53 protein-coding genes, 1 tRNA gene and 1 pseudogene (2 of these 55 cut by a window edge) are annotated in these 55,433 nt (G+C 65.0%); 34 read left to right on the top strand and 21 right to left on the bottom strand.

The window, feature by feature from the left end; translation table 11 throughout:
• The 3 genes from iolD to Q9316_RS05885 all read right to left on the bottom strand — a co-directional run.
• Window positions 1–1,253, bottom strand: partial view of a 3D-(3,5/4)-trihydroxycyclohexane-1,2-dione acylhydrolase (decyclizing) gene (gene iolD / locus Q9316_RS05875; RefSeq protein ID WP_306034297.1) — the 5' portion only. Its footprint begins 598 nt before the window's first position; 1,253 of the gene's 1,851 nt are visible here — the first part of the coding sequence; its start codon is at window positions 1,251–1,253; the stop codon falls past the left edge of the window.
• 22 nt (window positions 1,254–1,275) lie between these two features.
• Window positions 1,276–3,198 carry a bifunctional 5-dehydro-2-deoxygluconokinase/5-dehydro-2-deoxyphosphogluconate aldolase gene (locus Q9316_RS05880; protein ID WP_306034298.1) on the bottom strand — a complete coding sequence of 641 codons (1,923 nt, stop codon included), beginning with the start codon at window positions 3,196–3,198 and terminating at the stop codon, window positions 1,276–1,278.
• Between the two features lie 120 nt (window positions 3,199–3,318).
• Complete coding sequence (locus tag Q9316_RS05885) at window positions 3,319–4,176, bottom strand: MurR/RpiR family transcriptional regulator (protein WP_306034299.1); 858 nt, start codon at window positions 4,174–4,176, stop codon at window positions 3,319–3,321.
• 149 nt (window positions 4,177–4,325) lie between these two features.
• On the opposite strand from Q9316_RS05885, the gene Q9316_RS05890 reads away from it, so the two are divergent.
• The 4 genes from Q9316_RS05890 to Q9316_RS05905 all read left to right on the top strand — a co-directional run bounded on the left by Q9316_RS05890 (window position 4,326) and on the right by Q9316_RS05905 (window position 11,037).
• Complete coding sequence (locus tag Q9316_RS05890; protein ID WP_306034300.1) at window positions 4,326–5,447, top strand: Gfo/Idh/MocA family protein; 1,122 nt, start codon at window positions 4,326–4,328, stop codon at window positions 5,445–5,447.
• Window positions 5,448–5,544: 97 nt separating this feature from the next.
• Window positions 5,545–8,892 (top strand): caspase family protein, encoded by a 3,348-nt coding sequence (locus Q9316_RS05895; protein ID WP_306034301.1) that lies wholly within the window; start codon window positions 5,545–5,547, stop codon window positions 8,890–8,892.
• 279 nt (window positions 8,893–9,171) lie between these two features.
• A tRNA-Ser gene (locus tag Q9316_RS05900) sits at window positions 9,172–9,261 on the top strand.
• 768 nt (window positions 9,262–10,029) lie between these two features.
• Complete coding sequence (locus tag Q9316_RS05905; RefSeq protein ID WP_306034302.1) at window positions 10,030–11,037, top strand: porin; 1,008 nt, start codon at window positions 10,030–10,032, stop codon at window positions 11,035–11,037.
• A 127-nt stretch (window positions 11,038–11,164) separates the two neighbouring features.
• Here Q9316_RS05905 and Q9316_RS05910 read toward each other — a convergent pair whose 3' ends face one another.
• Window positions 11,165–12,040 (bottom strand): alpha/beta fold hydrolase, encoded by an 876-nt coding sequence (locus Q9316_RS05910; protein WP_306034303.1) that lies wholly within the window; start codon window positions 12,038–12,040, stop codon window positions 11,165–11,167.
• Between the two features lie 85 nt (window positions 12,041–12,125).
• Window positions 12,126–14,195 carry a lytic transglycosylase domain-containing protein gene (locus Q9316_RS05915; protein ID WP_371877964.1) on the bottom strand — a complete coding sequence of 690 codons (2,070 nt, stop codon included), beginning with the start codon at window positions 14,193–14,195 and terminating at the stop codon, window positions 12,126–12,128.
• Between the two features lie 322 nt (window positions 14,196–14,517).
• On the opposite strand from Q9316_RS05915, the gene dapA reads away from it, so the two are divergent.
• Complete coding sequence (gene dapA / locus Q9316_RS05920) at window positions 14,518–15,402, top strand: 4-hydroxy-tetrahydrodipicolinate synthase (RefSeq protein ID WP_306034304.1); 885 nt, start codon at window positions 14,518–14,520, stop codon at window positions 15,400–15,402.
• A 1-nt stretch (window position 15,403) separates the two neighbouring features.
• Window positions 15,404–15,883 carry an SsrA-binding protein SmpB gene (smpB, locus tag Q9316_RS05925; protein ID WP_306034305.1) on the top strand — a complete coding sequence of 160 codons (480 nt, stop codon included), beginning with the start codon at window positions 15,404–15,406 and terminating at the stop codon, window positions 15,881–15,883.
• A 20-nt stretch (window positions 15,884–15,903) separates the two neighbouring features.
• On the opposite strand, the gene Q9316_RS05930 is transcribed toward smpB, so the two are convergent.
• Window positions 15,904–16,374: a hypothetical protein gene (locus Q9316_RS05930; RefSeq protein ID WP_306034306.1), complete on the bottom strand. Its 471-nt coding sequence runs from the start codon at window positions 16,372–16,374 to the stop codon at window positions 15,904–15,906.
• Between the two features lie 203 nt (window positions 16,375–16,577).
• Window positions 16,578–17,153: a LabA-like NYN domain-containing protein gene (locus tag Q9316_RS05935; RefSeq protein ID WP_306034307.1), complete on the bottom strand. Its 576-nt coding sequence runs from the start codon at window positions 17,151–17,153 to the stop codon at window positions 16,578–16,580.
• Between the two features lie 410 nt (window positions 17,154–17,563).
• Here Q9316_RS05935 and rpoZ point away from each other — a divergent pair, with 410 nt between their 5' ends.
• The 8 genes from rpoZ to era all read left to right on the top strand — a co-directional run bounded on the left by rpoZ (window position 17,564) and on the right by era (window position 24,311).
• On the top strand, window positions 17,564–17,965 hold the full coding sequence (gene rpoZ, locus Q9316_RS05940; protein ID WP_306034308.1) for a DNA-directed RNA polymerase subunit omega: 402 nt from the start codon (window positions 17,564–17,566) through the stop codon (window positions 17,963–17,965).
• A 111-nt stretch (window positions 17,966–18,076) separates the two neighbouring features.
• Window positions 18,077–20,305, top strand: coding sequence for a RelA/SpoT family protein (locus tag Q9316_RS05945; protein WP_306034309.1), 2,229 nt, complete (start codon window positions 18,077–18,079; stop codon window positions 20,303–20,305).
• A gap of 170 nt (window positions 20,306–20,475) precedes the next feature.
• A complete protein-coding gene (locus Q9316_RS05950) occupies window positions 20,476–20,628 on the top strand; it encodes a DUF3563 family protein (RefSeq protein WP_306034310.1) in 153 nt (50 codons plus the stop codon).
• Window positions 20,629–20,730: 102 nt separating this feature from the next.
• On the top strand, window positions 20,731–21,312 hold the full coding sequence (locus tag Q9316_RS05955; RefSeq protein ID WP_306034311.1) for a DUF2062 domain-containing protein: 582 nt from the start codon (window positions 20,731–20,733) through the stop codon (window positions 21,310–21,312).
• Complete coding sequence (acpS, locus tag Q9316_RS05960; protein ID WP_306034312.1) at window positions 21,309–21,719, top strand: holo-ACP synthase; 411 nt, start codon at window positions 21,309–21,311, stop codon at window positions 21,717–21,719. The genes Q9316_RS05955 and acpS overlap by 4 nt, the downstream gene beginning before the upstream one ends.
• A 67-nt stretch (window positions 21,720–21,786) precedes the next feature.
• A complete protein-coding gene (lepB, locus tag Q9316_RS05965) occupies window positions 21,787–22,557 on the top strand; it encodes a signal peptidase I (RefSeq protein ID WP_371877965.1) in 771 nt (256 codons plus the stop codon).
• Window positions 22,554–23,267 (top strand): ribonuclease III, encoded by a 714-nt coding sequence (gene rnc / locus Q9316_RS05970; RefSeq protein ID WP_306034314.1) that lies wholly within the window; start codon window positions 22,554–22,556, stop codon window positions 23,265–23,267. The genes lepB and rnc overlap by 4 nt, the downstream gene beginning before the upstream one ends.
• 99 nt (window positions 23,268–23,366) lie before the next feature.
• A complete protein-coding gene (era, locus tag Q9316_RS05975; RefSeq protein WP_306034315.1) occupies window positions 23,367–24,311 on the top strand; it encodes a GTPase Era in 945 nt (314 codons plus the stop codon).
• A gap of 202 nt (window positions 24,312–24,513) precedes the next feature.
• On the opposite strand, the gene Q9316_RS05980 is transcribed toward era, so the two are convergent.
• Window positions 24,514–26,877 (bottom strand): putative bifunctional diguanylate cyclase/phosphodiesterase, encoded by a 2,364-nt coding sequence (locus tag Q9316_RS05980; protein WP_306034316.1) that lies wholly within the window; start codon window positions 26,875–26,877, stop codon window positions 24,514–24,516.
• Window positions 26,864–27,913 carry a polyamine ABC transporter substrate-binding protein gene (locus tag Q9316_RS05985; protein WP_306034317.1) on the bottom strand — a complete coding sequence of 350 codons (1,050 nt, stop codon included), beginning with the start codon at window positions 27,911–27,913 and terminating at the stop codon, window positions 26,864–26,866. Before Q9316_RS05985 ends, Q9316_RS05980 begins: the two co-directional genes overlap by 14 nt.
• Window positions 27,914–28,124: 211 nt before the next feature.
• On the opposite strand from Q9316_RS05985, the gene Q9316_RS05990 reads away from it, so the two are divergent.
• Together Q9316_RS05990 and bla are read left to right on the top strand one after the other, a co-directional pair.
• Entirely contained in the window at window positions 28,125–30,434 is a 2,310-nt protein-coding gene (locus Q9316_RS05990; RefSeq protein ID WP_306034318.1) for a Tex family protein, read from the top strand.
• A 138-nt stretch (window positions 30,435–30,572) separates the two neighbouring features.
• Window positions 30,573–31,466, top strand: a pseudogene (gene bla / locus Q9316_RS05995) (BKC/GPC family carbapenem-hydrolyzing class A beta-lactamase).
• Window positions 31,467–31,497: 31 nt separating this feature from the next.
• On the opposite strand, the gene Q9316_RS06000 reads toward bla, so the two are convergent.
• The gene (locus Q9316_RS06000; RefSeq protein WP_306034320.1) at window positions 31,498–31,821 is read right to left on the bottom strand and encodes an ArsR/SmtB family transcription factor; all 324 of its coding nucleotides are present in this window, start codon (window positions 31,819–31,821) and stop codon (window positions 31,498–31,500) included.
• Window positions 31,822–31,892: 71 nt separating this feature from the next.
• Here Q9316_RS06000 and Q9316_RS06005 point away from each other — a divergent pair, with 71 nt between their 5' ends.
• Window positions 31,893–32,381, top strand: coding sequence for an SRPBCC domain-containing protein (locus tag Q9316_RS06005; protein ID WP_306034321.1), 489 nt, complete (start codon window positions 31,893–31,895; stop codon window positions 32,379–32,381).
• A gap of 9 nt (window positions 32,382–32,390) precedes the next feature.
• Complete coding sequence (locus tag Q9316_RS06010) at window positions 32,391–32,753, top strand: hypothetical protein (protein WP_306034322.1); 363 nt, start codon at window positions 32,391–32,393, stop codon at window positions 32,751–32,753.
• 57 nt (window positions 32,754–32,810) lie between these two features.
• Here Q9316_RS06010 and Q9316_RS06015 read toward each other — a convergent pair whose 3' ends face one another.
• Entirely contained in the window at window positions 32,811–33,542 is a 732-nt protein-coding gene (locus Q9316_RS06015) for a L,D-transpeptidase (protein ID WP_306034323.1), read from the bottom strand.
• Window positions 33,543–33,749: 207 nt separating this feature from the next.
• Between Q9316_RS06015 and recO the strand changes: the two genes are divergently transcribed.
• The 7 genes from recO to vapC all read left to right on the top strand — a co-directional run bounded on the left by recO (window position 33,750) and on the right by vapC (window position 40,265).
• On the top strand, window positions 33,750–34,514 hold the full coding sequence (gene recO / locus Q9316_RS06020) for a DNA repair protein RecO (protein ID WP_306034324.1): 765 nt from the start codon (window positions 33,750–33,752) through the stop codon (window positions 34,512–34,514).
• Entirely contained in the window at window positions 34,511–35,020 is a 510-nt protein-coding gene (locus Q9316_RS06025; RefSeq protein ID WP_306034325.1) for a PaaI family thioesterase, read from the top strand. The genes recO and Q9316_RS06025 overlap by 4 nt, the downstream gene beginning before the upstream one ends.
• Before the next feature lie 96 nt (window positions 35,021–35,116).
• The gene (locus Q9316_RS06030; protein ID WP_306034326.1) at window positions 35,117–37,948 is read left to right on the top strand and encodes a DUF2339 domain-containing protein; all 2,832 of its coding nucleotides are present in this window, start codon (window positions 35,117–35,119) and stop codon (window positions 37,946–37,948) included.
• 36 nt (window positions 37,949–37,984) lie between these two features.
• On the top strand, window positions 37,985–38,638 hold the full coding sequence (locus tag Q9316_RS06035) for an HD domain-containing protein (RefSeq protein WP_306034327.1): 654 nt from the start codon (window positions 37,985–37,987) through the stop codon (window positions 38,636–38,638).
• 79 nt (window positions 38,639–38,717) lie between these two features.
• The gene (locus Q9316_RS06040) at window positions 38,718–39,563 is read left to right on the top strand and encodes an MOSC domain-containing protein (RefSeq protein WP_306034328.1); all 846 of its coding nucleotides are present in this window, start codon (window positions 38,718–38,720) and stop codon (window positions 39,561–39,563) included.
• A gap of 70 nt (window positions 39,564–39,633) precedes the next feature.
• The gene (gene vapB / locus Q9316_RS06045; protein WP_306034329.1) at window positions 39,634–39,867 is read left to right on the top strand and encodes a type II toxin-antitoxin system VapB family antitoxin; all 234 of its coding nucleotides are present in this window, start codon (window positions 39,634–39,636) and stop codon (window positions 39,865–39,867) included.
• Window positions 39,867–40,265: a type II toxin-antitoxin system tRNA(fMet)-specific endonuclease VapC gene (vapC, locus tag Q9316_RS06050; protein ID WP_306034330.1), complete on the top strand. Its 399-nt coding sequence runs from the start codon at window positions 39,867–39,869 to the stop codon at window positions 40,263–40,265. Before vapB ends, vapC begins: the two co-directional genes overlap by 1 nt.
• A gap of 61 nt (window positions 40,266–40,326) precedes the next feature.
• Here vapC and Q9316_RS06055 read toward each other — a convergent pair whose 3' ends face one another.
• Window positions 40,327–41,319, bottom strand: a complete 993-nt coding sequence (locus Q9316_RS06055) for a magnesium transporter CorA family protein (protein ID WP_306034331.1) — start codon at window positions 41,317–41,319, stop codon at window positions 40,327–40,329.
• A 299-nt stretch (window positions 41,320–41,618) separates the two neighbouring features.
• On the opposite strand from Q9316_RS06055, the gene Q9316_RS06060 reads away from it, so the two are divergent.
• From Q9316_RS06060 to Q9316_RS06090, 7 genes are all read left to right on the top strand, one after another.
• Window positions 41,619–42,854: an MFS transporter gene (locus Q9316_RS06060; protein ID WP_306034332.1), complete on the top strand. Its 1,236-nt coding sequence runs from the start codon at window positions 41,619–41,621 to the stop codon at window positions 42,852–42,854.
• Between the two features lie 170 nt (window positions 42,855–43,024).
• Entirely contained in the window at window positions 43,025–44,104 is a 1,080-nt protein-coding gene (gene nadA / locus Q9316_RS06065; RefSeq protein ID WP_306034333.1) for a quinolinate synthase NadA, read from the top strand.
• 90 nt (window positions 44,105–44,194) lie between these two features.
• On the top strand, window positions 44,195–45,793 hold the full coding sequence (locus tag Q9316_RS06070) for an L-aspartate oxidase (protein ID WP_306034334.1): 1,599 nt from the start codon (window positions 44,195–44,197) through the stop codon (window positions 45,791–45,793).
• A 60-nt stretch (window positions 45,794–45,853) separates the two neighbouring features.
• Window positions 45,854–46,111, top strand: a complete 258-nt coding sequence (locus Q9316_RS06075; RefSeq protein ID WP_306034335.1) for a type II toxin-antitoxin system ParD family antitoxin — start codon at window positions 45,854–45,856, stop codon at window positions 46,109–46,111.
• On the top strand, window positions 46,108–46,476 hold the full coding sequence (locus tag Q9316_RS06080; protein WP_306034336.1) for a type II toxin-antitoxin system RelE/ParE family toxin: 369 nt from the start codon (window positions 46,108–46,110) through the stop codon (window positions 46,474–46,476). The genes Q9316_RS06075 and Q9316_RS06080 overlap by 4 nt, the downstream gene beginning before the upstream one ends.
• A complete protein-coding gene (gene nadC, locus Q9316_RS06085; protein WP_306034337.1) occupies window positions 46,473–47,381 on the top strand; it encodes a carboxylating nicotinate-nucleotide diphosphorylase in 909 nt (302 codons plus the stop codon). Before Q9316_RS06080 ends, nadC begins: the two co-directional genes overlap by 4 nt.
• A 167-nt stretch (window positions 47,382–47,548) precedes the next feature.
• Window positions 47,549–48,064, top strand: coding sequence for a superoxide dismutase family protein (locus tag Q9316_RS06090; protein ID WP_306035226.1), 516 nt, complete (start codon window positions 47,549–47,551; stop codon window positions 48,062–48,064).
• Between the two features lie 4 nt (window positions 48,065–48,068).
• On the opposite strand, the gene Q9316_RS06095 is transcribed toward Q9316_RS06090, so the two are convergent.
• The 5 genes from Q9316_RS06095 to ygfZ form a co-directional block, all read right to left on the bottom strand.
• Window positions 48,069–48,905: a mechanosensitive ion channel family protein gene (locus Q9316_RS06095; protein WP_306034338.1), complete on the bottom strand. Its 837-nt coding sequence runs from the start codon at window positions 48,903–48,905 to the stop codon at window positions 48,069–48,071.
• Window positions 48,906–48,982: 77 nt separating this feature from the next.
• Window positions 48,983–49,957, bottom strand: a complete 975-nt coding sequence (locus tag Q9316_RS06100; protein ID WP_306035227.1) for an NUDIX hydrolase — start codon at window positions 49,955–49,957, stop codon at window positions 48,983–48,985.
• The gene (locus Q9316_RS06105) at window positions 49,957–50,484 is read right to left on the bottom strand and encodes a tyrosine phosphatase family protein (protein ID WP_306034339.1); all 528 of its coding nucleotides are present in this window, start codon (window positions 50,482–50,484) and stop codon (window positions 49,957–49,959) included. The genes Q9316_RS06100 and Q9316_RS06105 overlap by 1 nt, the downstream gene beginning before the upstream one ends.
• A 2-nt stretch (window positions 50,485–50,486) precedes the next feature.
• Window positions 50,487–51,068: an HD family hydrolase gene (locus tag Q9316_RS06110; RefSeq protein ID WP_306035228.1), complete on the bottom strand. Its 582-nt coding sequence runs from the start codon at window positions 51,066–51,068 to the stop codon at window positions 50,487–50,489.
• 44 nt (window positions 51,069–51,112) lie between these two features.
• Window positions 51,113–51,958, bottom strand: coding sequence for a CAF17-like 4Fe-4S cluster assembly/insertion protein YgfZ (gene ygfZ, locus Q9316_RS06115; protein ID WP_306034340.1), 846 nt, complete (start codon window positions 51,956–51,958; stop codon window positions 51,113–51,115).
• A 181-nt stretch (window positions 51,959–52,139) separates the two neighbouring features.
• On the opposite strand from ygfZ, the gene Q9316_RS06120 reads away from it, so the two are divergent.
• Window positions 52,140–52,745, top strand: a complete 606-nt coding sequence (locus Q9316_RS06120; protein WP_306034341.1) for an amino acid transporter — start codon at window positions 52,140–52,142, stop codon at window positions 52,743–52,745.
• A 2-nt stretch (window positions 52,746–52,747) separates the two neighbouring features.
• On the opposite strand, the gene Q9316_RS06125 is transcribed toward Q9316_RS06120, so the two are convergent.
• From Q9316_RS06125 to Q9316_RS06140, 4 genes are all read right to left on the bottom strand, one after another.
• The gene (locus Q9316_RS06125; protein ID WP_306034342.1) at window positions 52,748–53,542 is read right to left on the bottom strand and encodes a hypothetical protein; all 795 of its coding nucleotides are present in this window, start codon (window positions 53,540–53,542) and stop codon (window positions 52,748–52,750) included.
• Between the two features lie 16 nt (window positions 53,543–53,558).
• A complete protein-coding gene (locus Q9316_RS06130) occupies window positions 53,559–53,816 on the bottom strand; it encodes a hypothetical protein (protein ID WP_306035229.1) in 258 nt (85 codons plus the stop codon).
• Between the two features lie 104 nt (window positions 53,817–53,920).
• The gene (locus tag Q9316_RS06135) at window positions 53,921–54,346 is read right to left on the bottom strand and encodes a TIGR02301 family protein (protein ID WP_306034343.1); all 426 of its coding nucleotides are present in this window, start codon (window positions 54,344–54,346) and stop codon (window positions 53,921–53,923) included.
• Complete coding sequence (locus tag Q9316_RS06140; protein ID WP_306034344.1) at window positions 54,343–54,777, bottom strand: NUDIX hydrolase; 435 nt, start codon at window positions 54,775–54,777, stop codon at window positions 54,343–54,345. Before Q9316_RS06140 ends, Q9316_RS06135 begins: the two co-directional genes overlap by 4 nt.
• 60 nt (window positions 54,778–54,837) lie before the next feature.
• Here Q9316_RS06140 and Q9316_RS06145 point away from each other — a divergent pair, with 60 nt between their 5' ends.
• A protein-coding gene (locus Q9316_RS06145; RefSeq protein ID WP_306034345.1) for an SOS response-associated peptidase crosses the window boundary here: on the top strand, window positions 54,838–55,433 show its 5' portion. Its footprint extends 181 nt past the window's final position; 596 of the gene's 777 nt are visible here — the first part of the coding sequence; its start codon is at window positions 54,838–54,840; its stop codon lies beyond the right edge, outside the window.

Consider the following 55,433-nt stretch of genomic DNA (forward strand, 5'->3'; position numbering starts at 1 on the left):
GCGGCGCAGACGAGGACCGCGTTCTCGCCGCCGATCGTGCGCTGCACTGCGCCGATGACCTGCGCGTCGGAGGGCAAGGCCGCATTGGTCGCGGCCGTCGCCCGGATCGCCGCCGCCAGCCACTCTTCCTTGCGCGTCTTCGCGGCCGCCTCGACCGCGGCCGGCGCTTTCCAGCCGCCGAGCGCTTCGGAAAGCAGCGTCAGGCCCTCGCGCGCATCGGCGACGAGCGGCTGGCTGTCATGCTTGGCGGCATCGAAGGCGGCGGTGTTGAGGCCGATCATCGTGACGCCGTCGTTCTTGAAGAGCGCCCAGGAGCCGGTGGTGAAATCCTGCATGCGCGTGCCGACGGCGAGGATGACGTCCGCTTCTTCCGCGAAGGCATTGGCGGCCGAGGTGCCAGTGACGCCGATCGAGCCCATGCAGAGCGGATGGTCGTCCGGCAGCGCCGACTTACCGGCCTGGGTGACGGCGACCGGAATGCCATGCATGCCGGCAAATGCCTTGAGTTCGGCGGTCGCCTGCGAATAGAGCACGCCGCCGCCGGCGATGATCAGCGGCTTCTGTGCCTTGCGCAGCGTGGCGATGGCGGCCGCGAGTTCGTCCGCATCGGGGCGGGGGCGGCGCTGCGTCCAGACCTTTTCTTCAAAAAGACTTGCCGGATAGTCGTAGGCCTCTGCCTGCACGTCCTGGCAGAGTGACAGCGTCACCGGGCCGCAATCGACCGGATCAGTCAGCACCTGCATGGTGCGCTTCAGCGCCGGGATGATCTGCTCGGGGCGGGTGATGCGGTCGAAATAGCGCGAGACGCAACGGAAGGCGTCGTTCACCGAGGCGGTGCCGTCGCCGAAATCCTCGATCTGCTGGAGGACCGGGTCGGGGATGCGGTTGGCGAAGACGTCGCCGGGCAGGAACAATACGGGCAGGCGGTTGACGTGTGCGACGCCCGCCGCCGTCACCATGTTGAGCGCGCCGGGGCCGATGGAGGTCGTGCAGGCCATGAAGCGCTGGCGGAAGCTCGCCTTGGCGAAAGCGACGGCGGCATGCGCCATGCCCTGTTCGTTGTGGGCGCGCAGCGTCGGCAGCTCCTCGCGCACCTGATAGAGCGCTTCTCCCATGCCGGCGACATTGCCGTGGCCGAAGATGCCCCAGACGCCGGCGAAGATCGGAACCGTCCTGCCGTCGACGACCGTCATCTGTGCCTTCAGGAAATGCGCGACGGCTTGCGCCATCGTCAGCCTGATCGTCTTGCCCATCGTATTCCTCCCAATTCTATTCTTACAGGCCGCGCGTGCGAAGCCATGCGTCGGTCAGTTCGCGGAAGCGGCCGGCCATGTCGGCAATCGCAGCCTCGTCGTCCATCTTGCCGGCCATCCAGGCGCGGGCGGCATCGACGAAGATCGTGCGGCCGACGGCAAAGCCCTTCACGGCCGGCGCCACCTTCGTCGCCTCGAAGGCTTTGACCAGCTCCTCCGTCGGTGCTTCCAGGCCGAGCAGCACGATACCACGGCAATATGCATCGTTTTTGGCGATCACCGTCTCGATGTTCCGCCATGCCTCGGGCGAAGCCTGCGGCTCCAGCTTCCACCAATCCGGCTTGATGCCAAGGTCGTAGAGCTCCTGCAGCGCGGTCGAGACCGTATCGTCCGTGAGCGGCCCGTTCTTGCCGGCGATGATCTCGATTAGCAATTCGCGCCCGACGCGCCGCGCCGCCTCGAAAAGCGTGCGCAGCTTCTCCTGCTGTTCGGTCTTGAGCGCCGCCGGGTCGTCCGGATGATAGAAGCACAGGCACTTGATGCAATGGTCGAGCGGCCATTCTACGAGCTGCGAGCCGATGTCCTGGCTGAACTCGAAGCGCAGCGGCTTGGAGCCCGGCAGCTCGACCGGCCGGCCGAGCCACGAGAAATTCCTGGTGGCGGCGTCGAAGAAGGCGTCGCGGCCGAAGCGCTCGTCGATCAGCATGCCGTAGCCGGGCCGGCCCTCGGCAACGCGTGCTGCGGCCTCGACCGTCAGCCGCTTGAATTCGGAAATCTTTTCATGCGGCACGTTCAGTTCGTCCGCGACATCGACGAGCTGCATGCGGTGATCGCAGGCGAGCGCCATCAGCAGCGGAATATCGCCCTGCTTGCGGTTCGTCGCCCAGTGGATGTGGTTGATCGCCTCGTCCTTGCGCAGCGCCCGGTGCCTGCTGCCGTTCTTGAGGAAGAATTCCAGCTCTTCCCAGCTCGGATATTCCGGCGAGCAGAGCAGGCGCGAGACGGCGAAGGCGCCGCAGGCATTGGCCCAGGTCGCGGAGGTCGCATGGTCCTCGCCGGTGAGCCAGCCGCGCAGGAAGCCCGACATGAACGCATCGCCCGCGCCAAGCACGTTGTAGACCTCGATGGGAAAACCCTGGCCGATCACGCCGTCTTCCCGATCGTCGGAGATCGGACCGTCATAGACGATGCAGCCCATGGCGCCGCGCTTCAGGACGATGGTGGCGGCGGAAACGGCGCGGATGGCCTTAAGAGAGGACAGCACGTCGTCGGCGCCCGAAGCGATCATGATCTCCTCTTCCGTGCCGACGATGAGGTCGCAATCCGGCAGGACCGATTTCATGATGGCCGAGACGCGATCGGATTTCACGTAGCGCTCGAAGCCTTCGGCATGGCCTGCAAGGCCCCAGAGATTAGGGCGGTAATCGATGTCGAAGATGACCTTGCCGCCGCTTTCCTTGGCGATGCGGATCGCCTTGCGCTGCGCGGCCTCGGTGTTGGGGCGGGAAAAATGTGTGCCGGAGACCAGCACGGCGCGCGAGGAGCGCACGAAAGCCTCGTCAACGTCGCCCTCGTCGAGCGCCATGTCGGCGCAGTCGGTGCGCACGAAGATCATCGGCGAAACGCCTTCGGCCTCGATGGCGAGCAGGACCAGCGCCGTCAGTCGCTCCCTGTCGGTGCGGATGCCGGCGACTTCGACGCCTTCGCGGGCGCACTGCTCGCGGATGAAACGGCCCATCTGCTCGTCGCCGACGCGGGTGATGAGTGCGGACTTGAGGCCGAGGCGGGCGGTGCCGATCGCGATATTGGCCGGGCAGCCTCCGACGGACTTGGCGAAGGAGGCCGTATCTTCCAGGCGCGTGCCGAGCTGCTGGCCATAGAGATCGACGGACGAACGGCCGATCGTGATGACGTCGAGCGTCTTGTCCTGGTCAATAGGGCGCATGTCTTCCTCCCGGTCTCGCGGCGCCGTCATGAAGGCGCGGCGGCATTGCGGAAAAATGAAACATGAATTCCATTATTCTGTCAATTCGGAATATTCATTCCGTTTGCATTCCGCAGCATTTCATCTGGAGGATCGCCGCAGACTGCGCCGCTTTTCAGCGATGGCGACGGGCAGGGCCATGGCGAGCGCCATCGAGGCGGACAGCGAGCGGAAGCCCGCATAGTCGGCTTCGGACACCTCGAACCAGTGCGTGGCGGAGGCGGCGAGGGGGGAGAAGACGGAATCGGTGATGGCGACGATCGGCACGCCCCGGCCCGCCAGTTCCTGCGCCTGGGCAAGGCTTTCGGCCGCATAGGGCGCGAAGCTGGCGGCGATGACGGCGTCCCTGCCGGTCGCGAACTGCGTCATTTCCGGATCGATACCGTTCGGCGAGGCGATGATCTGGTGGCGGATGCCGAGCTTGCCGAAGGCGTAGGCGATGTGGGCCGTCAGCGGATAGGAGCGGCGCTTGGCGACGAGATAGATGGTTTCGGCGCGGGCGAGCAGATCGACGGACTTCGAGAACGTCTCGCCGTCGATGGTGCTGGCGAGCCGGGCGACGGACTGGCTCGCGGCGGTGAGGAAGCCGGAAAGCAGTTCCATGTCGCTGCTCGCCGCCGGTCCCGCTTCGAGCGAGAGGAGGCGCTCTTCGTAGGAAAGTGTGCGATCCCGCAGCCGGGCGCGAAAAACGTTCTGCAGGTCGGAAAAGCCCTCGTAGCCCAGGTGGTGGGCAAGGCGCACCAGCGTGGAAGGCTGGACGTCGGCAGCCGTCGCGATGCTGGCGGCGGTGCCGAAGGCCATCTCGTCCGGGTTGGAGAGCGCATAGGCGGCGACCTGCGCCAGCCGCTTTGGCATGGTCGCCTTGCGCTCGATGATGACGCTGCGCAGGCTGTCGAAATCGCGGGGCACGCGCGCAAGGGCCGCTTCGCTGCTGGTCATGTATCCTGTCCTCCTCGGGCGGCCATTCTGCTACGAATGAAATAAATATTCCATATTCTAGGAAAAGATAGTTTTTGTTCCAAATCTTTCCCGCTATGCATGGCGTTCGGAGCGCCCTGCGGCGAGATATAGCGGATGGAGGACATGGCATGAAGGCCCTCGGGATTGGACTGATCGGCACCGGCTACATGGGCAAGTGCCACGCGCTCGCCTGGAACAATGTCAGCGCCGTCTTCGGTGACGTGGAGCGTCCGCGCCTCGTGCATCTTGCGGAAGCCAATGCGGATCTCGCCGCGGCCCGCGCCCGCGAATTCGGCTTCGAGAAAGCAACCGCCAACTGGCGCGACCTGCTCGCCGATCCCGGGATAGACGTCATCTCCGTCACTACGCCGAACCAGTTCCATGCCGAAATGGCGATCGCCGCGCTGGAAGCGGGAAAACATGTCTGGTGCGAGAAGCCGATGGCGCCGGCCTTCACGGATGCCGAGCGCATGCTCGCTGCCCAGCGCTCGTCCGGCAAGGTCGCCGTCATGGGCTACAACTATATCCAGAACCCGGTGATGCGGCACATCCGCTCGCTCATCGACGAGGGCGCCATCGGCACGGTCAACCACGTCCGCATCGAAATGGACGAGGATTTCATGGCCGACCCGGAAGCGCTCTTCTACTGGAAGAGCGAGGCGTCGTCGGGCTACGGCGCGCTCGACGATTTCGCGGTGCATCCGCTCTCGCTGCTCTGGAGCCTGTTCGGCCATGTCGAGGCGGTCATCGCGTCGCTGGCCAAACCCTATGCCGACCGCCCGCTGAAGGAGGGCGGCCGCCGCGCCGTCGAGAATCACGATATTGCGAGCGTGCTCCTGCGCCTTCCCGGCGGCATTTCCGGCGTGCTGATGGCCAACCGCTCGGCCTGGGGCCGCAAGGGCCGCATCGCCCTCCAGATCTACGGCTCGAAGGGCTCTATCCTCTACGACCAGGAGCGCATGAACGAATTCCAGCTCTATACGACGGATGGCCGCGCGAGCGAGCAGGGCTTTTCCACGATTCTGACGGCGCCGCATCACAAGCCCTACGACCGCTTTATCCCGGCGCCCGGCCACGGCCTCGGCTTCAACGACCTCAAGGTCATCGAGTGCCGCGAGCTGATCGCCGCCATTGCCGGCATGGCCTCCCATTCCATCGACTTCAACCATGGCCTGCGCATCGAGAAATCCGTGCATGCGATGGCGCAATCCTTCCGCGAGGGGCGCTGGGTGGAGATCGCGGCGGAATGAATTTTTCCTGAAAAAGCCAAAAAAATCCGGCTGCCCACTCATTGAAACAGCATGGGCCATACGTAATACTGGCGGCAATAATGCCGGAGGGAAGGGCATGTTCAAGCGAATACAAAAGCGCTGGGCGCCGGTCTTCTTTGTCTCGGTTGCTGTCGTTGTGTTCAACGCGAACGCCGCTGAGGCGAAACGCGTTGCATTGCTGATAGGCAACCAGAAGTACGAAGAGACGGCCCAGCTCAACAATCCTGCCAACGACGTGGAGCTCATGCGCGCCTCGTTCGAAAGCGCAGGCTTCGATTCCGTCAAGACGGTCCTCGATCTCGACCGCGCCGCCATGGTGAAGGCGCTGCGCGAATTCGAGGACGATTCGATGGATGCGGAAATGGCGGTGGTCTACTATTCCGGCCACGCCATGGAGATGAACGGGATCAACTACCTCATTCCCGTCGACGCGGCGCTGAAGAGCGACCGCGACGTCGAGGACGAGAGCGTCGCCATCGACCGCGTGCAGCGCTCGCTGGAAGGCGCCAAGAAGCTGAAGCTCTTCATTCTCGACGCCTGCCGCAACAATCCGTTCTCCCAGTCGATGACCCGCTCGATCGGCACCCGCGCCGTGACGCGCGGCCTTGCCCGCGTCGAGCCCGAATCGGCCGACACGCTGATCGCCTTCGCCTCCAAGGCCGGCACGGTGGCGCTCGACGGCGAGGGCAGCAACAGCCCCTTCGCCACCGCGCTCTCGAAATACCTGACCGAACCCGGCCTCGACGTGCGCATCGCGCTCGGCAAGGTGCGCGACGAGGTGGTGGAAGCCACCAACCGCGAGCAGGAACCCTTCGTCTACGGTTCGCTGGGTGGCGCGCAGATCTTCCTGAACATCAAGGAAGTGAACATCAACGTCACCAACAGCGGCAACACGCAGGAGGTCTCGCCGAACGGCCAGTCCGAGGCGGCGGCCGACTGGCAGAACATCCGCGACCTCGCCGACGAGGACCTGATCGCCGCCTTCATCGCCAAGCATGGCAAGGACCCGGTCTACAAGATGCTGGCGGAAAAGAAGCTCGCCAGCCTCAAGGAAGCCACCCAGAACGAAGGGCAGGATGCCGCGGGCATCGCGTGGGAAGCGCTCAAGGAGTCGACGGATGCGGCGGCGCTGCAGCGCTTCATCGAGCGCTATCCGGACAGCCAGCACCGCGGCGATGCCGAACAGCTCATCGCCGCGCTGGAGCCTAAGAAGGGCCTCAGCGTCGATCTCGCCTCAAAGGAAACGGCCGCCTCGCGCGACTGCTACCTGCTTGCCGGCGAGCCGCAGTCGCTGCCCGGCTTCATGGGCGTCAACTTCCTGAAGATCGATGCCAAGCGGGCGCTCGCCGCCTGCGCGCAGGCGGTCAACGAGAACCCGTCCGACGGCATGCTCGTCAACCTGCTCGGCCGCGCGCATGACGCCGACCGCAACTATGTCGAAGCCCGCCGGAACTACGAGAAGGCCATCGAACTCGGCAATATGTACGCGCTCACCAACCTTGCCTGGTTCTCGGTCTACGGCACGGACGGCCCGGTCGACGTGCCGAAGGGCCTGTCGATGCTCGAGAAGGCATCGATCGCCGGCAATTCCTACGGCCAGGCGTCGCTCGGCTGGCTCTACCGCGAAGGCTATGGCGGCACGCGCCAGGACTATAACGAAGCGGTGAAGTGGTATCAGCAGTCGGCCAACCAGGGCTATGCCAATGCCATGGCGACGATGGGCTGGTTCTACCGCGAGGGCCTCGGCGTCTCGCAGGACTATGTCCAGTCGCTGACCTGGTACCGCAAGGCCGCCGATGCCGGCGACGCCAACGCCATGTCCTCGCTCGGCTGGGCCTACCAGAACGGCCTCGGCACGGCGCAGAACTATGCCGAAGCCAAGGTCTGGTACGAGAAGGCCGCCAATATGGGCGATTCCTACTCGATGGCCTCGCTCGCCTGGCTCTACGACGTCGGCAACGGCGTGAAACAGGACTATGTGGAAGCCCGCTACTGGTACGAGAAGGCCGCCAATGCCGGCAGCGCTTACGCCATGGGCAACCTGTCCCGCCTTTACGACCAGGGCCTCGGCACGCCGGCCGATGCGAAGGAGGCCGTCCGCTGGGCCGCCGCCAGCGTGGAAAGCGGCGATGCAAACAAGCTGAAGGAGCTGAAGGAAACCCCCGGCAACTTCACGGTCGCCTTCCGCAGGGAAATGCAGGACCTGCTGCGCGAGCGCGGCTACTACAGCGGAACGTCGGACGGCGAGTTCGGCCCGGCGACCTTCGCCGCCATCGACAAGCTGGCGACCGGCCGCAACGACGGCTCGACCCTGTCGAACACCAACACGACGACGACCGATACCAGCCAGTCGACGGTCACCCTCAGCGGTTCGGATGCCGACCAGTGCTACGAACTGGCGGGCGAGCCGAACCTGCGTCCGGGCTTCCTCGGCAAGCTTTTCGCGCAGATCGACTATGGTCGCGCGATCCCGGTCTGCGAGGCGGCGCTCAACGCCAATCCGTCGGACAACTCGATCCGCAACATGCTGGGCCGTGCCCATGATGCCGCGCGCAACTATCCGAAGGCCCGCGAGCACTACCAGAAGGCCGCCGACGAGGGGAACCTCTACGCGCTGACCAACCTTGCCTGGTACTCGATCTACGGCACGGACGGCGCCGTCGACATGGCCAAGGGTACCCGCATGTTCGAGCAGGCCTCGAACGCCGGTAACCCTTACGCCCAGGCCTCGCTCGGCTGGCTCTACCGCGAAGGCTACAACGGCACGCGCAAGGACTATGACGAGGCGATCAAGTGGTATCGCAAGGCAGCCGAACAGGGCTATGCCAATGCGCAGGCCACGATGGGCTGGTTCTACCGTGAAGGCCTCGGCACGGCGCGCGACTACAACGCCTCGCTCGACTGGTACAAGAAGGGCGCGGAAGGCGGCGACATCAACGCCATGTCGTCCGTCGGCTACGCCTACCAGTCCGGCCTCGGCGTTGCGGTCGACTATGCCGAAGCCATGCGGTGGTACGAGAAGGCGGCCGCCCAGAACGACTACTACTCGATGGCCTCGATCGCCTGGCTCTACGACGTCGGCAACGGCGTGAAGCAGGATTACGTGCAGGCGATCAACTGGTACGAGAAGGCGGCAAACGGCGGCAACACCTACGCCATGGGCAACCTGTCCCGCCTCTACGACCAGGGCCTTGGAACGCGTGCCAACGCCAAGGAGGCCGCCCGCTGGGCCGCAGCCAGCGTCGAGGGCGGCGACCAGGGCAAGCTGCAGGAACTCAAGGGCTCGCCGGCGAACTTCACGCCGCAGTTCCGCAAGGAGTTCCAGGAAATCCTGAAGTCCCGCGGCTACTACAACGGCCCCATCGACGGCGACTTCGGCGCCTCGACGCAGAACGCGATCGACCGCCTCGCATCCCGCACCTGACCCGAAAGGCCGGGTGCCCGAAAAACAAAGCCGCTGGAAACGAACCCGTTTCCGGCGGTTTTTTTATTGTGATGCCCGGCAGGGGAATCAGTTCGTGAACCTGACGACACCTGAGAGAAGGGCGGCAAGTGCCGCGCGGATATGCACAGGCCGGCCGGCGAAAATGCCCCGGAAACAGGCAATGAAACGGGTTGCCGGCCGCATGGATCATTTCATTTCGCCGTGACGATCAAAAAGGCCTTGCAATCGCAAGCTCTGCCGCATAGTGAAACCGCGAGCGGAGAGGTGGCCGAGTGGTCGAAGGCGCTCCCCTGCTAAGGGAGTATACCGGAAACGGTATCGAGGGTTCGAATCCCTTCTTCTCCGCCAGTTTTCTCTTTCCCTTGTTTTCTTTCCCGCCACGGCACGGCACCTCGCGCTCTTTTGCGCGGCCGTCCGGCTTCGGTCATTCTGGCGGCAGTGCGCGGTGCTGATGCCGTAGGCCGGATGCGATTCTCCCATCGTCGTCGTCGCGGGAGAGGTTCGTCTCTTTATATACGTGACGGATACGGGGATCAGGCGAATGCCCACGACGGGCGCGCTGACAAGACTCGTGCATACGACCAAAAAATCTCTTGAGGATGCGACGGCATGGCGCCGACGGCCGATGCGAGGCTATCTGGAGATGCCATCGGGCATCGCGACTCGGTCCGAATCGAAGGGCTGGGCAAGCAGGCGATTCTCGTTTTTCGCCATCGCCGGGCGGGCTGCCGGTGCCGATCATGACGTGAGAAAATGCCGCTTTGCCACCTTGAAGGGCCGCATTTGCCGTCTTGTCGCCCCTGATGTGGCAGGTCGGGAGGGAAGATGGGGGTGGCTAAGTGCCCGCTTCATAAGGTATTTTGTTAATGATCCTTAAACTTTTAGCGATCTGCCCTGCCATTTTGTGTCCTTTGCGCAACAGCGTGGGGCGAAGGCGGACACAAACCCCATCTCCTTTCAGTTTGGAGATTGCTTACGGAAGCGCGTCTTGTATTTTCAGCATCGGAAGCAGGGGCGGTTGATCGTCCACTTCTTGAACTTGGGGATGGGGCAGGGAACGCTGTCCTTCAGCAAAAAACCCAGACCCGTTTGAAACTTTTTGACTGGAGGTCAGAAATGAACATCAAGAGCCTTCTCATCGGCTCCGCTGCCGCTCTCGCAGCAGTTTCCGGCGCACAGGCCGCCGACGCTATCGTTGCTGCCGAGCCCGAGCCGATGGAATACGTTCGCGTTTGCGACGCATTCGGCACCGGCTACTTCTACATCCCGGGCACGGAAACCTGCCTCAAGATCGGTGGTTATGTCCGCTTCCAGGTTAACGTCGGCGAGCACGCTGCCTACGACAACTCGAACGCGACCAACCCCTTCAACAACTCTGACTGGGATGCCGGCACGCAGGCTTACCTGACGTTCGACGCCAAGTCCGACACCGAATACGGCACGCTGACCGGCTACATCGCCCTCGAAGCTGACCTCGACGGCCCGTACGCTGGCGTATATGTCGACGAAGCCTACATCCAGCTCGGCGGCTTCAAGGCCGGTAACTACTACGGTCCCTGGGACAAGGGCCTGAACGGCGAAACCGAAGACCTGAACGACGACAAGATCTTCAACTCGATCTCGTACACGTATGAAGGCGGCGCCTTCTCCGCTTACGTATCGCTTGACGAACTCGAATTCAGCACGACCCGTCCGAACGGCGTTGGCGTCACCGGCCTCGTAACGGCTGCTCTCGGCGGCGTTTCCATCGACCTGCTCGGCTCGTACGACACCGAAGTCGAAGAAGGCGCCATCCGCGCCCTGCTCTCGGCTGAACTCGGCCCGGGCACGCTTCAGGTTGCTGGTATCTGGTCTTCCGACCCGAACGCCTACTACCGTACGGCTGAATGGACTGTTGCTGGTTCGTACTCCTTCAAGGCTACTGAAAAGCTGACGATCACCCCGGCTGCTCAGTACTGGAGCGATGTCGGCTTCATCGACGGTGTTGACCAGTGGCGCGTTGGCCTCACGGTCGGCTACGAAATCACGCAGGGCCTCGCAGCTCTCGCAACGGTTAACTACACCGACAACGACCTGACGGACGACAGCACCACCGGCTTCCTCCGCCTGCAGCGCAGCTTCTAATCTGAAGTTGAGCTAAAGATTGACCCGCAGTCTCTTCGAGACTGCGGGTTTTTCATTTGTGGCTTTGAAAAACGGCACGCCTTTCCAGTCCCCGCGGTTATCCCGGAGACTGGAAAGGCGTTATCGCTTAAAGGCGATCGAGAAACGCCTTTACCTTGGGAAACAGGCCGGGATGATGCAGGAGAGGGGCGTGGCCCTGGCCTTCGGCGACCACGGCTTGGACAGTCGGACGCTGCGCAGCCATGCGCGACAGGGTATCGGCTGAAAACAGCCTCGAATGTTCCCCGCGTACCGCGAGAACCGGCTTTTCCGCGAGAAGGTCGAACTGCGGCCATAGCGTGGGCAGCGGCTTGCTGAAATCGATCGCATGCAGCTGGTCCGCCAGCCTCGGATCGTGGTCGGCGACGACCTGTCCGTCCTTCACCGTATAGATGGCATCGGCCATCTCGCGCCAGTCGGCGCGCGTCAAGGCCGGGAAGGTCGATCCGTGGAGGTCTTCGAGCCCGACGGCCGCCGAACCGAAGGTCGCCGGCTGGGCGCGTTTGCCGAGATAGTCGCGGATATCCTTTAGTCCCTCGGCTTCGATTTCAGGTCCGATATCGTTGAGAACGACGCCGGCGATGAAGCCGGGTTGCGTCGCGGCCAGGATATGCAGGATCAGCCCGCCGCGCGACGTCCCGACGAAGACCCCACGCGCAATGCCGAGCGCTGCGCACACGGCGATCACGTCTCGGCATTCGATGGCGACATTGTAGTTCGCGGGGTTGGCGTCATAAGCGGAGAACCCGCGCCCGCGATAATCGAACGCGACGACGCGCCGGGGGGAAACGGGATCCTGCGAAAGCAGCACGGCGAATTGGTGGAAGTCGCGCGCATTGCGGCTGAGGCCCGGCAGGCAGAGGATGGGGAGGCGCGTTTTATCGCCGCGAACGGGCTGGTAATCCCGCACATGAAGCTGCAATCCGTCCGGAGCGGGGAAGAAGCGGCTCGTGGAATATATCATGGTTCGCATGCCTGCCTTTGTCTGCGGACAGACTAGAGAGCCGTCGCGTCCCGGGCAAGGTACCCGCTGCCGGGCAGGGAACCGGCTACCGCCCGACGCTGAGATCGTGCACGATGTCGGCCTGCTGCCCGAGCCGCGTCTTGTAGACCTGGTAGTTCTCCATGACGCGCTGCACATAGCCGCGGGTCTCGGAGAAGGGAATGCGCTCGATCCAGTCGACCACCTCGTCGATCGGCTTGCCGCGCGGATCGCCATAGCGGGCGATCCACTGCGGCACGCGGCGCGGGCCGGCATTGTAGGCGATGAAGGTCAGCACGTAGGAGCCGCCGAAATCGCTGATCTGCTCGCCGAGATAGTGCGCGCCGAGCGTGGCGTTGTAGGCGGCATCCGAGGTCAGTCGTTCCTTGGAATAGGCAAGGCCGTAGCGCTTGGCGACGCCCTGCGCCGTGCCCGGCATCAGTTGCAGCAGGCCCTGCGCATTGGCGGGCGAGACGGCGGCCGGGTTAAAGGCGCTTTCCTGCCGCGCGATGGCATAGGCAAGTGCCTTGCCCGAGCCCGCAATATTGGCGCCGTCGGGAATGACGCCGATGGGGAAGGCGAGGGCGGCGACATCGATGCCGCGCCCGAAGGCGATCTTGCCGATCTGCAGCGAGAGCTGGTGGTTTCCGCCCTTTTCCGATTGCGCGGCGAGCAGGGCAAGTTCGCCGGGGTTCACCAGTTCGCCGGCGAGTGCGCGATAGAGGCTGTCGGCGCGCCAACCGTGGCCGGCGGCCTGCAGCCGGGCGATCGCCTGCACGGCCTCGTGCTGATTGAAGCGCGCCCGCTCCTCCGCCGTCGGGGTCGGATAGGCGACGTTGAGCGTCTTGCGGCCGAGCCGCGCGGCGGCAAGCTGGCCGTAGAAGGTGCCCGGAAAGTTCGCCGCCTTGGCAAAATAGTCCTTCGCCTCGCCCGGGCTTGCCTTTTCGGCGGCGCGGCCGAGCCAGTACCAGGCGCGGGAAACGGAAAGCGGCCGGTCGGAAGCCTGCAGGATGCGCTGGAAATGCTTGGCCGCCGCTTTCGCGTCGCCGAGGTCGCGCAGCGCATACCAGCCGGCATGGAACTCCGCCTCCACGATATCCGAAGGATCGTTCGCGCCGTGATGCGCGGCCACGCGATAGGCGTCGCGATAGTCGCCGAGATCGGCAAGGCCGCGGCTGACGATGCGCTGCTCGTTCCACCATGCGCCCGGATTGACGAGGCGCGCCGGGTCTTCCGGCATGGCGGTGAAGAGCTTTCCGGCCGCGCGATATTCCTCCTTGTTCCGCAGGTGGCGGATGCGCAGGAAGGTGTATGCCGGATCCTTCTGCCAGCTTGCGTCCACGGCCTTGATCAGGTCGCCAGCATTCTTGGCCTTGCGAAGGACGGCTGCCCAGGCGCGGTAAAGCGACTGCGCCTTGCCGAGATCGCCGAAACGCTGCGCCTGGTCGATGCGGTCGCGGTAGAGCAGCATGTCCATGCGCGCCTTGTGGTCTGCCACGGTGAGCAGGGTGCCGAACTCCGCAAGGATCTGGCTTTCAAGGTCGCTGGAGAGCGCTTCCTTCTGCCAGAAGGAGCGCAGGATGTCGGTGGCGCGCACGGTATTGCCCGTCGCAACGAGAGCGCGGCTCAGCACGAGGGCGCCTTCCGCCGTTTCCGGCCGCGTCGTGCCGAAGGCGGCGAGGACGTCGGCGGTCGGCGGGTTTTCCCGGGCGAGCGCCCGCTCGGAATGGGTGCGCAGTGCCTTCAGGCCCGGCCAGCCCTTGAGCTCACGCTGGGCGGCGGCGATTTCGTAGGAGGGCACGCCGCGCTGGCCCGAAACGGCGATCGCCCAGGTCAGGATATGGCGGTCGAGGCTGTCGGCGGGCAGGCGGTTGCGGGCGGCGATGGCTGCGGCGGCATCGCGGTTGGAAAGTGCGTCGAGGCCTTCGCGCAGCTCGGCGCTCGCCGGCTGAAGGCTCTCCGTGCGCGGGATGGCGTTGGTGATGACGTCCTTCGACGGCATGTCGGCGGCAAAGCCGAGCGGCTTTATCGCGGGCATTGCCGTGTTCTCCGCTTCCACCGGCGTGGAGTGAAGCGCAAGGCCGGCGAGGCCTGCAAGCAACAAGGCGCCAAGGGCGAAACTGTTTGTCGAGATCATGCTATGTCCCGGATGCCTGACAGGCGGCCCGTCTGACCGTCTCTTTCCGCCTGATCCTTGACAATCAATTAACCCTTTGTTGCCTTAACGAAACCTTACCGGCAACGCTCACTAAGCCGTGAACGCCGGTGCCTTGAAAGCGACGGGCGAGGGAAGGCGAATATTCGCTCGCCATCGCCGTTTCGCCTTGATCATGCATGAAAAACGCCCCTCGCGCCGCTTGCCGCATGACTGTCACATGATTATTGTGCGGCAGTTTTTAACCACGGAATACGGCCAAAGCATGTATGCCTCCGGGCGGCTCTGGTCTCAGGAGTTCTCGATGTTCAAGGGATCCATTCCCGCTCTCGTCACCCCCTTCACCGATGCCGGCGCTGTCGACGAAGATGCCTTCGCCGCCCATGTCGAATGGCAGATCGGCGAAGGCAGCCATGGCTTCGTTCCGGTCGGCACCACCGGCGAATCGCCCACGCTGTCGCATGACGAGCACAAACGGGTCGTGGAACTCTGCATCAAGGTGTCCGCCGGCCGCGTGCCGGTCATCGCCGGTGCAGGCTCGAACAACACCAAGGAAGCGATCGATCTCGCCCAGCACGCCGAAAAGGCCGGTGCGGACGCGATCCTGGTCGTGACGCCCTATTACAACAGGCCGACCCAGAAGGGGCTGTTCGCGCATTATGCCGCGATCGCCGGGGCCGTGAAGCTGCCGATCATCATCTACAACATCCCCGGCCGCTCGGTGGTCGACATGACCCCTGAGACGATGGGTGCGCTTCACAAGGCGCATCCCTCGATCATGGGCGTCAAGGATGCGACGGGCAAGATCGAGCGCGTTTCGGAGCAGCGCATCGCCTGCGGCAAGGGTTTCGTCCAGCTTTCCGGCGAGGATGCGACCGCACTCGGCTTTAACGCCCATGGCGGGACGGGGTGCATCTCGGTGACGGCCAATGTCGCGCCGCGGCTCTGTGCCGAGTTCCAGGAGGCGACGCTTGCCGGCGATTATGCCAAGGCGCTGGAATACCAGGACAAGCTGATGCCGCTGCACAAGGCGATCTTCCTGGAGCCGGGGCTCTGCGGCGCCAAGTATGCGCTGCACCGCACGCGCGGCATGAACCGCACCGTCCGCTCGCCGCTCCTCTCGGCGCTCGAGCCTTCCACCGAGGCAGCGATCGACGCGGCGCTTCGCCACGCCGGCCTGTTGAACTGACATGGCAACGAAAGCGCGCCCGACGACGGTCAAGAAGATTGTAGCGGAGAACCGGAAGGCCCGCTTCAACTACGAGATCGTGGATACCTACGAGGCCGGTCTGGTGCTGACCGGTACGGAGGTCAAGTCGCTGCGCGAAGGCAAGGCGAATATCGCGGAATCCTACGCCTCGGACGAGGGCGGCGAGATCTGGCTGATCAATTCCTATCTGCCGGAATACCTGCAGGCGAACCGCTTCAACCACGAGACGCGGCGGCGCCGCAAGCTCCTGCTTTCCAAGCGCGAGATCCATCGCCTGCGCATCGCGATCAACCGTGAAGGCATGACGCTCGTGCCGCTCAAGGTCTACTTCAACGATGTCGGGCGTGCCAAGCTCGAGCTCGCGCTTGCCAAGGGCAAGAAGCTGCACGACAAGCGCGAGACGGAGAAGGAGCGCGACTGGAACCGCCAGAAGGGCCGCCTGCTGCGCGAGCGCGGCTGAAGCGGCTTCCGGCTTCCTCCTCAGAACTGGGTGTAAAGCTGCGCAATCATCGTCTGCTGGGCGGTGCGCGACAGCTGCGCGCTGCCCACTTCGGCCGGTACGTCCGGCGACGGGGCAGGGTTGGCGCTCGGCGTGCGCGCCGTCAGGAACGAGGACATCAGCGAGTTGAGATCGCCGCTGTCGATGGCGAGCCGTGCGCCCGGGTTGCGCTCCGCTGCGACCTGCTGGTCGGTGGTCGGCTGGGCGACCGGTGCGGCATAGGAGAGGGCGGAGATGCCCGGCAGGCCGTTCGGCGCATAGAGGAAGCCGAGGTCACCCTGGTCTTCAGCAACGTCGGAGGGCGTCGAGACGGTCGTCACCGGCTGCGGCAGGACGAGGGCAGCAAGCGCCGCCACGGCGGGGCGGTTCTCGGATGCATTGGCCGAACGCAGCTCCAGCGCGTTCGATACTGCCCGGTAGCTGTTGCCCGAGGCCGATACTGCGTCCACCATGTTCCGAATGCCCTGATACGAATGACTGTCCGATGTCGGGAATATCAGGAGAGTCTTGCAGAACGTTAATGGGCGGCCATCGCATTTGATTCAATGTTTAACAAAGCATTGAAAGCGGCGGATTTTCGGGGTTTCGAAGGCTGTGCGAGACGAAAAACCCCGGCACAGGGGCCGGGGTCCGCGTTTCTTTTCGAGGCAGGCCCCTATTGGGCGACGGTTTCCACAGGCTCGACCGTGCGCTGCGGGCGCTCGGACGGGTCGCGGCCGATTTCGGCCTTCAGCGAGCCGAGGTCGATGAAGTAATCGGCCTGGCGGCGCAGGTCGTCGGCGATCATCGGCGGCTGCGTCTGCATGGTGGAGACGACGGAGACCTTGCGGCCCCTGCGCTGCAACGCCTCGACGAGCGTGGTGAAATCGCCGTCGCCGGAGAAGATGACGAGGTGATCGACGGTCTCGGACTGCTCCATCGCGTCGATGGCGAGCTCGATGTCCATGTTGCCCTTGATCTTGCGGCGGCCGAGCGAGTCGGTGAATTCCTTGGCGGGCTTGGTGACGACCTTGTAGCCGTTGTAGTCGAGCCAGTCGATCAGCGGGCGGATGGAGGAATATTCCTGGTCCTCGATGAGGGCCGTGTAGTAATAGGCGCGCAGCAGGTAGCCGCGTTTCTGGAAGGCCTTGAGCAGCTTCCTGTAATCGATGTCGAAGCCGAGTGTTCTTGATGCCGCATAGAGATTTGCACCGTCGATGAAGAGGGCGATTTTCTCGCGGGGGTCGAACATGCCGGATAATCCTTTTAAATAGAAGTTGCGTTAAACGACTGATTTTTGCCCAAACGGCAGTTGCCCGGATGCACTATCCGGTTGAATTAATTCTTCTTCATATAATCTTCATTTAGGGCAGTGTCCGGCGCTTTCCAAGCAAACCTAGGTTGCGAAGGCGATTTTTCCGGCCGGCATCGTTTCAGCAAATTCAAAGGCTTCGGAATTGGGAAATAGTTCCCGCGCCTTACCCTATTTGTCCGATATTTCCGCGTTTTGCTTACCGTAACGGGAGGTGTCAATCACAAGTTACATGGGCTGCCTTACGACACCTCTCCGCCGGCGCCGGACAAGGAAAAACTTGAATTTGCCTTCCATTGCCTGTATCGGGCATGCAAACTCCTGAAATTCTCGATCACAAAGGACAGGCAATGGCCCGTGTCACCGTTGAAGATTGCATTGACAAGGTAGACAACCGCTTCGAGCTGGTTCTTCTTGCAAGCCATCGCGCCCGCCTCATCTCGCAGGGCGCCTCCATTACCATCGACCGCGACAACGACAAGAACCCCGTCGTGGCGCTGCGCGAGATCGCCGACGAAACCCTTTCGCCCGACGACCTGAAGGAAGACCTGATCCACTCGCTGCAGAAGCATGTGGAAGTGGACGAGCCCGAGTCCGACCCGGCAAGCCTGCTGGCGGACGACGCAACGACCGCCACCGTCGACGAGGACGAGGACCAGCCGGAAACGATCGCCTTCGACCGCATGTCGGAAGAAGAGCTGCTCGCCGGCATCGAAGGTCTCGTTCCGCCGGAAAAGAGCGACGATTACTGATTTCGGTTACCTTGCCGAAACCTTTGTTGTTGCGAATGCCGGTGCGCCCCTCTTAAGGTCGGGGCGCACTTTTCTTTTGCCCTGCCGGAAGCGGGGAGGAGCCGTCCGAGGATGATGCGTCAATATGAACTCGTCGAGCGGGTTCAGAAATACAAGCCCGATGTCAACGAGGCCTTGCTGAACAAGGCCTATGTCTATGCGATGCAGAAGCATGGGCAGCAGAAGCGGGCGAGCGGCGATCCCTATATCTCGCATCCCCTCGAAGTCGCCGCGATCCTCACGGACATGCGGCTCGACGAATCCACCGTCGCGGTGGCGCTGCTGCACGACACGATCGAGGATACCAGCGCGACGCGCGCGGAAATCGACGAGTTGTTCGGCGAGGATATCGGCGCGCTCGTCGAGGGCCTCACGAAGATCAAGAAGCTCGACCTCGTCTCCAAGAAGGCCAAGCAGGCGGAAAACCTGCGCAAGCTGCTGCTCGCCATTTCCGACGACGTGCGCGTGCTGCTCGTCAAGCTCGCCGACCGGCTGCACAACATGCGCACGCTGGACCACATGTCGCCCGAAAAGCGCGCCCGCATCTCCGAGGAGACGATGGACATCTATGCGCCGCTCGCCGGCCGCATGGGCATGCAGGACATGCGCGAGGAGCTGGAGGACCTTTCCTTCCGCTACATCAACCCGGAAGCCTACGAGACCGTCACGCGCAAGCTGGAGGAACTTTCCCGGCGCAACGAAGGCCTGATCCGCAAGATCGAGGACGAGCTGCGCGAGCTGCTGGTGACGAACGGCCTTGCCGAGGCGCTGGTCAAGGGCCGGCAGAAGAAGCCCTATTCGGTCTTCCGCAAGATGCAGTCGAAGTCGCTCTCCTTCGAGCAGCTGTCCGACGTCTACGCCTTCCGCATCCTCGTCGACGACGTTCCCGGCTGCTATGCGGCGCTCGGCATCGTGCACACGCGCTGGCGCGTCGTGCCGGGGCGTTTCAAGGACTATATCTCGACGCCCAAGCAGAACGACTACCAGTCGATCCACACGACCATCGTCGGCCCCTCGCGCCAGCGCATCGAGCTGCAGATCCGCACCAAGCGCATGCACGAGATCGCCGAATACGGCATCGCGGCGCATTCGCTCTACAAGGACAAGGAAGCGGTGAACGGCGACGTCGCCCCGTCGCCGCGCTCCAACGCCTATGCGATGCTGCGCCGGACGATCGAGGCGCTGGCGGAAGGCGACAATCCGGAAGAATTCCTGGAGCACACCAAGCTCGAGCTCTTCCAGGACCAGGTCTTCACCTTCACCCCGAAGGGCCAGCTCATCACGTTGCCGCGCGGCGCGACGCCGATCGATTTCGCCTATGCGGTGCACACAAATGTCGGCGACACCTGCGTCGGCGCCAAGATCAACGGCCGCATCATGCCGCTCGTCACCCGCCTCAACAATGGCGACGAGGTGGAGATCATCCGCTCCGGCATCCAGGTGCCGCCGCCGGCCTGGGAAGAGATCGTCGTCACCGGCAAGGCGCGCGCCGCCATTCGCCGCGCCACCCGCGCGGCCGTGCGCAAGCAATATTCCGGCCTCGGCTACCGCATCCTCGAGCGCACCTTCGACCGCGCCGGCAAGGTCTTCTCGCGGGACGGGCTGAAGCCGGTCCTGCACCGTCTCGGCCAGAAGGAGGTGGAGGACGCCATCGCCTCGGTCGGGCGCGGCGAACTCTCCTCGCTCGACGTGCTGCGCGCCGTTTTCCCGGATTATCAGGACGAGCGCGTCACGGTGAAGCCTAGCTCCGACGACGGCTGGTTCAACATGCGCAGCGTCGCCGGCATGGTGTTCAAGCTGCCCGGCAAGACCAAGGCTGAGCTGGAGCGCGGCGAAGGGGAGGCCGGTCCCGAGGCATTGCCGATCCGCGGTCTTTCCGGCAATGCCGAGGTGCATTTCTCCGCCGGCGGCGCCGTTCCCGGCGATCGCATCATCGGCATCATGGAGAAGGACAAGGGCATCACCATTTACCCGATCCAGTCGCCGGCCCTGCAGAAGTTCGATGATGAGCCGGAACGCTGGATCGACGTGCGCTGGGATCTCGACGAGGCCAACAACACCCGCTTCATGGCGCGCATCATGATCAACGCGCTGAACGAGCCGGGCACGCTCGCCGAGGTCACCCAGACGATCGCCACCAGCGACGTCAATATCCGCTCCATGTCGATGACGCGCGTCGCCGCCGACTTCACCGAGGTCCATATCGACCTGGAAGTCTGGGACCTCCGGCAGCTCAACCAACTCATGGGCCAGTTGAAGGAGCTGCAATGCGTCTCGACGATCAACCGCGTCTTCGTATGACGGTTTCCATGCAAATTTGTGGCAGCCTGCCTTGAATAGGGCAGGTTTGCCCAAGTTTTGACCAGTCGTTATGCGTGTCTCGCATGGCTGTATTGGGATAGTGTCGCTGGTGTCTGCGGGGCGACAGACCTATCTTCTGCATCGGGAGGTCAACCGAATGAGGTTTGCCAATGCTGAAGCAGTTCAAGAATTTCACCCGCGCCCTGCGCATTCCGTCCGCTGAAGACCGCGAAACCGCCTACCTGAACGGCGCTATCGACCGGATCGACCTGGAATACCGCCAGCGTCAGATCGACCGCGGCCTCTTCCGCAAGTCCTACTGAGACCAGCGGCTTTGTGTGGCGCACATGGTTGCGCCACGGCGACCGCCCGGCGCCATGACGGCGCCATTGAAATGCCACTAACGGATCGGCTATGTCTGGGCGATGTTGTTCAGGCGCCGAAAAAAACCTTCCTGGCCGGACCGATTGCGCGAATTCTTCTGGCCGCGCAAAGGGTTGACGCGCCCGGCGCGGTATCTCGCCAAGCGAATCCTGCGCCTTTCCGCCTCGCCCCACGCGGTAGCCGCGGGCGTCGCGGCCGGCGCCTTCTCCGCTTTCACGCCGCTCCTCGGTTTTCATGTCATCCTGGCGCTGGCGCTGGCCTACCTGATGGCGGGCAACCTGCTTGCCGCCGCGCTCGCCACGACCATCGCCAATCCGCTGACCATTCCGCTGATCGCCCTCGCGACCTTCCGGCTGGGCGAGGCGATGCTCGGCATCCAATCCGCCGAGGCGATTTCCGCATCCGAGCTCTTCCATAGGCTGGAGCATCTCGAACTGTCGGAACTCTGGCAGCCGGTGCTGAAGCCGATGCTGGTCGGCGCCGGCATTCTCGGCACCTCGGCCGCCATCCTTGCCTATTGCGCGACGCGCTTTGCCGTGCGCTCGTTCAAGGCGCGGCGCCACGCCCGCCTTGCATCCGCCGCGCATATCCCCGTCCTTTCCCGTGGAGACCATACCCTATGATCATCGGCATCGGCAGCGACCTCATCGACATCCGCCGGGTGGAGAAGTCGCTGGAGCGGTTCGGCGAGCGTTTCACGGAACGCTGCTTCACCGAGATCGAGCGGGCGAAGTCGGACGGGCGCAAGAACCGCGCGGCCTCCTATGCCAAGCGGTTCGCCGCCAAGGAGGCCTGTTCCAAGGCGCTCGGCACGGGGCTGGCGCAGGGCGTGTTCTGGAAGGACATGGGCGTCGTCAACCTGCCGGGCGGCAAGCCGACGATGAAGCTCACCGGCGGCGCGCACGAACGGCTTAAGCAGCTTCTGCCGGAAGGCCACGAGGCGCGCATCCACATCACCATCACGGATGACTTTCCGCTGGCCCAGGCTTTCGTGATCATCGAGGCGCTGCCGTCCGGAACGCCCGGATAACAGGCATCCCGCGTCTTTTTGACCGACACGATTTCCAACAGACAACCTTTCCTCTATAGAGGGCCCCATGTTTGCAAATAAGGAAAAGTCCGGCGTGGCAGAGAAGACTGAGAAGGCCCAGAGCGGCCTGTGGGAAAACGTCAAGGTCATCATCCAGGCGCTCCTGCTCGCCGTGGTCATCCGCACCGTGTTTTTCCAGCCCTTCACCATCCCGTCCGGCTCGATGATGCCGACGCTGCTCGTCGGCGACTATCTGTTCGTCAACAAGTTCTCCTACGGCTATTCGAAATATTCGCTGCCGTTCTCGCCGAACCTGTTCTCCGGCCGCATCTTCGCGAGCGAACCGGAGCGCGGCGACATCGTCGTTTTCCGCTTCCCGCCGAACCCCGACATCGACTACATCAAGCGTCTCGTCGGCCTGCCGGGCGACCGGATACAGGTGCGCGACAGCGAACTCTACGTCAACGGCGTGCCCGTCAAGCGCGAGCATAACGGCTTCTTCCGTGCCGACGACCAGTACGATACCGGCGAGGACGTGCCGATCTTCCGCGAGACCATGGACAATGGCGTAGCCTACGACACGCTGGACACCCGTCCGGGCACCGTCGGCGACAACACGCGCGAATTCATCGTGCCGGAAGGCCACTATTTCATGATGGGCGACAACCGCGACAACTCGGCCGACAGCCGCTTCGACGTCGGTTTCGTTCCGGCGGAAAACCTGATTGGTCGCGCCAGCCTGATCTTCTTCTCGCTCGGCAACGACACCTCGTTCAGCGAGATCTGGAAATGGCCGACCAACCTGCGCTGGGACCGCCTGTTCAAGGTCGTTGAATGAAGGGCGCCATTCCGCTGAACGACGCGAACCGGAAAGCCCTTGAAGACCTGATCGGTTACGCCTTTTCCGACAAGGACCGCCTCGACCGGGCCATCACGCATGCCAGTGCCCGCCCCGGCAAGGGCAGCAACTACGAGCGTCTGGAATTCCTCGGCGACCGCGTGCTGGGGCTTTGCGTCGCCGAGATGCTGTTCCGCACTTTTCGCGAGGCGAAGGAGGGCGAGCTTTCCGTTCGCCTGAACCAGCTCGTGAGCGCGGAAAGCTGTGCGGCGGTCTCTGATGATCTCGAGCTGCACCGCTTCATCCGCACCGGCGCCGACGTGAAGAAGCTCACCGGAAAAGCCATGCTGAATGTGCGCGCCGATGTGGTAGAGTCGCTGATCGCCGCGATCTACCTCGACGGCGGGCTTGAGGCGGCGCGGGACTTTATCCTGCGCAACTGGCAGGACAGGGCGGCCCGCGCGGAAGGCGCGCGGCGCGACGCCAAGACCGAATTGCAGGAATGGGCGCATGCCAGGTTCGGCGTGACGCCCAACTACCGCGTGGACGAACGTTCGGGACCGGATCACGACCCGCGCTTCACCGTGACGGTGGAGATAAAGGGCGTGAAGCCGGAAACCGGCATCGACCGCTCGAAACGGGCGGCCGAACAGGCGGCCGCGACAAAAATTCTGGAACGCGAAGGCGTCTGGCCCAAGGGCAGCGCCTGAAGCAATTCCAGCACAAGCGCGCAAGCGATTTTGCGTTTGGAATTGCGTAAACAAAAGGACGAGGCATTTCGTGGAAATGCTTCAGGATTGACGGACAAGATGACCGAAGAACAGAACAACCCCGCCGGGAACGGCACGAACGGCGAGGGCCCGACCCATTCGGGCTTCGTGGCGCTCATCGGCGCGACCAATGCCGGCAAGTCGACGCTGGTCAACCGCCTCGTCGGCGCCAAGGTGTCGATCGTCAGCCACAAGGTGCAGACGACGCGCGCCATCGTGCGCGGCATCGCCATCCACAACAACGCCCAGATCGTCTTCATGGACACGCCCGGCATCTTCAAGCCGCGCCGCCGGCTCGACCGCGCCATGGTCACGACCGCCTGGGGCGGTGCCAAGGATGCCGACGTGATCATGTTCCTGATCGACAGCGAGCGCGGCCTTAAGGGCGACGCCGAGACGATCCTGGAGGGCCTGAAGGAGGTCCACCAGCCGAAGATCCTCGTCCTCAACAAGGTCGATCGGGTGAACCCGGAGGACCTGTTGAAGCTCGCCGCGGCCGCAAACGAGGTCGTCAAGTTCGAGCGCACCTTCATGATCTCGGCGCTGAACGGTTCGGGCTGCGAGGATGTGCTCGACTATCTCGCCGCGGCGCTGCCCGAGGGACCGTGGTATTATCCGGAAGACCAGATTTCCGACCTGCCGATGCGCCAGCTCGCGGCGGAAATCACCCGCGAGAAGCTGTTCCTGCGCCTCCACCAGGAGCTTCCCTATTCCTCGCATGTCGAGACGGAGCGATGGGAGGAGCGCAAGGACGGCTCCGTGCGCATCGAGCAGGTGATCTATGTCGAGCGCGACAGCCAGAAGAAGATCGCGCTGGGCAAGAACGGCGATGCGATCAAGGCCATCTCCATGGCCTCGCGCAAGGAGCTGTCGGAAATCCTCGAACAGCCCGTGCACCTCTTCCTCTTCGTGAAGGTGCGCGAGAACTGGGGCGACGACCCCGCCCGCTTCCGCGAAATGGGCCTGGATTTCCCGACGTCCTGACGGAATGGGATTTCATTGGGGGACGCTCACTCCCCTCTGCCCTGCCGGGCATCTCCCCCTCAAGGGGGGAGATTGGATGGAGCAACGCTCTGCCCATTTCCAGCGCTATTGATTGAACGAGGCTCCTACCTCTTGCCGATCTCCCCCCTTGAGGGGGAGATGCCCGGCAGGGCAGAGGGGGGGTAGGCCGCGTCCACCAGCCTCAAGCCCGCGCCCGAAGCTCCAGCGTCTGCGTCATCTCGCGCGCTTTCTCCATCAGCCGCTGCATCGCCCAGATGCCAAGCTCCTCGATCGGCTGGGGCTTGCAGATGAGATAGCCCTGGTAGAGATCGCAGCCGGCGGCGGCGAGCAGGGCCATCTTCTCGGTCGTATCGACCCCCTCCGCGATAACGGACATGTCCTGCGCATGGCAGAGCGCGACGAGCGCGCGCAGCGTCGGCAAGGCGGCCGAGCGGGTCAGGCTTTCGACAAGCTCGCGGTCGAGCTTGATGGTCTCGGCCGGATACTCGATGATCTGCTGCACGGATGTGTAGCCCGCGCCGAAATCGTCGATGGAGATGCGGAACCCGCGTGCGCGCAGGATCTCGATGTTGCGGCGCGATTGCTCGCCGAGCTTCACCGCGAAGGTTTCCGTCAGCTCGATCTCGATCATGCGCGCTTCCACGCCATGCCGGTCGGCACAGGCGCAGAAATGGTCGCTGATCGACTTGGTGTAGAGTTCGGCGGACGAGATGTTGATGCAGAGGACCGTTTCCGCGCCGAAGAGCTTGCGGATCTGGCCGTACTCCGCCATTGCCCGGTCGATCACCCACCAGTCGATCTTGCTGAACAGGCCCGTCGTCTCGGCGATGGGGATGAATTCGTCCGGCGTCACGCGGCCGAGCAGGGGGGAGTTCCAGCGCAGCAGCGCCTCGCAGCCCGTCACCTTGCCGTGGCCGTCGACGATCGGCATGTAGACGAGGTGGAATTCGTCGTCCGGGTCGAGGATGCGCAATTCCTCCTCGATGCGGCGCTGGCGGTTGCGCTTTTCGTGCAGCGATCGCGAATAGCGGGCCGAGCCGTTCTTGCCCTGGGATTTCGCTTGGTACATGGCGGCATCCGCATTGGCGATGAGTTCCGGCAGGTTGCGGGCATCTTCCGGATAGACGGCGATGCCGATGCTGGCCGTCACCGGATAGGCCTTGTCCAGCACCTCGAAGCCCTCGGCGAAGAGGTCGAGGATCGCGTTGGAAATCTCGGTGATCGTGCCGCCGCCCGGCTGGCAGCGCAGCATGATGGCGAACTCGTCGCCGGAAAGGCGGGCGAACAGGCCATGCGGCAGCCCGCGCTCGGCAACGACGCGGTCGACGATGGCGGAGATGCGGTCGGCCAGCGTCTTCAACAGCTCGTCGCCGATCTTGTGGCCGTGCTTGTCATTGACGAACTTGAAGTTGTCGACGTCGATGAAGAGCAGGGTGCAGCCGATATCCTCGGCTTCCGCCTCCTCGATGATCTGCGTCGAGCGGATGTTGAAATATTCCCGGTTCGAGATGCCGGTCAGCGTGTCCGTCCAGGAGGCGTTCTGCACGAGGTCGAAGGACTGCATGGAGTGGTCGTGCAGCCGTTTGACGTTCGCCGAGAGGCGGCCGATCTCGCCGGCCTCGTTCATTTCCGGCAGCGCGCTGCGGCTGCCGGTCATCACGTCGGTGAGCTGACGGTCGAGGCTGGCGATAGGATTGGTGATGTAGCGGCGCACGAGCAGCAGCACGAGGCCGATGGTGAACAGGCTGAGCGCGATCGCGCCGAGCGCCAGCAGCGTCTTTAGCGTGGCGAGCCGGTTGTTGAGGAAAGCGGGATCCGGTGTCAGGCGGGCGAAGAGGGAAGGGCCGAGCGTCGCGGTCGCCGAAAGCGCGCCCTTCGCCAGGAACTGGTGCTGGCCGATATCGACCGTCGCGCCGTATTCCTTTTCGAGCGCCCGCTTCATGTCGAGGAAGGCTTTTGGCCGGACAGCCGTCTGCACCAGGATCGCGCCGCCCTTGGCGCTTGCTACCGGGCGGTTGAAGGTGAGCGGATCGATGAACTCGGAATGCACGATCAACGGCTCGATACCGGCCTCGTCGAGATAGTTCCAGGAGGAGAGCCGGGGGCTCGCGATAACCTGGCGGGCATGCTCCATCTGCTGCGGGGTGATTTCTGCGAACGGGTCGTCGCTGTCCTCGAAATAGTAATCGACCGTCAGCGGCGGGCGGATGATCGCCACCGAGATGAAGCGCTTGCGGTCGTCGGAGAGCGAGGTGATGCTCTGCTGCAGGCGCACGCCGAGCGCGGTGCTGCGGTAGGCCGCGTCGGGCTCGTTGATGAAGAGCCGGACCGCGCCGCCTTCGACCAGCGAATAGATGAAGCTGCGGTTCTGCGTGACCTCGTTCTGGAAGACGGCGGTCAGGAGGCCCATCTGCTGCCAGAGGCGCGCGCGCTCCAGCCCGAGGATCGAGGAGCTCTGGACGTAATAGATGAGGGAGGCGGCAAGCACGTAGCCTGCCAGCACGACCGGGAAGATGAGGGCGAGGGCGCGTTTACCGAGCGTCACTGAGTTGGGCCAGACTGCTGATGATGCGGCGGCGGGCCTGGACCGATTGCACGGTCAGTTCCTCCTGAAGCTGGCTCTTGGCCAGGATTTCCGGTGCGGCATAGATTTCGGGATTGGATCGGACGTCCTGCGGCAGCAGCGCCAGGGCGGCGGTGCTCGCGGTCGGCATGTTGAGCGTGATGGCGTTGCGCGCGCCGTTCTCGGCACTGCTGATATAGTCGACGAGCTTCAGCGCGAGCTCCTTGTTCTGCGAGCGCTCGCTGACGGCGATGCAGTCGAGCCAGGAGAGCGTGCCTTCCTTCGGCACGACGTAGCGCCAGAGGCCCGGCGCGGAGACCTTGTCGTTCAGGGTGTACTGGTCGCCGCTGTAGCCGAGCGCCATGTAAATGTTCGGCCCCTTGTCGGCGCTCTGGACCGAGGTGATGACGTAGTCGTAGGTGAGCACGTAGGGCAGCTGCGCCTTCATCAGCTCGTAGGCTGCCTTCAGCGTCTCGTTGTCGTTGGCGTTGACGGACTTGCCGAGCAGCACGAGCGGGGCGACGAAGGCCTCGGCGTGGTCGTCGTACATGGCGATATGGCCGCGCAGGCTCTCAGCCGGTTTCATCATGTCCGCCCAGGAGGTCGGCGGCGTGGTGATCTTGTCGGAGCGGTAGAGGATGCCCATCGTGCCCCAGAGATAGGGCACGCCATAGCCGCCGCAGCGTGTCGTCCAGCTGTCGGCATAGTCCTTCAGGGCCGGCACGTTTTTCGTGTCGACGGCCATGATGATGCCGCGGTTGCCGTAGAGCCTGGCGCCGTTCTCGTTGGTCACGACCACATCGACATTGCTGTTGGGGTCGGCGAGAATCTCGTCGCGCGCATCGCCGCTGTCGTAGAAGGTCTGGCGTACCTCGATGCCGGTCTTGGCCGAGAAATCCTTCAGGATCTGCTCGTCGATGTAGGATTCCCAGATGAGGAGATTGAGCGTCGCCGCGCTTGCCGGGGCAGCGATGGCGAAGGCCGTCGATGAGACTGCTGCAAGAAATGCGCCGCGCATGCCGAAGGCCCCGTTATCCCCTATGCCGGACAAGATAGGCGGCAAGACTTTATGAAGAGTTACAACCGGTAAGCTCCCCTTTTTGTCCGTTCAACCCTGATGCAGCCGTACCGCCGTGCTATCGTGATATATTGTGGACGTGACGGTCCTGCGGTTGGCCTTCCGCCGTGCGCTCACTATGGTCGCCCCGCACCATCCAGAGGAGTTCGACATGGCCCCGACACCGCTCAAGATCGCGAACCTGATCGCCGCCGAGATAAAGGCGACATCCGCGCAGGTTTCCGCCGCCGTCGGGCTGCTCGACGAGGGCGCGACCGTGCCCTTCATCGCGCGCTACCGCAAGGAGGTGACCGGCGGGCTCGACGATACGCAGCTTCGCGTTCTGTCCGAGCGGCTGACCTATCTGCGCGAGCTGGAGGCCCGCCGCGCCTCCATCCTCGAATCCATCGCGGGGCAGGGCAAGCTGACGGACGAGTTGACGGCCAAGATCGCCGCCGTCACGACGAAGGCCGAGCTGGAGGACATCTACCTGCCCTACAAGCCGAAGCGCCGCACCAAGGCGGAGATCGCCCGTGAACGCGGCCTCGGCCCGCTGGCCGATGCGATCCTGGCGGACCGCGCACTGGTGCCGGCGGAACTGGCGGAAAAGTTCATCTCGGCCGAGGTGCCGGACGTGAAGGCCGCGCTGGAAGGCGCGCGCGACATCGTCGCCGAGCAACTGACGGAAAATGCCGATCTCCTGAAGCGCCTGCGCGAATACATGAAGGACAACGCATACCTCCGCTCCCGCGTAGTCGAGGGCAAGAAGGAGGCCGGCGCCAAGTTCTCCGACTATTTCGACCATACCGAGCGCTGGGCGAACGTGCCGGGCCATCGTGCGCTAGCCATGCTGCGCGGCTGGAACGAGGAGTTCCTGTCGGTCGATATCGTCGTCGATCTGGACAATACCGAGCCGGTCAAGCCCGTGGAGCGCATCATCGCCTCCTTCTACGCCCTCGGCACGAAGCCGGGTGACAAGTGGCTGGCGGAGGTCATCGGCTGGACCTGGCGCGTCAAGCTCTCCATGTCGCTGTCGCTCGACCTGATGCGCGAGATGCGCGAGCGCTCCGAGGAGGAAGCGATCCGCGTCTTCGCGCGCAACCTCAAGGACCTGCTGCTCGCCGCCCCCGCCGGCACGCGCGCCACGATGGGCCTCGATCCGGGCATCCGCACCGGCGTCAAGGTCGCCGTGGTCGACAATACGGGCAAGGTGCTGGAGACGACGACGGTCTATCCGTTCCCGCCGAAGAACGACGTGCGCGGCACGCAGGCCGAGCTTGCCAGCCTCATCCGCAAGCACAAGGTGGAGCTGATCGCCATCGGCAACGGCACCGGCAGCCGCGAGACGGAGAAGCTGGTCGCCGACATGCTGGCGCAGCTCCCCGCGCCAAAACCCACCAAGGTCATCGTCTCGGAGGCGGGCGCCTCGGTCTATTCCGCCTCGGAAACGGCGGCGGCCGAATTCCCGAACCTCGACGTCTCGCTGCGCGGCGCCGTCTCCATCGCCCGCCGTCTGCAGGATCCGCTGGCCGAGCTCGTCAAGATCGAGCCGAAGTCGATCGGCGTCGGCCAGTACCAGCATGATGTCGACCAGGGCAAGCTCTCGCGCTCGCTCGATGCCGTGGTGGAAGACGCGGTGAACGCGGTCGGCGTCGATCTCAACACGGCCTCCGCGCCGCTGCTCGCGCGAGTTTCCGGGCTCGGAAAGTCGTCGGCCGAGGCGATCGTCGCGCATCGCGACGCCAACGGCCCGTTCGAAAGCCGCAAGGAGCTGATGAAGGTCTCGCGCCTCGGCGCGCGCACCTTCGAGCAGTGCGCCGGCTTCCTGCGCATCCCGAACGGCAAGGAGCCGCTCGATGCCTCCTCGGTACATCCCGAAGCCTATGGCGTCGCCAAGAAGATCGTCGCCGCCTGCGGGCGCGATGTGCGCGCGCTGATGGGCGACAGCGCGGCGCTCAAGACGCTCGATCCCAAAATCTTCGTCGACGAGCGCTTCGGCCTGCCGACCGTCAAGGACATCCTCGCCGAGCTCGAAAAGCCCGGCCGCGACCCGCGCCCGGAATTCAGGACCGCGACCTTTGCCGATGGCGTGGACGACATCAAGGACCTCAAGGTCGGCATGCTGCTGGAAGGCACGGTGACCAACGTCGCCGCCTTCGGCGCCTTCGTCGATATCGGCGTGCACCAGGACGGCCTCGTGCACGTCTCCCAGCTCGCCGACCGCTTCGTCAAGGACCCGCACGAAGTGGTGAAGGCCGGCGACGTGGTGAAGGTGCGTGTGACCGAGGTGGACGTGCCGCGCAAGCGCATCGGCCTCACCATGCGCAAGGACGGCGGCGCGCCCGCCGCCCGCGACAACGCTCCGCGCGGCGACAGGGATGCGCAGATGAAACCCAAGTTCAGCCAGGCCGCTCCCAAGCAGCAGGCGCCGTCGCAGGGTGCCTTCGGCGCGGCGCTCGCCGAGGCGATGAAGCGGAAGTAAGGCCAAATTTTCCTAATGGCTGCCGGCAGAAATCGTCGTTTGTTTTGACCCACCCGTTTGCGCATAGTCGCGGCATGGGCGGGCTCAACGGGCCGGCGGCGCAATGCGCCGCGGTGTCCGACAGACAGGAAAATGCATATGACGATCACGATTTCACGCCGGCGGGCGATTGCCGGCGCTCTCCTTGCCGTTCCCGCGGTTTCCATGCTCGCCGGCGCCGCGCGTGCCTCGGGCGGTAGCGGGATGGAAAAGCGGCTGGCCGAACTGGAAGCGCGCCACGAGGGCCGCATCGGCGTTGCCATACATAATCTCGCCACCGGCGCACGGCTCGGCCACCGCGCGGACGAACGCTTCCTGATGTGCAGCACGTTCAAGGCCCTGCTGGCAGGCCACATCCTCGCCCGCGTGGACCGCGAGGAGGAAACGCTCGACCGGCGCATCGTCGTGAAGAAATCTGACATCGTCGAGTGGGCGCCGGCCGTCGAAAAGCGTGTGGGCGGCGATGGTATGTCGATCGCCGAACTCTGCGAGGCGACGGTCACGCTCAGCGACAACGCCGCCGCCAACCTTCTTCTGGCCGCCTCCGGCGGGCCGAAGGCCGTGACGGAATTCCTGCGCGGCCTGGGCGATGACGTGACGCGCCTGGACCGCACGGAGCCGGCGCTCAACTATCACGAGACGCCGGACGACGAGCGCGATACGACGACGCCCGTCGCCATGGCCGAGACGCTGCGTAAGCTGCTCTTTACCGACGCGCTTTCGCCGCGCTCCAAGGCGCAGCTCGCCGCCTGGCTGGTGATGAACAAGACGGGTGATGCCCGCCTTCGCGCCGGCTTCCCGGCCACATGGATGACGGGCGACAAGACCGGCACGAACGGCGACAAGGCCGGAAACGCCAACGATGTGGCCGTCGCCTAGTCGCCGGATCGCGGCGCGGTCGTCGTCACCGCCTTTTGCGAAATGCCCGGCATTTCCGGCGACGAGCGCAACGCCGTCATCGCCGAGATCGGCCGCATCGCCGCCGAGGTCTGATCCGCGCGGGCGCCGCCGGCAGGGCGGCGCCTCAGCCGTCCAGCCCGTCTTTCAGCGCCGAGAGCACGTTCATCGCATGGCCGGCATACTGGCTGATCCAGCGGTCGTGGATCGCCTGGATCGGCAGGGCGTTGAGATGGTTCCAGCGCTCGCGGCCCTCGCGGCGCGCAATGACGAGCTCTGCCTCTTCCAGCACCTTGAGGTGCTGCATGACCGTGCAGCGGTCCATTTCCGGGAATTTCTCGCACAGCGCGCCCGTCGTCAGAGGGGCGTGCCGGATCGCGTCCAGCATCTGCCGGCGTTTCCCGTTGGCGAGCGCCTTGAAGACGGCTTCCTCTTTCGATTCGCTTGACATGTTATGTTTTTATAACATATTTTATCCCAGTACAAGATCGAGGAGGGCGGTACGCCCCGAAGGAGGACGGCATGACGCTGGAATTTCGCGTGAACGGGAGAATCGGCAAGCCGGTCGCCGAAGTCTTCGATGCGGTGGTCAATCCGCAAAAGCTGAGCGGCTATTTCACGACGATCGGCGGCGCGAGTGCGCCGCTCGTCGAAGGCACGACGGTGACGTGGTGGGACATGGCTCCGGTCATCGTCGACAAGGTGGAGAAGGACGCCCTTATCGTCTTTCGCTGGGACGCCATGGTCGACGAAGGGGAGGAGCCCTACAAGACGCGCGTCGAGATGCACTTCAAGCCACTCGACGACGGCGGCACGATGGTGACCATCGGCGAGACCGGATGGCGCGAGAACGAGCGCGGCCAGAAATCCTCCTACATGAATTGCGAGGGCTGGTCGCAGATGCTCGCCTGCATGAAGGCCTATGTCGAATACGGCATCAACCTGCGCGAAGGCTATTACCCGAGCGAGCTCAAGGGCGTCGTCGCCGCTGAGCAGCAGGATTTCATCTAGGAGCGTGTCATGACAGCGAAGATCAAGGGCGGCATCAACATCGCCATGAAGGTGCCTTCGCACCAATACGAGGCGACCATCGCCTTCTACCGCGACGTCGTCGGCCTTGAACCGTTCGACGACAAGCCGCCGGCCAGGGGCTTCTTGCTCGGGCCGAACCGGCTGTGGATCGACGAGGCGCCGAACTACAGCCAGGCCGAGGTCTGGCTGGAGCTCTTCACGCCGGACCACAAGATTGCCCTCGGGCATCTGGAGCAGAACGGCGTCGTTCGCTGCGATGCCGTAGAGGATCTGGGCGAGGGCTTTCGCGGCGGATGGGTCATGAACCCGGCCAATATCGTGCACATGGTGCGCGAGCCGGATGCCTGGTAGCAAAGCAATTCCAGGAAAAATGCGAAGCGGTTTTCCGTCCGGAATTGCGTCGACAAACTAGATGGCCGCGGGCGGCGCGAAGCCGTCGACCGCGGCCATCGGCACGGCCTGATCGGCCGGCGTCTGGTGCTGCAGCACGACGACGCGGCTGCCGCTCGGCACGCGGCCGTAGAGGTCGATGATGTCCTGGTTGAACAGGCGGATGCAGCCGCTCGAAACCGCCTTGCCGATCGACCACGGCTCGGACGTGCCGTGGATGCGGAAGAGCGTGTCGTTGCCGCCCTGATAGAGATAGAGCGCGCGCGGACCGAGCGGATTGGTCAGGCCGGGCTCCATGCCGCCCGCCCATTTGAGGTTCCGTTCGGGCTCGCGCTTGATCATGTTGGGCGTCGGCGTCCAGCGCGGCCATTCCGCCTTGCGGCCGATGCGCGCCGCGCCCTCGAATTCCAGCCCCGCCTTGCCGACGCCGATGCCGTAGCGCATCGCCATGCCCGCGTCCTGCACGAGGTAGAGGAAGCGGTTCTGCGTGTCGATGACGATCGTGCCGACCGGCTCGGCCGTCTGGTAGGCGACAAGCTGGCGGAAATATTTCGGGTTCACCCGGCTGATGTCCATGGCCGGCAGCGGAAAGCGTTCCTCGGGATGCGGCCCGTACATCGCGACATGGAGGGGGGCGGGCCCCTTCTTCACCGGCTTTGCGGTGGTGGCGCAGCCGCCGAGCGTTGCGGCAAGGGCGAGGAAGGTGAGGGAGCGGAGAGCCGCAAAAGAGCGGGCGCGAGACACACACATGAGTTGGGCACCTGTCATTTCAAGTCTGCAATCTGGCTTTAAGAGCCTTTCGGCGCTTCTTTGAAGGCAAAGCGGGCGCGGGCAGGGCGAGAAAAAAGCGAAATTATGGCAAGGGCTTAGGTGTTGCCATCGGGCCACGCTTCCTTCCGCCGCATCGCGGCGTCACATCCGCTTGCAGCCGGAAGGCCGAGGGCGTAAGGCTTCACCATGCAATGGAGTGATGAGGCCATCGTTCTGGGCGTGCGGCGCCATGGCGAGACGTCGGTGATCGCCGAGGTGATGACGCGTGGGCGCGGGCGGCATCTCGGCATGGTCCGCGGCGGCCGCTCGCGCACCATGCAGCCGGTGCTCCAGCCGGGCAATTCCGTGGACGTGACCTGGCGGGCGCGGCTCGACGAACACCTCGGCGAATTCCGCGTCGAGCCGGTCGAATTGCGCGCCGGCCGTCTGATGGAGACGGCGACCGCCGTCTACGGCGTGCAGGCCATGGCCGCGCTGCTGCGTTTCCTGCCGGAGCGCGATCCGCACCCCCATCTCTACGAGGCGCTCTCCGTCATCCTCGACCACCTGCACGAGCCGGTGGATGCGGGCGAACTCTTCATCCGCTTCGAGCTTGCCGTGCTGAACGACCTCGGCTTCGGCCTCGACCTCCTCGAATGCGCCGCGACGGGCACGCGGGAAAACCTTTGCTTCGTCTCGCCGAAATCCGGCCGCGCCGTCTCGCGCGAGGCCGGAGGCCCCTGGGCGGACAAGATGCTGGCGCTGCCGGCCTTCCTCGGCGACGAGAGCCGGCACGCGGCCGATGCCGCCGCGCTTGCCGACGGGTTCCGGCTGACGGCCTTCTTCCTCAACCGGCATGTCTGCGAGCCGCGCGGACTGGAGCTTGCAAGCGCCCGCGAGGGCTTCGTGCAGGCGGCGCTGAAGGCGCTCGGCGTGCAGCGAGACGATCAACCGAAAGAGGCAAGTGCATGACGGTCGAAATCTATCCGGGGCTGACGGTCGGCGGCATCGGCACGCTGCCGTTCGACGTGGTAAAGCGCGACGGCGGGCTGAAGGTGCTCAAGGCCATGCTCGCCGGCGAGCTTCCCGCGCCGTCGATGGCAAAGACGCTTGCCTTCAGCATGACCGAGGTGGAAGAAGGCCGCGTCGTCTTCGCCGGCATGCCGTCGGCCGATCACCTCAATCCGCTCGGGACCGTGCATGGCGGCTGGACGGCGACGGTGATGGATTCGGCCCTCGGCTGCGCCGTCTTCTCGGTCATCAAGCCGGGCGAGGCCTATACGACCATCGAGTTCAAGCTGAACCTCGTGCGCCCCGTTCTGCCCGGCATGGGCGTGGTGTTCTGCGAGGGAAAGATCGTGCATCGCGGCCGCACCATCGCCACCTCCGAGGCGTGGCTGCGGGATGGAAACGGCAAGCTGCTCGCCCACGGCACGGAAACCTGCGCCATCTTCCCGATCGAAAATCTGACGCGCTGAGCGCCGAACAGATCGCCGTCCTGAAACGTAACCCCGTTTGGCGTTTGGAAAAAACCGGGTAGTCTCCCGCCCGGACAGTGCCGCTCTGGAGTCGCAATGCTGGAAATCCTCTCCCTGGTCGCCATCGGCCTGGCTCTCTACACCCTCAATGCCTCGAAAAACAGCGCGCAGAAGATCGGCGACGAGGTGATGCGCCTCAAGCGCGAGATCGAGGCGCTGAAGGCCGGCGGCGTGACGGTGCCCTCCGAGACGGCCACCGACGCCGTCGCCGAAACGGCCGAGGCTGCGGGCGAAGAGGCGGCCGCGACGCCGGTGCCGGAGGATTTCTCCAGCCCCTGGGCGGCGAAGGCCGACGAAGCCGAGACGGGCCGGGCGATCTTCGGTGGCGGCCCCGCCGTGCCGGCTGAGGCAGCGGCGAGCGAGACGGCGGAGGAGGCGGTTGCCGTTCCCGTCGCCGCGCCGGTCAAGCCGAAGGAAAGCTTCGAAAGCCGCATCGGCGCGCGCTGGGCCGTCTGGGTGGGCGGCATCGCGCTCGCGCTCGGCGGCATCTTCATGGTCAAGTATTCCATCGAGGCAGGCCTGCTGAGCCCGGCCGTGCGCCTGTCGCTCGCGGCGGTCTTCGGCCTCGTGCTGATGGCCGTCGGCGAGTTCGTGCGCCGCCGCACCCAGCCGCTCATCGCCAATGCCTTCCAGAACGCCATGATCCCCGGCGTGCTGACCGCGGCCGGCGCGATCACGCTCTTCGCCGTCACCTATGTCGCCCACGAATTCTACTTCTATCTCGGCGCGCCCGCTGCCTTCGCGCTTCTTGCCGCCGTTTCCTTCGCGACGATCGGCCTGTCGCTGCTGCACGGCCAGGCGCTCGCCGGCCTTGGCCTGCTGGCCTCGATGCTGACGCCCGCGCTGGTCTCGACCAGCGAGCCGAGCCCCTGGAGCCTCTTCGGCTTCCTCAGCGTCGCATGGCTCGCCACCTTCGCCGCCGCGCGCATCCGCCGCTGGCAGATCGTGCCGGCGCTCGCCAATGGCGGCATGCTGCTCTGGGTCGTGCTCTATCTCACGTCGGCGGAGAATGTCGAGGTGATGCCAGTGCTCCTGGCGATGCTCGTGCTGGCGCTCGGCCACGGCCTTGTCTGGCCGGGCAGCATCACGGCGGACGACATGCCGGCACCGTCCGAGGCGGCTCCCGTCGGTCCGCTCGACCGCCTGTTCGCCCCGCCGGCCTTCGCCGTCTCGCTGACCGGCGCGCTGGCCATGGCCTTCCCGGCGCTGCTGCTGGCAAGCAGCGTGCCCGAAATCACCTCCGCCGATTACGGTTTCGCTATCGTCGTCATGGCACTGGCGCTGATCGGCGCCCTGCGCGGCTGGGCGATCTACCCGGCCATCCTGTCGGCCGTCGCGGCGGTGGTCGGCACCGTTCAGTTGGTCGGCCTGCCGAGCGGCGGTCTGGTCGACACGTTCGGAACCCTCGCGCCGCCGGTGCTGGATGGCGCCGCCTCGCTTCCGGTCCCGGTCCTCGGCCCTGTCCCCGCCAACCTCCTGCTGGTGCTGGCCGTCGCTTATGCCTCCGTCGGCCTTGCGGCGGTGCGCCTGCGCCTCTCCGGCTCGGGCCTGTTCGGCGCGCTCTGGAGCCTGCTTGCGCCGGCCGTGCCGTTCGCGATCCTCGCCATCAGCTTCTTCAATTTCGGCAACCTCTCCTTCGACCTGAAGCACGGCCTCCTCGCCATCGCCTTCGGCCTTGCCTTCCTCGCTGCAGCGGAAGGCTTTTCGCGCGGACGCGGGGAGGAGGAGGGGCTCTTCGTCCCGCAATGGACCTTTGCGGCCGGTGGCTTCGCCTTCCTCGTCCTGGCGCTGCACGCCCTGACGGACGGGCTCGTCACCACGCTCGGCATCATGGTTCTCGGCACGGCCGCCGTCTTCGCGACCCGCGTCCGCAACTGGCCCGTGCTGCCCTGGCTGATGGCGGGCGCGGCAGCCGTCGTCGCCGGCCGCATCGCGTGGGAGCCCACCATCGTCGGCGCCGCGAACCTCTCGAAGACGCCGGTCTTCAACCAGCTTCTGGCCGGCTACGGCATTCCCGCGCTGCTGCTCGCGCTCTCGGCCTTCGAGCTGCGCCGCTGGCCGGGGGTACGCATCCGCAACCTGCTGCAGGCGCTCGCCAGCCTGTTCCTGCTGCTGACGGCGGCGATCCTCGTGCGCCACGGCATGAACGGCGGCGTGCTCGACAGTTCGGTGCCGACGCTCGGCGAGCAGGCGACCTATACGCTGCTGGTCATCGGCGCCTCGGCGATCATGATGTCGCTCGACCTGAAATCGCCGAGCCCCGTCTTCCGCTACGGTTCGATGGTGGTCGGCGGTCTCTCGGTGCTGTCGGTGCTGAGCGCGCATTTCATCGGCCTCAACCCCTATTTCACCGGCGAACTGCTCGGCAAATGGCCGTTCGTCGACCTGTTGCTCGTCGGCTACCTGCTGCCCGGCATCGCCTATGGCGGACTTGCCCTTTATGCGCGCGATCGGCGGCCGATGCCCTATGTCACCATGCTGGCCCTGACCGGCGTTGCGCTCGTCTTCGCCTGGTTCACGCTCTCCGTCCGCCGCTACTGGCACGGCGAGGGCATTGCCGACTGGAAGGGCTTCCTCCAGCCGGAGACCTACACCTATTCCGTCGTCTGGCTGCTGCTCGGCGTGCTGCTGCTCGCCATCGGCTCGAAGGTCGATTCCAAGAGCATCCGCCTTGCCTCGGCCGGCCTCGTGCTGATCGCCGTCGTCAAGGTCTTCCTGATCGACATGTCCAACCTCGAAGGCATCCTGCGTGCGCTCTCCTTCATCGGGCTCGGCGCGGTGCTGATCGGGATCGGCCTGTTCTACCAGAAGATCCTCTCCGGAAAATCCGGGACGGGCGAGAAGGCGGAATTGAACGCGCCGTCGTGACAGGCTAGGTCATGGGGGATCACTTTCGGATGGCCCATGTCCTTCACCTGCCTCGCCGCCGCCTTCTCGCCTCTTGCGGATCTCGCCGAACGCCTGCTGCCGCAGGCCTTCGCCGCCGATGACGGCTCGCATGACGCCGCCCATCTCATCCGCGTGTGGAAGAGCGCCCGGCGCATCCAGGCGGAGGAGGGCGGCGATGCGCGTGTGCTCGCCGCCGCCGTGCTGTTGCACGATTGCGTGTCGGTGGAGAAGAATTCGCCGCTACGCCGTGAGGCCTCGCGCCTTGCCGCCGAGAAGGCCGCAAGCCTGCTTGCCGCCGAAGGCTGGAACGCCGGGGATGTGGCGGCCGTCTCCCATGCCATCCTCACCCACAGCTTTTCCGCCAATATCGCGCCGGAAACGCTGGAGGCGAAGATATTGCAGGACGCCGACCGGCTCGACGCCATCGGCATGGTCGGTGCGGCGCGCTGCTTCTACATTGCCGGTCGCATGGGCAGCGGCCTCTACGATCCGCTCGATCCGCTTGCCGAAAACCGGCCGCTCGACGACAAGGCCTTCGCCATCGACCATTTCGAGGTCAAGCTGTTCAGGCTGGCGGATGGCTTCCAGACGGCGGCCGGCGCACGCATGGCCGGCGAGCGCACGCAGCGCCTGCGGGCGATCCGCGATATGCTTCTGGATGAAATCTGAAGAAAAACATGCTTCTGTGCCGCCGGATTGAATCGGTTCGGCAAAGCGTTGAATCGAAATTTCAGGAAAGGTCGCCCGCATGAAGGTCGAGGGTCTGAACATTCATCCGCTGAAGAGCGGCCGGGCCATTCCCGTCGAAAGCGCGACCGTGCGCCTCGATGGCTTCGCCGGCGACCGGCGTTTCATGGTCGTCGAACCCGACGGGCGCTTCATCACCCAGCGCGAGCTCCAGGCGCTTGCCCGCATCGAGGCGACGGCTGTCGGCGACAGCCTGCATCTCGAAATGGAGGGCAGCCAGCTCTTCGCCAGCTTCGAGCCCGAGGACCGGCTGGACGTGCTGATCTGGGACAGCCCGGTGAACGCCGCCGTGGCGGACGAAGCGGTGAACGACGTCCTGTCGGATTGGCTCGCACGCCCGGTCAAGCTCGTGCACATGGATGCGCTGGCGCAGCGGGCAGAAGGCGAGGAATGGGCCGGCAGCCCGGCCCCCGTCGGTTTTGCCGACGGTTTCCCGGTCCTCGTCACGACAACCGGCTCGCTTGCCGACCTCAACAGGACGCTGGTCGCCAAGGGGCAGGAGCCGGTCGGGATGGACCGTTTCCGCACCAATATCCTCGTTTCCTGCGATGAGCCCTGGGCAGAGGATTTCTGGGAGACGATCGAGATCAACGGCATCGTCTTCGATTTCGTCAAACCCTGCGCCCGCTGCATCATGACCACGCAGGACCAGACGACCGGCGAGCGCATCGGCGGAAACCCGATCCAGGGCCTTGCCGAAAAGCGCATGTCTGCCGACCGTCGCGTGCCGGGTGTGCTCTTCGGCTGGAACGCGGTGCCGCGCGGCGAGGGCGAGGTCCGCCTGGGCGACGCGGTGACCGTGACGAAGACGCGCGGCGAGCGCTGGCCGATGAAGGTTCGGGCCTAGGTCATTCTTGCTGTTTCCGGCTTCCGGCGCTATGTATATCCCAATGGGATATCACATTGGAGGATTGCGCATGGCCAATTCGACCGTTTTCACCAGCAACCGCAGCCAGGCCGTTCGCCTTCCCAAGGCTGTCGCCTTTCCGGCGGATGTGCATGCGGTCGAAATCATCCGGATCGGCCGCAGCCGTGTCATCGTTCCGCAAGGGCAGAGGTGGGACGATCTTTTCCTGAACGGACCGCGCGCCAGCGACGATTTCATGAGCGAGCGGGAGCAGCCGGCACCGGAGGAGCGCGAGTCCTTCTGATGCTGACCTACATGCTCGATACCAATATCTGCATCTACGTGATGAAGACCTATCCGCCGGCCGTGCGCGAGAAATTCAATGCGCTGGCCGAGCAGCTTTGCATATCGAGCATCACGCTCGGGGAGTTGCACTACGGCGCTGAGAAATCGGCCCGCCGCGCGGAAAACCTGACGGCGATCGAACATTTCGTGGCGCGCCTGGAGGTGCTGCCGTTTGCCGACAAGGCTGCCGCGCACTATGGCCAGGTCCGCGCGGAACTTGAACGGGCGGGCACGCCCTGCGGCCCCCACGACATGCAGATCGGCGGCCACGCCCGCAGCGAGGGCTTGATCGTCGTCACCAACAATCTCAGGGAATTCGCCCGCATGCCGGGCTTGAGGGCCGAAAACTGGCTGTGATCGGCCCTGGAGCATCCTGCGAACAGACGGAATCGCCTTATCGCAGGACGCTCCCGCGCTCTCAAACCCACCCGCGCCGCTTGAAGTAGAGGAAGGGCATCAGCGCCGAAAAGATCATCAGCCCGACCGCCCAGGGATAGCCGAAATGCCATTGCAACTCCGGCATGATCTCGAAGTTCATGCCGTAGGCGGAGGCGACCAGCGTCGGCGGCAGGAAGACCACCGAGGCGACGGTGAAGATCTTGATGATCTGGTTCTGCTCGAGATTGATCAGGCCAAGCGTCGCGTCGAGCAGGAAGTTGATCTTGCCCGAAAGGAACGCGGCGTGGTCGCCAAGCGAGACGGCGTCGCGCTGCACAAGCTTCACCAGCTGGCGCATTTCCTTGGACGGCCGGCGGGCCGGGCTTTCGACCGCCGCATGGTAGGCGACGAGGCGCGAGATGCTGACGAGGCTTTCGCGCACGCCGCTCAGGAAATCGCCCTTGCGGCCGAGCTGCTCGATCAGCGCCTCGAGGTCCCGCGTCTTCTTGGTGGAGGACGCTTTCTTGCCGCGGAAGACCTCGCGCGAAATGCCGTCGATCTCGTTGCCGAGCCGTTCCAGCACGTCCGCCATGCGGTCGATCACGGCCTCGATGAGGCCGAGCATGACGTCCTCGCCGGTCTCGTAGGAATGGCCGTTGCCGCGCAGCGCGCGGTGGCAGAAGGTGGCGAAGGGCTTTGCATCCGCATGGCGCACCGTCACCAGCGTCGGGCCGCGCAGGATGAAGGTGACCGGCATCTTGGCCGGCTCGTCGCCGTCGAGATTGCTGAGTGCCGTCATGGTCATGAAGGTCGCGCCGTCCTCCTGGTAGAGGCGTGCGGAGAGCTCGATGTCCTCCATTTCCTCGCGCGAGGGGATGGAAAGGTGCAGCGCCGCCTCGACATCCTTCGCCTCCTCGGGCGTCGGGTTCAGCAGGTCGTACCAGAGGGCAGGGGAAATCGCCTGCTCGATGGCCGGGTTGGAAATTTCGCGCAGGCAAAAGCGGTCAGCCTTGCGGGCATAGATCTGCAGCATGCTTCACTCCTTTGAGGGCGTTCTCGCCGTCCGGAGCGAAGCCAGGGCTTCTACCGGACAGGTCGCTCGATTGCTCTCGATAGTCGACTGTCGGGGTCCATTGATCTTATCCGGGTTGGGTTGGCGTCTTGTGACGCGCGGGGTGGACATGCGCCCAAAATCCTGCCGCGTCAAGCACATCCGGCAGTCTGATGAATCAGGACTTCCATCAATGCGGTTGATCGCTCGGTCAATTAAATTCGCTTTTGTTAATTGATGGCCGGGCGTAGGTTCCGGGCACAGAATCCCGGAGATACACCATGTCTGCCCCATCCGCCGTTGCGGCGCCCGCCGCCACCCGGCCCATGCCCTGGCTCATCATCCTCGCCGGCTCGCTGATCGCCGTTCTCACCTTCGGCCCGCGCTCGGCCATGGGCTTCTTCCAGCTTCCCATGCTGCAGGACACCGGCTGGGATCGTACGACATTCGGTCTAGCCATGGCGTTCCAGAACCTTGCCTGGGGCGTCAGCCAGCCGTTCTTCGGCGCCATCGCCGACAAGTTCGGCACCTGGCGCGTGCTGCTGATCTCCGGCCTCGTCTATGCGCTCGGCCTCTTCCTCATGTCGCTCGGCACCTCGCCACTCTGGCTGCACGTCGGCGGCGGCGTGCTGGTCGGCCTCGGCGTCGGCGCGGGTTCCTTCGGCATCCTGCTCTCCGCCTTCGCGCGGAACGTCACGCCGGACCAGCGCTCCATGGCCTTCGGCATCTGCACGGCCGCGGGGTCGGCAGGCATGTTCCTCTTTGCGCCGCTCTCGCAAGGTCTCATCAGCGCCTATGGCTGGTCCGACAGCCTCGTCTATCTCGGCATCCTGATGTTGGCCGTGCCGCTCATCGCCATTCCGCTGCGGGGCAATTCCTCCTCCGGCATCACCGCCGCGAGCGAGTACAAGCAGACGATCGGCGAGGCGCTGAAGGAAGCGCTCGGCCACCGCAGCTACCTGCTGCTGACCGCCGGCTTCTTCGTCTGCGGCTATCAGGTCGCCTTCATCACCGCGCATTTCCCGGCCTATCTCGGCGATCTCGGCATCGACGCGCGCTATGCCGTGATCGCGCTGGCGCTGATCGGCTTCTTCAACATCATCGGCTCGCTTGCCGCCGGCTTCATCGGCCAGCGTTACTCGAAACCCTATTTCCTCGCCTATATCTACATCGCCCGCTCGGTCGCCGTCTCGGCCTTCATCCTGCTGCCGAAGTCGCCCGCCTCGGTCATCATCTTCGCCATCGTCATGGGGTTGCTGTGGCTCTCCACGGTGCCGCCGACCAATGGCCTCGTCGCCATCATGTTCGGCACCAAGCACCTCGGCCTTCTCGGCGGCATCGTCTTCCTGTCGCACCAGGTCGGCTCGTTCCTCGGCGTCTGGATGGGCGGCTATCTCTACGACCATTTCGGCACCTACGATCCGGTGTGGTGGCTCGGTGTGGCGCTCGGCATCTTCGCGGCGATCGTGCACTGGCCGATCGAGGAAAAGGGCGTCGCCCGCCCGGCCATGGCCTGAACGAAAACCATTGCCGCCGCCCGAAGGAATTCGGGCGGCGCTTCTTGCAAACCGTCACAAAAGTTTCTAAATCTGAACCACCGGCCAATGCCGGTTTTGTTTTACAGCTATTATGCTCAAAGTGAGCAAAATGGCGAAGCCACCGGAGACTGGTGGAGGAGGAGGGTTCCATGACCGTTCTGGCCCAGCATGCGGCGGCAGCCGAAGCCGCCGGTCCGCTCACCGCCGCGGAGCGCTTCGGCGTCATCGAGAAGCCGGACCTCACCTTTACGCCCGAGATCGCCCGCGAGACCGAACACCTCTACGAGAAGGTGAAACAGTTCATTCCCGCCTTCGAATGGCCGGTCTATGCGCCCTATGTCGCCGCCATCAACCGGTTGAAGAAGGAGCGCGGCGCGGTCATCCTCGCGCACAATTACCAGACGCCGGAAATCTTCCATTGCGTCGCCGACATCGTCGGCGATTCGCTGCAGCTCGCGCGCGACGCCACCAAGGTGGATGCCGAGATCATCATCCAGTGCGGCGTGCATTTCATGGCCGAGACCTCGAAGCTGCTGAACCCGGAAAAGACCGTGCTGATCCCGGATTCGCGGGCCGGCTGCTCGCTGTCGGATTCGATCACCGGCGCGGACGTGCGCCTCCTCAAGCAGCGTTATCCCGGCGTGCCGGTCGTCACCTACGTCAACACCTCGGCCGACGTGAAGGCGGAGACGGACATCTGCTGCACCTCGTCCAACGTGCTGGCGGTGATCGAGAGCCTGGAGAGCGACACGGTCCTCTGCATCCCCGACGAATATCTCGCGATGAACGTCGCCAAGCAGACGAACAAGAAAATCCTCACCTGGAAGGGCCATTGCGAGGTGCACGAGCGCTTCACGGCATCCGAGCTGCTGTCCTACAAGGAAGCCCATCCCGGCATCGAGATCATCGGCCATCCGGAGTGCCACCCGGATGTCATCGCCGTCTGCGATTTCGCCGGCTCCACCTCGGGCATGATCAACTATGTGAAGGACCACCGTCCCTCGCGGGTGCTGCTCGTCACCGAATGCTCCATGGCCTCCAACATCCAGGCCGAGCTGCCGGGCGTCGATTTCGTCAAGCCGTGCAATCTCTGTCCGCACATGAAGCGCATCACGCTGCCGAAGATCCTCGACAGCCTGGTGAGCATGACGGAAGAGGTTGTGGTCGATCCGGCGATCGCCGATCGCGCCCGCCTCGCCGTCGAGCGGATGGTGAACCTGAAGCAGTAGGCCGTCCTCCGCTCCGGAGGGAAAGGGGCGCGAATGCCCCGCGGTCAGTCTCCCGCAAGGGAGCGCAGCGGCGCGTCGGAGGATAGACACATGCCCATTGATAGTTTCCGCCCGCAATCCTGGAACGGCATCGACGATATCGTCATCGTCGGCGGCGGTCTTGCCGGCCTTTTCTGCGCGCTGAAGCTCGCGCCGCGTCCGGTGACCATCCTTGCGGCGGCCCCCATCGGGCAGGGCGCCTCCTCGGCCTGGGCGCAAGGCGGCATCGCGGCGGCCATGAGCCCGGGCGATACGTTCGAAAAGCATGTCGCCGACACGCTGGAAGCCGGCGCCGGCATCGTCGATGAAAAGATGGCGCGCTTCATGGTCTCCGAAGGCCCGGCGCGGATCCATGACCTGCTCGAATACGGCGTGCCCTTCGACCGCGACCTCGAAGGCAAGCTGCTGCTCTCGCGCGAGGCCGCCCATTCGGAGCGCCGCATCGTGCGCGTCAAGGGCGACATGGCCGGCAAGGCCATCATGGAGGCGCTGATCGCGGCCGTGCGCAACACGCCGTCGATCCGCGTGCTGGAAGGCTATGTCGTCGAGGAACTGGTGCGCGAGGGCCGCTTCATCTCGGGCGTCGTCGCAAGGCCGGATGCCGGCCAGTCGAAGAACCGCGTGCATTTCCCGGCCCGCGCCGTGGTGCTGTGCTCGGGCGGCGTCGGCCACCTCTTCGCCGTCACCACCAATCCGTGGGAGGCCTGCGGCCAGGGCGTCGGCATGGCGGCCCGCGCCGGCGCGATCATCGCGGACCCGGAATTCGTTCAATTCCACCCGACCGCCATCAATATCGGCCGCGACCCCGCGCCGCTCGCCACCGAGGCCCTGCGCGGCGACGGCGCGCATCTGGTCAATGCCGCCGGCAAGCGCTTCATGCTCGATATCCACGAGGATGGCGAGCTTGCGCCGCGCGACATCGTCTCGCGCGGCGTCTTCGCCGAAGTGCGGGCCGGCCGCGGCGCTTTCCTCGACTGCACCAAGGCGGTCGGCAAGCATTTCCCGGACATGTTCCCGACGGTCTACGCATCCTGCATGGCCGCCGGCATCGATCCCGTCACCCGGCCGATCCCCGTCGTCCCCGCCGTGCACTACCACATGGGCGGCGTGCTGACGGATGCCGAGGGGCGCACCTCGATCGACGGTCTCTGGGCCGCCGGGGAGGTCACCTCCACGGGCGTGCACGGCGCCAACCGCCTTGCCTCCAACTCGCTGCTGGAAGCCGTCGTCTTCGCCGCGCGCATCGCGGAGAACATCAAGGGCATGCTGCCGGAACCCAAGACCAACGACTGGGGCAAGAATGCCGGCGAGAGCGACGACCTCGTGACCATCGAGGACAGCCCTGCGCTCACCCGCCTGCGCCGCGTCATGAGCGACCATGTCGGCGTCATCCGCACCCGCGAGGGCCTTGCCGCCGCGATCCGCGAGATCGCGACGCTGGAACGCGAGAACAGCCGCATGCGCTTCCACAACATCGTCACCACGGCAAAGCTGATCGCGACGAGCGCTTACCTGCGCGAAGAAAGCCGCGGCGGCCATTTCCGCTCCGATTTTCCCGAGCAGAAGGCGAACTGGAAACACCGTACCTTCCTGACCCTTTCCGACGCGGAAATGGTGGTGGCGAACCTCTCGGAGACGGCGGCGGCGTAAGGGTTGGCAAAAATTGACAACCTTGATGCCGGTGCTAGAATTGCACGAGAGGATCGCGCCATGCCGACGTTGAATGTAAGCCTGACATCGGAATTTGCCGATTTCATCGAGGATGCCGTCGCGAGCGGCTCCTACGTGTCGGCGAGCGAAGTCGTGCGCGACGCGCTTCGCATGATGCGCCAGGAGCAGGAGAGGGAGGCGACAAAGCTCGCCTTGCTGCGCGAGGCGGTCGATACGGGTTTCGCACAATCCGAGCGGGGCGCGTTTTCCGACCGGTCCGTCAGCGATATCTTCGCCGCGGCCGTTCGTGAAAAATGATTGTCCGGCTGACGCGGGAGGCGGAACGCGACCTTGCCGAAATCGCGCGCCATACGGTGGCGACGTTCGGAGCCGACCAGGCGATGCGCTATGCCGCGCTGATCGAGCATGCGCTCGCCCTTCTGGCCGAAAATCCCGGCCGGCCGGCATCACGCGCGCGCGATGAGCTGCGTCCGGGCGTAAGGTCCATGCATCTTTCCCGTGCGGCGGCCAGGCGTCACGCCGCGTCCCATGTCCTCTACTATCATCTTGTAGCGGATGCGGAGGGCGAACAGGACATCGTCATCCTCCGCGTCCTGCATGAACGCATGGAGCCGTTGAAGCGGCTCGTCGACAACAGTCCCGAGAAGGATTCGCAGCCATGACCACTCCCTATCTCCCCGTGCTTTCTCCCCTGATGGTGGAAGAGCAGGTGCGTGCGGCGCTTTCCGAGGATCTCGGCCGGGCGGGCGATATCACCAGCCAGGCGACGATCGCGCCGGACATGGTGGCGAAGGCCGAGTTGAACGCGCGCGAAAATGGCGTCGTCGCCGGCCTCGATCTCGCCCGCGAGGCCTTCCGGCTGATGGACCCGTCGATCCGTTTCGAGGCCTTCGTCAAGGATGGTGACGCGCTCGTTCCCGGCGCGGTGATCGCAAGCGTTTCCGGGCCCGCGCGCGCGGTGCTTTCGGCCGAGCGGGTGGCACTCAATTTCCTCATGCATCTGTGCGGCGTCGCGACCCATACGGCGCACTTTGCGGCGGAAATCGCCCATACGCCTGCCAAGGTCTGTTGCACCCGCAAGACCATTCCCGGCCTTCGGGCACTGGAAAAATACGCGGTGCGCATGGGCGGCGGCTCGTCGCACCGCTACGGCCTCGACGATGCGATCCTCATCAAGGACAATCATATCGCCGTTGCCGGCGGCGTCGCCGGGGCCATCCGGGCGGCGCGCGCCTTTGCCGGCCATCTCGTCAAGGTCGAGGTGGAGGTGACGACGCTGGAAGAGCTCGAAGAGGCGCTGGAGGCGCAGCCGGACGTCATCCTGCTCGACAATATGGGGCCGGAACTGCTGCGCCGCGCCGTCGAGATCAACCGGGACTGCGCCGGCCTCACCGACGCCGCCTATGCCGGCGATCCGCGCCGCGTGAAGCTCGAAGCCTCCGGCAATGTGAACCTCAAGACCATCCGCGCCATCGCCGAGACCGGCGTCGACTACATCTCGACGTCAAAGATCACCATGGCTGCGCCGACGCTCGACATCGGGCTCGATGTCGTCGTGAGCCGATAGAGTTTGTCAGGGAAAAGCGGGAACCGGTTTTCCCGAAAAGACAAACGAAAACAAGAAAGGCTATCGTCTGTTTGGTTCGGAATGAACCTGACAGACTGTAGTGGGGAACACCCCATCGCACGGTGCGTTCCGGTTTCATGAGCAATCAACCGGAAGGATGCATCATGTTGAAGATCGTTGCGCTCGCCGCGGCAGGCGCCCTTGTGGCGGCCGGCGCCCCCACCATGGCCCAGCAGGCGAAGGACACGGCGCAGGCCAATTTCATCGACCGTTCCGGCACGGAAAACGGCCGCGCGACCATTACCGCCGGCCGCGACGGCGTGCTGTTCGAGGTGGAGGTTTCCGGGTTGCAGCCCCGCAAATGGGTGGCGCTCCACATCCATGAGAACGGCAGGTGCGACCATGCGGGCGGCCACGATTCGGCCGGCGGGCATTTCAATCCTGACGGCAAGGAACACGGCTTTGCCGCCGCGAACGGCCCGCATGCCGGCGACCTGCCGAACCAGTATGTCGCGGAAGACGGCGTGATGCGCGCTCAGGTCTACACGACGATGGTGCGGCTCGACGATGCCGAGAGCGGCATTCGCGGCCGGGCGCTCGTGGTTCATGCAGGTTCCGACGACTATCGCACCGATCCGGCCGGCGGCGCGGGCGATAGGCTCGCCTGCGCCGTGATCAAGTAAGCGGCTACTCGGCCGGGGCCGCGTCAGGCTCCGGCCCGTTCGGCGTGAGCTGCTGGCCGAAGGCGATGCGCACGCGGCGGTTCATCTCCCGTGTGGTCTTGAACCATTTGGGCGTCGAGACCCAGTAGCGCAGCATCAGCACGGCGGAGCTTTCTTCCAGGCTGTCGACATAGACCTTCGGCGGCGGCACGGATTCGATCATCGGGTCCTCGCGGGCGATGGCCAGCAGACGGTCGATCTCGTCGTCGATGTCCCGGTCGCTTGGGATATTCACCTTGAGATCGTGCTTGCGCGTGCGCTCCCGGCTGTAGTTGGTAACGGGCGTGTTCCACAGCGTCGAGTTCGGTGCCAGGCGATAGAGCCCGTCGCTGGACTTCAGCTCCGTGGCGAAGAGGCCGACCTCGGTGATCGTGCCGGAAACCTCCTTCGTCTCGATATATTCGCCGACCCGGAAGGGGCGCAGCACGAGCAGCATGATGCCGGCGGCGATGTTCTGCAGCGTGCCTTGCAGCGCAAGGCCGATGGCAAGGCCGGCGGCGCCGAGGGCGGCGATGATCGAGGCGGTCTGCACGCCGAACTGGCCGAGCACCGTCACGAAGACGAGCACGAGCACCGCATAGCGCAGGATGTTCGCGAAGAAATGCGCGAGCGTCATGTCTATGCCGCGCACATGCGATAGCCCGGAAAGCGCCCAGCGATGCATCAGCCGCGAGAGGAACCAGCCGAGCAGGAGCAGCACCAGCGCGCCGAGGATCGAGAATGAATATTGCACGGCGAGCGCGCTCGCCTGCATGAGCGCCGCGCGCGTCGCGACGATGATGTCGGTGGCCTGTTGTTCCATGGATCCTTTCCCCGTCGTTGACGTCGATTGGGGAATGGCACGGGCGCGGAGAAGTTCCAGCGGTTCTCCGCGCGCGTCTACCGCATGCCGACCTTGAGGCCCGGGGCCGGGCGCTCTTCCAGGATGCGGCGGCGGAAGCGGAAGAGGGCGGCGGGGCGCCCGCCGGTGGCGGCGGTGGAGCCGCCGGTCGGCTCGACGAGCTCGGCGCCTTCGACGAGCCGGCGGAAGTTCTGCTTGTGCAGGTGGCGGCCGGAAATGGCCTCCACGGTCGCCTGCAGTTCGGTGAGCGTGAATTCCGGCGCCATCAGCTCGAAGATGACGGGACGGTATTTGATCTTGCCGCGCAGCCGCGCCATGGCGGTGGCGACGATGCGACGGTGGTCGTGCTGCATGGCGGCGCCCGGCGAGGCCTGGCAGGGGCGGGCGCGGCCGTCCGTCACCGCCTCCTCGGCAAGGCCCGCCTCGTAGAGCAGTTCGTAGCGCTCCAGCACGCGCTCCTCGTCCCAGGGGAAATCGTCGAGGCCGAAGGCGAGGCGCATGCGGGTGAGCGGCAGCGGCGTCTGGTTGACGCGGTCCTCGGCCGGTGTCTCCGCGGCCCAGCGCTTCAGGGCGGGCAGGATCAATTGGTCGATCACCGCCGGGCGGCCCTGCCGCCAGTCCTCCCAGGGCAGATAGGCGTACCAGTCGCGCCAGCGCGCGCCGGCCTCCGCCAGCCGCTCGTTCGCCTCGGCGTCGGTGCGGGTGAGCGCGAGATAGCCGACCGAGACCATGTGGGTGCCGGCCTCGTCCGGCAGTTTCTGGCGGCCGCGGTCGCCGAAGGTGTAGAGCTGTTCGATATAGCCGAGCTTCAGCGCCGTCTGCGCCTCCACGCTGGCGCGCAGGCTCGTCTCGAAGGTGCGGTGCTGTTGCGGATCGAACGGGCCGAATGGCAGGGCATCGCGGGCATTGCCGCCGTCGCCGCCGATGGCAAGGATGCAGGGGCTGCGGCCGGAGATCGCGACGACCGCCGCATTGAGGCCGATTTCGACCGGCGGGCGGGCTCGGGCCTGCATCATGGCCGCACCGGCGCCGCGGAAAAGCAAAAGGGGCTGTCGCCGAAATAGTCCGCCCCGCGGCCGATGCCCTTCACGGCGGCCACGAGCCGTCCGTTGCGGCCCAGCACATGATCGCCGATCTCGATCAGCCGCGCATTCGGCGTCGCCTGCACGGAAGCGGCGCGCAGGCGCTGCGCGAGTTCATGCTCGTCCTGCTCCGGCTCCACGGCGAGCGCGGCCAGCAAGGCGGCGGCGGGCGAGCGGGAGACGCCCATCATGCAATGGACGAGCAGCGGCGCCTGCCGGTCCCAGCTTCTCGCGAAGCCGATGATGGCCGCCACATGCTCCTCGCCGGGGGCGACGAGCTTGCCGGTGCCGGCAAAGGCGATGTCATTGACGCCGAGGATCAGGTGGCGCTCGGCGGCGATCACCGCGGGGCGGTGAAAACCCTGTTTCGGCGCCACGAGGCTCAGCATCTCGCGACAGCGATGGCGGACGGCGAGCTCCGCGATCTTTCCAAGCGGGGCGACGACGATCGTACCCATCGTCACACCGCCGCGGCGAGGGGGCCGCGCTCGCGTTCCAGCGCCTCGAAACGCTCGGCAAAGCGCCGCTGCGCCTCGACGGCGGGAAGCGGCGCGATGTCGATCATCTCGACGGTGATGCCGCGCGGCGCGCCGAAGAATTTCGTCGCCTCGGCATGGGAGAAACCGGCAAGCTCCGTCGCCTCGAAGAAAGCGGCGACCTGGTCGGCCTTCTTGATCTTCGCCTTCAGGCCGGCGGGCGTGGCCGGCGGCAGGCCGAAGCGCAGGTGCACCGCCGCCTCCAGCCGCTTCTCCACCGTCTTGTAGCCGCCGCCGACCACCGCCTTGAAGGGCGAGATCATGTCGCCGATCACGTATTCCGGCGCGTCGTGCAGCAAGGCCATCAGGCATTCGCCGGCGTCGCAGCGGTTCTGCTGGCGGAAGATCGTCTCGACGACCAGCGAATGCTGCGCCACCGAGAAGGCATGGTCGCCGTCGGTCTGGCCGTTCCAGCGCGCGACACGGGCAAGGCCATGCGCGATGTCGGAAAGCTCGATGTCGAGCGGCGAGGGATTGAGCAGGTCGAGGCGGCGGCCGGACAGCATGCGCTGCCACGCGCGGGGCTCCGTCTTCGCTCGCACGGCTCCGCTCATTGCGCCGACACCTCGGAGGTGTCCGCAGCGAAGGTCAGGCCGGTCCAGGCGGGAAGTTCGACGGTGACGGGCGCGCCCGCCGCGGTGATCGGCGTGCCGCCATTAATGGCGTCGGCCGCCCGGTCGATGCGCACGATGGCAAGGCCGAGCGGGCCGGAAACGCTGCCGAGCGTGCCGATCGGCTTGCCGCCGGCAAGAAGCTCGGTGCCGGTCGCGGGCAGGTCGGCCTCGCCCCTGACGATGACCGGGCGGCGGCGCGCGGTGCTGCGGTGATGCATGCGGGAGACCACCTCCTGCCCGACATAGCAGCCCTTGCGGAAGGAAAGCCCGCCGCTGAGATCGAGCAGCACATCATGCGGAAAGGCATCGGAAAGCGCGTAGTCATGGCCGGATTCGGGAATGCCCGCGCCGATGCGCAGCGCCTCGTAGAGCGCAGGATCGTCGCTGCCGCCGTTCCCCGGCGTGCGGGAGAGCGCGATGCCGGCCTTGGCGAAACGGCCGTCGCGCGCCGCCTCCGCTTCCGCACCGTCCCATGCGATCGTCACCGTATCGCCCTCGGCAAGGCCGAGATCGACCGCGGCACGCAGCTTGTACATGGTCAGGCGCTTCAGCAGCGCATCACGCTGGCCTTCCGTCGTCTCGATCAGGAAGGCGTCCGCGCCGTCGCGGCGGATCAGGAAATCGAAGAGGACCTTTCCCTGCGGCGTCAGCAGCGCGCCGGGACGGATCTCGCCTTGCGGCAGGTCGGGCAGGTTGGTGGTGATCAGCGATTGCAGGAAGGTCTCGGCGTCCTTGCCGGATATGTGGAGGAAGGCGCGGCCGGAAAGCGTGACGGAAGGCATGATTCGATCCAGATTTCTCGCGCGCCGGCATCGTGATTCTTCGAGTCCGGCGCAGGCGGTGCACGATCGCACCTGTTGAAACAGAAGTAGAACGGCCCGGCGCCTTTCGCAAGGTCGCGGGGCCTTGTCCGGCGCTTCGGGATGGTTATGAAGACGCCTGATCAATAGGAACGATGACGTCATGAGCGCTTTGCCGACGCTTCCCCACGATGCATGGTCCGCCTGGCACCCGCAGGAGCTTGCGAACCGGCTCGCAGCCGTCGTGCGGCCGTGGTGCGTTGTCGGCGGCTGGGCGCTGGATCTTTGGCATGGCGAGGAGACGCGGCCGCACGAGGATCTTGAATTCACCATCCTGCGCGGCGATTTCGCCCTGTTCCGCGCCGCCTTGTCCGGCCTGCGGCTCCATGCGGTCGGCGACGGCCACGTCGAACCGCTCGGGGTGGGTGAGGCGCCGCCCGCCGATAAAGCGCAGGTCTGGTGCGAGGACGTCGCGGCGGCATGCTGGCGCGTCGACATGATGCTGGAGGGCGGCACGCCCGAGACCTGGGTCTACAAGCGCGACCCGGCGATCCGCCGGCCGCGCGGCGAGGTCGTGCATGTGACGGAGGGCGGCATTCCCTATCTCGCGCCGGAAGCCATCCTGCTGTTCAAGGCGAAATACCGGCGCGACAAGGACGAGGCGGATTTTTCCCGCGCGCTGCCCAAGCTCGACGCAGCGCAGCGGCGCTGGCTCGGGGCCTGCATCGCCAGGGCCCATCCCGGCCATGCCTGGCTGGAGGCGCTATAGGCTCATTCGCCGGTGAGGAAGAATTTCCACTGGCCATCGGGCGTGATGCCGACGCGGTAGAAATTGTAGCTGCCGAATTCCTGCATTTCGGCGAAATCGCCGGCGGTGACGATGCGCAGCAGTTCCACCTTTTCCGGCGGCGTGAGGCCGGCGAGCGGCTTTTCGGTGAAATAGGGCCAGACATACATCTCGTCCGCCGTGCCCTTGCCGACATGCGCGAAGCCCGTCGCAAGCACGTCGAGCAGGATCGCGAGCACCTCGATGCCCTCCGCATCGCCGGACTGGCCTTTCAGCGTCTCGACCGGCCCTTCCTCGCTCTCCACCAGCGAGACCTGCGTCTCGGTCATCCCCTTGCCGAGCAGGGGACGCAGGCGCTCGATATCGCCGGAGGCCGCGGCCTCGACGATGAGCTGGCGCATGCGGCGCACCGGCTCGGGCGCCTTTTCGATATCGTAGAATATCTCGGCCGGCACCTCCGGCTCTTCCACCGCCTTGTCGTCCGTGACGGCGGGGTCCTCGCCTGATGGCTCCGTCACCGACTGGTCCCTGCGAATCAGCGGATCGGGCATCGGCAGTTCGAGCGGGCCGATTTCCTGCTCCTGTTCCGGCTCTTCTTCCACAGGCGGCGACTTCTCGCCCTCGGCGGGCTGCTGCTGAACCTGGCCCTGCTCGTTCTTCAAGCCGCTGAGCGCAAAGGCGGGGCGCAGCGGCGCGGTGAGCGCCGTCGTCCCGAAAAGCACCGACAATACGATGAGGCTGCTGCGAAACAGCTTTTTGCCGTCAGCCGACGTCTGCATGACCTGTCTTTCCAGCCTATTGCAGGATGCGCCCGGGGGAGAATTCTCCAGCCAGCATGCGCTCGCGCAGCGATTCGAGCATCGCTTCTGCGCCTTTTTCGCCCTGGACGCGAATCGTCTCGCGCAGGGCAAGCGCGATCGCGGCGTCGGCGATGATTTCCGGTTCGATGCCGTCAGCCATTCCGTCGGCCCAGGCTTCGTTCTGGTATTCCAGAGCGGCCTGCATCTTCTCGTGCACGATCATCTCGTCGATATCGTTGAGAGTAGGTTCCATCAATCGGTCCATGCGCGGCATTCAGTTCTTACTGCACTGTTAACGACCTTAGCAGCCTTTTCCCAAAACGGCACTGGCTCCCGCGAAAACAGGTTAATTAAACACTAATTTCCGAAGCGTGCGGTAATTTCTGTGGCAAGTGTTGCACCTTCGTTACGGTATCTCTCTTCTGCGACAACCGCCGAGTCGGTGCAAGCCGTGTAGATGGCGGCGAAGGAGCGATATCCACGGTTGAACGCCGCCGTCAGCTTTTCCTGCCGCTTCGGCTCGTTCGCCGCTTCGAGCTCGATCAGCCGCTGCATCGAGGCGCGCCAGTTGTCCTCCGCCTTGTCCATGCAAAGGTTGCGCAGGTAGTGCACGGCGCCGACGATCTCGGAAAGGCGCTCCAGCCGCTCGTCATAGGGGGCGGGCTTCTCCTCGACGGCGGGGGTCGGCGGCGTTTCCTTGGCCTTGTCGCCCTTCGCCTGCTGGGCGAGGGCGGGTGCGGCGAAGGCGAGCGCGAGGAGGAGGGCGAGCCGAATCACCTTCATGCGCCGCGCCCCGTCCGCTCCGCTTCCAGCCGGAGGATGCATTCGCGCACGCTGTCGGGGGCGGGCATTTTCTCGATCTGCGCCGCCGTGTACCAGCCGACGCTCGCCGCATCGTCGGAGGCGACCGCGACGGCCATCGGATCCGCCTTCACCTTGAACACGGAGAGAAAGAAGGAGGGGCTGCCGGGACCGTCTTCGCGGCCGGGCAGGTCGTAGGTGGCAAAAAGCATCGGCTTTTCGCCCTGAATGCCGGTTTCCTCGAGAAGTTCGCGGATCGCCGTTTCGGCCGGCGTCTCGCCCTCTTCGCCGCGCCCGCCTGGAAAAGCATACATGGCATCCGACGGCGGCTTGCTGCGCAACACGAGCAGGTAGCGCCCGTCACGCTCGATAATGGCGGAGGAGGCAGGCTGGGGCTTCTTCGACTTCTTCATCGCTGTCCGGTTCGATTGCGCTTCATTGACCCCTTATAGGCAAAGTGCGATGACGACGCCATGTGTGGACGATTTGCATTGCTGGCGAAGACGGACCTCGCCGAGGCCTATTTCGACCTTGCCGAACTGGACGACCTGCCCGAGCGCTACAACATCGCGCCGACGCAGCCGATCCTGATCGTCGTCGCGGACGACAGGCAGAGGCCGGGAAGCAACCTGCCGGAACGCAAGGCGATGCTGGTGCGCTGGGGCTTCATGCCCGGCTGGGTGAAGGACCCGCGCGACTTTCCGCTGCTCATCAATGCGCGTTCGGAGACGGCGATCGGCAAGGCCTCGTTCCGCGCCGCCATGCGCCACCGCCGCATCCTCGTGCCGGCCACCGGCTTCTTCGAATGGCGCCGGCCGGAGGAGAAGGGCGCGAAGGCGCAGGCCTATTTCATCCGCCCGAAAAAGGGCGAGATCGTCGCCTTCGCCGGCCTCATGGAGACCTGGTCGTCGGCCGACGGCTCGGAGGTCGATACCGGCGCGATCCTGACGACGGCGGCGAACAACGACATTTCCCGCATTCACGACCGCATGCCGGTCGTCATCCGCCAGGAGGATTTCGCGCGCTGGCTCGACTGCAAGACGCAGGAACCGCGCGACGTGGTGGACCT

The organism is Shinella zoogloeoides (assembly GCF_030733845.1).
GTDB lineage: Bacteria > Pseudomonadota > Alphaproteobacteria > Rhizobiales > Rhizobiaceae > Shinella > Shinella zoogloeoides_C.

Excerpts from the sequence above, each read along its gene's own strand:
- smpB (WP_306034305.1), top strand. The coding sequence starts at position 15,404 with ATGGCAACGAAAGCGCGCCCGACGACGGTCAAGAAGATTGTAGCGGAG.
- Q9316_RS05915 (WP_371877964.1), bottom strand. The coding sequence starts at position 14,195 with ATGATCTCGACAAACAGTTTCGCCCTTGGCGCCTTGTTGCTTGCAGGC.
- Q9316_RS05885 (WP_306034299.1), bottom strand. The coding sequence starts at position 4,176 with ATGACCAGCAGCGAAGCGGCCCTTGCGCGCGTGCCCCGCGATTTCGAC.
- Q9316_RS05945 (WP_306034309.1), top strand. The coding sequence starts at position 18,077 with ATGATGCGTCAATATGAACTCGTCGAGCGGGTTCAGAAATACAAGCCC.
- Q9316_RS06095 (WP_306034338.1), bottom strand. The coding sequence starts at position 48,905 with ATGGAACAACAGGCCACCGACATCATCGTCGCGACGCGCGCGGCGCTC.
- nadC (WP_306034337.1), top strand. The coding sequence starts at position 46,473 with ATGACCACTCCCTATCTCCCCGTGCTTTCTCCCCTGATGGTGGAAGAG.
- Q9316_RS05880 (WP_306034298.1), bottom strand. The coding sequence starts at position 3,198 with ATGCGCCCTATTGACCAGGACAAGACGCTCGACGTCATCACGATCGGC.
- vapB (WP_306034329.1), top strand. The coding sequence starts at position 39,634 with ATGGCCAATTCGACCGTTTTCACCAGCAACCGCAGCCAGGCCGTTCGC.
- Q9316_RS05935 (WP_306034307.1), bottom strand. The coding sequence starts at position 17,153 with ATGTTCGACCCCCGCGAGAAAATCGCCCTCTTCATCGACGGTGCAAAT.
- Q9316_RS05990 (WP_306034318.1), top strand. The coding sequence starts at position 28,125 with ATGGCCCCGACACCGCTCAAGATCGCGAACCTGATCGCCGCCGAGATA.
- Q9316_RS06035 (WP_306034327.1), top strand. The coding sequence starts at position 37,985 with ATGTCCTTCACCTGCCTCGCCGCCGCCTTCTCGCCTCTTGCGGATCTC.
- lepB (WP_371877965.1), top strand. The coding sequence starts at position 21,787 with ATGTTTGCAAATAAGGAAAAGTCCGGCGTGGCAGAGAAGACTGAGAAG.
- Q9316_RS05890 (WP_306034300.1), top strand. The coding sequence starts at position 4,326 with ATGAAGGCCCTCGGGATTGGACTGATCGGCACCGGCTACATGGGCAAG.
- era (WP_306034315.1), top strand. The coding sequence starts at position 23,367 with ATGACCGAAGAACAGAACAACCCCGCCGGGAACGGCACGAACGGCGAG.
- Q9316_RS05910 (WP_306034303.1), bottom strand. The coding sequence starts at position 12,040 with ATGATATATTCCACGAGCCGCTTCTTCCCCGCTCCGGACGGATTGCAG.
- Q9316_RS06005 (WP_306034321.1), top strand. The coding sequence starts at position 31,893 with ATGACGCTGGAATTTCGCGTGAACGGGAGAATCGGCAAGCCGGTCGCC.
- Q9316_RS05930 (WP_306034306.1), bottom strand. The coding sequence starts at position 16,374 with ATGGTGGACGCAGTATCGGCCTCGGGCAACAGCTACCGGGCAGTATCG.
- Q9316_RS06075 (WP_306034335.1), top strand. The coding sequence starts at position 45,854 with ATGCCGACGTTGAATGTAAGCCTGACATCGGAATTTGCCGATTTCATC.
- Q9316_RS06040 (WP_306034328.1), top strand. The coding sequence starts at position 38,718 with ATGAAGGTCGAGGGTCTGAACATTCATCCGCTGAAGAGCGGCCGGGCC.
- nadA (WP_306034333.1), top strand. The coding sequence starts at position 43,025 with ATGACCGTTCTGGCCCAGCATGCGGCGGCAGCCGAAGCCGCCGGTCCG.
- vapC (WP_306034330.1), top strand. The coding sequence starts at position 39,867 with ATGCTGACCTACATGCTCGATACCAATATCTGCATCTACGTGATGAAG.
- rnc (WP_306034314.1), top strand. The coding sequence starts at position 22,554 with ATGAAGGGCGCCATTCCGCTGAACGACGCGAACCGGAAAGCCCTTGAA.
- acpS (WP_306034312.1), top strand. The coding sequence starts at position 21,309 with ATGATCATCGGCATCGGCAGCGACCTCATCGACATCCGCCGGGTGGAG.
- Q9316_RS06120 (WP_306034341.1), top strand. The coding sequence starts at position 52,140 with ATGAGCGCTTTGCCGACGCTTCCCCACGATGCATGGTCCGCCTGGCAC.
- Q9316_RS05950 (WP_306034310.1), top strand. The coding sequence starts at position 20,476 with ATGCTGAAGCAGTTCAAGAATTTCACCCGCGCCCTGCGCATTCCGTCC.
- Q9316_RS06010 (WP_306034322.1), top strand. The coding sequence starts at position 32,391 with ATGACAGCGAAGATCAAGGGCGGCATCAACATCGCCATGAAGGTGCCT.
- Q9316_RS06055 (WP_306034331.1), bottom strand. The coding sequence starts at position 41,319 with ATGCTGCAGATCTATGCCCGCAAGGCTGACCGCTTTTGCCTGCGCGAA.
- Q9316_RS06030 (WP_306034326.1), top strand. The coding sequence starts at position 35,117 with ATGCTGGAAATCCTCTCCCTGGTCGCCATCGGCCTGGCTCTCTACACC.
- Q9316_RS05955 (WP_306034311.1), top strand. The coding sequence starts at position 20,731 with ATGTTGTTCAGGCGCCGAAAAAAACCTTCCTGGCCGGACCGATTGCGC.
- recO (WP_306034324.1), top strand. The coding sequence starts at position 33,750 with ATGCAATGGAGTGATGAGGCCATCGTTCTGGGCGTGCGGCGCCATGGC.
- Q9316_RS05905 (WP_306034302.1), top strand. The coding sequence starts at position 10,030 with ATGAACATCAAGAGCCTTCTCATCGGCTCCGCTGCCGCTCTCGCAGCA.
- Q9316_RS06025 (WP_306034325.1), top strand. The coding sequence starts at position 34,511 with ATGACGGTCGAAATCTATCCGGGGCTGACGGTCGGCGGCATCGGCACG.
- Q9316_RS06015 (WP_306034323.1), bottom strand. The coding sequence starts at position 33,542 with ATGTGTGTGTCTCGCGCCCGCTCTTTTGCGGCTCTCCGCTCCCTCACC.
- Q9316_RS06110 (WP_306035228.1), bottom strand. The coding sequence starts at position 51,068 with ATGCTGTCCGGCCGCCGCCTCGACCTGCTCAATCCCTCGCCGCTCGAC.
- rpoZ (WP_306034308.1), top strand. The coding sequence starts at position 17,564 with ATGGCCCGTGTCACCGTTGAAGATTGCATTGACAAGGTAGACAACCGC.
- Q9316_RS06080 (WP_306034336.1), top strand. The coding sequence starts at position 46,108 with ATGATTGTCCGGCTGACGCGGGAGGCGGAACGCGACCTTGCCGAAATC.
- Q9316_RS06125 (WP_306034342.1), bottom strand. The coding sequence starts at position 53,542 with ATGCAGACGTCGGCTGACGGCAAAAAGCTGTTTCGCAGCAGCCTCATC.
- Q9316_RS06130 (WP_306035229.1), bottom strand. The coding sequence starts at position 53,816 with ATGGAACCTACTCTCAACGATATCGACGAGATGATCGTGCACGAGAAG.
- Q9316_RS06070 (WP_306034334.1), top strand. The coding sequence starts at position 44,195 with ATGCCCATTGATAGTTTCCGCCCGCAATCCTGGAACGGCATCGACGAT.
- Q9316_RS06060 (WP_306034332.1), top strand. The coding sequence starts at position 41,619 with ATGTCTGCCCCATCCGCCGTTGCGGCGCCCGCCGCCACCCGGCCCATG.
- Q9316_RS05985 (WP_306034317.1), bottom strand. The coding sequence starts at position 27,913 with ATGCGCGGCGCATTTCTTGCAGCAGTCTCATCGACGGCCTTCGCCATC.
- Q9316_RS06140 (WP_306034344.1), bottom strand. The coding sequence starts at position 54,777 with ATGAAGAAGTCGAAGAAGCCCCAGCCTGCCTCCTCCGCCATTATCGAG.
- Q9316_RS06135 (WP_306034343.1), bottom strand. The coding sequence starts at position 54,346 with ATGAAGGTGATTCGGCTCGCCCTCCTCCTCGCGCTCGCCTTCGCCGCA.
- Q9316_RS06000 (WP_306034320.1), bottom strand. The coding sequence starts at position 31,821 with ATGTCAAGCGAATCGAAAGAGGAAGCCGTCTTCAAGGCGCTCGCCAAC.
- Q9316_RS05895 (WP_306034301.1), top strand. The coding sequence starts at position 5,545 with ATGTTCAAGCGAATACAAAAGCGCTGGGCGCCGGTCTTCTTTGTCTCG.
- ygfZ (WP_306034340.1), bottom strand. The coding sequence starts at position 51,958 with ATGCCTTCCGTCACGCTTTCCGGCCGCGCCTTCCTCCACATATCCGGC.
- Q9316_RS06100 (WP_306035227.1), bottom strand. The coding sequence starts at position 49,957 with ATGCAGGCCCGAGCCCGCCCGCCGGTCGAAATCGGCCTCAATGCGGCG.
- dapA (WP_306034304.1), top strand. The coding sequence starts at position 14,518 with ATGTTCAAGGGATCCATTCCCGCTCTCGTCACCCCCTTCACCGATGCC.
- Q9316_RS06105 (WP_306034339.1), bottom strand. The coding sequence starts at position 50,484 with ATGGGTACGATCGTCGTCGCCCCGCTTGGAAAGATCGCGGAGCTCGCC.